The 55,265-nt window shown below is 67.7% G+C and carries 61 protein-coding genes (2 of these 61 cut by a window edge); 22 read left to right on the top strand and 39 right to left on the bottom strand.

The features are described 5' to 3' along the window. A protein-coding gene (locus EV646_RS32000; RefSeq protein ID WP_132155297.1) for an ATP-binding protein crosses the window boundary here: on the top strand, positions 1–323 show its final stretch. It extends 2,914 nt beyond the left edge of the window; only the last 323 of its 3,237 coding nucleotides appear in the window; the start codon falls outside the window, past its left edge; the stop codon is at positions 321–323. A 238-nt stretch (positions 324–561) separates the two neighbouring features. Then, complete coding sequence (locus EV646_RS39060; protein WP_158291069.1) at positions 562–699, top strand: hypothetical protein; 138 nt, start codon at positions 562–564, stop codon at positions 697–699. 597 nt (positions 700–1,296) lie between these two features. On the opposite strand, the gene EV646_RS32010 is transcribed toward EV646_RS39060, so the two are convergent. Next, a complete protein-coding gene (locus EV646_RS32010) occupies positions 1,297–2,475 on the bottom strand; it encodes a tyrosine-type recombinase/integrase (protein ID WP_199237315.1) in 1,179 nt (392 codons plus the stop codon). A 77-nt stretch (positions 2,476–2,552) separates the two neighbouring features. On the opposite strand from EV646_RS32010, the gene EV646_RS32015 reads away from it, so the two are divergent. Continuing rightward, positions 2,553–2,816 carry a hypothetical protein gene (locus EV646_RS32015; RefSeq protein WP_132155299.1) on the top strand — a complete coding sequence of 88 codons (264 nt, stop codon included), beginning with the start codon at positions 2,553–2,555 and terminating at the stop codon, positions 2,814–2,816. Between the two features lie 277 nt (positions 2,817–3,093). After that, positions 3,094–3,321: a hypothetical protein gene (locus EV646_RS32020; protein ID WP_132155301.1), complete on the top strand. Its 228-nt coding sequence runs from the start codon at positions 3,094–3,096 to the stop codon at positions 3,319–3,321. Between the two features lie 326 nt (positions 3,322–3,647). Here EV646_RS32020 and EV646_RS32025 read toward each other — a convergent pair whose 3' ends face one another. From EV646_RS32025 to EV646_RS32035, 3 genes are read right to left on the bottom strand one after another with little or no spacing between them, the layout of a single operon-like run. Further along, on the bottom strand, positions 3,648–4,406 hold the full coding sequence (locus EV646_RS32025; protein ID WP_132155303.1) for an ABC transporter permease subunit: 759 nt from the start codon (positions 4,404–4,406) through the stop codon (positions 3,648–3,650). After that, entirely contained in the window at positions 4,403–5,926 is a 1,524-nt protein-coding gene (locus EV646_RS32030) for an ABC transporter permease subunit (RefSeq protein WP_132155305.1), read from the bottom strand. The genes EV646_RS32025 and EV646_RS32030 overlap by 4 nt, the downstream gene beginning before the upstream one ends. Further along, complete coding sequence (locus EV646_RS32035; RefSeq protein WP_132155307.1) at positions 5,923–6,858, bottom strand: ATP-binding cassette domain-containing protein; 936 nt, start codon at positions 6,856–6,858, stop codon at positions 5,923–5,925. The genes EV646_RS32030 and EV646_RS32035 overlap by 4 nt, the downstream gene beginning before the upstream one ends. 183 nt (positions 6,859–7,041) lie before the next feature. Between EV646_RS32035 and EV646_RS32040 the strand changes: the two genes are divergently transcribed. The 3 genes from EV646_RS32040 (at position 7,042) to EV646_RS32050 (ending at position 9,780) form a co-directional block, all read left to right on the top strand. Continuing rightward, positions 7,042–7,704 (top strand): response regulator transcription factor, encoded by a 663-nt coding sequence (locus EV646_RS32040; RefSeq protein ID WP_132155309.1) that lies wholly within the window; start codon positions 7,042–7,044, stop codon positions 7,702–7,704. Then, entirely contained in the window at positions 7,701–8,855 is a 1,155-nt protein-coding gene (locus EV646_RS32045) for a sensor histidine kinase (protein WP_132155311.1), read from the top strand. Before EV646_RS32040 ends, EV646_RS32045 begins: the two co-directional genes overlap by 4 nt. Before the next feature lie 88 nt (positions 8,856–8,943). Next, positions 8,944–9,780: an ATP-dependent DNA ligase gene (locus EV646_RS32050; protein ID WP_132155313.1), complete on the top strand. Its 837-nt coding sequence runs from the start codon at positions 8,944–8,946 to the stop codon at positions 9,778–9,780. 270 nt (positions 9,781–10,050) lie between these two features. On the opposite strand, the gene EV646_RS32055 is transcribed toward EV646_RS32050, so the two are convergent. From EV646_RS32055 to EV646_RS32075, 5 genes are all read right to left on the bottom strand, one after another. Beyond that, positions 10,051–10,659 (bottom strand): response regulator, encoded by a 609-nt coding sequence (locus tag EV646_RS32055; RefSeq protein WP_132155315.1) that lies wholly within the window; start codon positions 10,657–10,659, stop codon positions 10,051–10,053. Then, positions 10,656–12,617 carry a sensor histidine kinase gene (locus tag EV646_RS32060; protein WP_158291071.1) on the bottom strand — a complete coding sequence of 654 codons (1,962 nt, stop codon included), beginning with the start codon at positions 12,615–12,617 and terminating at the stop codon, positions 10,656–10,658. The genes EV646_RS32055 and EV646_RS32060 overlap by 4 nt, the downstream gene beginning before the upstream one ends. 35 nt (positions 12,618–12,652) lie before the next feature. Next, positions 12,653–13,333, bottom strand: coding sequence for a hypothetical protein (locus EV646_RS32065; protein WP_132155319.1), 681 nt, complete (start codon positions 13,331–13,333; stop codon positions 12,653–12,655). 583 nt (positions 13,334–13,916) lie between these two features. Then, positions 13,917–14,168 (bottom strand): hypothetical protein, encoded by a 252-nt coding sequence (locus EV646_RS32070; protein WP_132155321.1) that lies wholly within the window; start codon positions 14,166–14,168, stop codon positions 13,917–13,919. Further along, complete coding sequence (locus tag EV646_RS32075; RefSeq protein ID WP_132155323.1) at positions 14,123–14,443, bottom strand: hypothetical protein; 321 nt, start codon at positions 14,441–14,443, stop codon at positions 14,123–14,125. Before EV646_RS32075 ends, EV646_RS32070 begins: the two co-directional genes overlap by 46 nt. Positions 14,444–14,746: 303 nt before the next feature. Here EV646_RS32075 and EV646_RS32080 point away from each other — a divergent pair, with 303 nt between their 5' ends. Beyond that, complete coding sequence (locus tag EV646_RS32080; protein WP_132155325.1) at positions 14,747–15,739, top strand: DUF8189 domain-containing protein; 993 nt, start codon at positions 14,747–14,749, stop codon at positions 15,737–15,739. Positions 15,740–15,753: 14 nt separating this feature from the next. Here EV646_RS32080 and EV646_RS39065 read toward each other — a convergent pair whose 3' ends face one another. The 9 genes from EV646_RS39065 to EV646_RS32115 all read right to left on the bottom strand — a co-directional run bounded on the left by EV646_RS39065 (position 15,754) and on the right by EV646_RS32115 (position 22,202). Continuing rightward, a complete protein-coding gene (locus EV646_RS39065) occupies positions 15,754–15,906 on the bottom strand; it encodes a hypothetical protein (RefSeq protein ID WP_158291072.1) in 153 nt (50 codons plus the stop codon). Between the two features lie 529 nt (positions 15,907–16,435). Beyond that, positions 16,436–18,313 carry a KUP/HAK/KT family potassium transporter gene (locus EV646_RS32085; protein ID WP_158291073.1) on the bottom strand — a complete coding sequence of 626 codons (1,878 nt, stop codon included), beginning with the start codon at positions 18,311–18,313 and terminating at the stop codon, positions 16,436–16,438. A gap of 257 nt (positions 18,314–18,570) precedes the next feature. Continuing rightward, a complete protein-coding gene (locus EV646_RS39590; RefSeq protein ID WP_199237316.1) occupies positions 18,571–18,747 on the bottom strand; it encodes a DNA polymerase ligase N-terminal domain-containing protein in 177 nt (58 codons plus the stop codon). Between the two features lie 185 nt (positions 18,748–18,932). Then, positions 18,933–19,535, bottom strand: a complete 603-nt coding sequence (wrbA, locus tag EV646_RS32095) for an NAD(P)H:quinone oxidoreductase (RefSeq protein ID WP_132155329.1) — start codon at positions 19,533–19,535, stop codon at positions 18,933–18,935. A gap of 223 nt (positions 19,536–19,758) precedes the next feature. Further along, positions 19,759–20,073 (bottom strand): PRC-barrel domain-containing protein, encoded by a 315-nt coding sequence (locus EV646_RS32100; protein WP_158291074.1) that lies wholly within the window; start codon positions 20,071–20,073, stop codon positions 19,759–19,761. Further along, entirely contained in the window at positions 20,021–20,386 is a 366-nt protein-coding gene (locus EV646_RS39595) for a CBS domain-containing protein (RefSeq protein ID WP_241996462.1), read from the bottom strand. Before EV646_RS39595 ends, EV646_RS32100 begins: the two co-directional genes overlap by 53 nt. 9 nt (positions 20,387–20,395) lie before the next feature. Further along, on the bottom strand, positions 20,396–20,662 hold the full coding sequence (locus tag EV646_RS39600; protein WP_199237318.1) for a hypothetical protein: 267 nt from the start codon (positions 20,660–20,662) through the stop codon (positions 20,396–20,398). A gap of 92 nt (positions 20,663–20,754) precedes the next feature. Continuing rightward, on the bottom strand, positions 20,755–21,468 hold the full coding sequence (locus tag EV646_RS32110) for a GAF domain-containing protein (protein ID WP_158291075.1): 714 nt from the start codon (positions 21,466–21,468) through the stop codon (positions 20,755–20,757). Between the two features lie 341 nt (positions 21,469–21,809). After that, entirely contained in the window at positions 21,810–22,202 is a 393-nt protein-coding gene (locus EV646_RS32115) for a hypothetical protein (RefSeq protein WP_132155335.1), read from the bottom strand. A gap of 230 nt (positions 22,203–22,432) precedes the next feature. Here EV646_RS32115 and EV646_RS32120 point away from each other — a divergent pair, with 230 nt between their 5' ends. Next, positions 22,433–22,636: a hypothetical protein gene (locus tag EV646_RS32120; protein WP_132155337.1), complete on the top strand. Its 204-nt coding sequence runs from the start codon at positions 22,433–22,435 to the stop codon at positions 22,634–22,636. 30 nt (positions 22,637–22,666) lie between these two features. On the opposite strand, the gene EV646_RS32125 is transcribed toward EV646_RS32120, so the two are convergent. From EV646_RS32125 to EV646_RS32140, 4 genes are all read right to left on the bottom strand, one after another. Further along, the gene (locus EV646_RS32125) at positions 22,667–23,452 is read right to left on the bottom strand and encodes an SDR family oxidoreductase (protein WP_132155339.1); all 786 of its coding nucleotides are present in this window, start codon (positions 23,450–23,452) and stop codon (positions 22,667–22,669) included. Between the two features lie 73 nt (positions 23,453–23,525). Then, complete coding sequence (locus EV646_RS32130) at positions 23,526–24,344, bottom strand: Fpg/Nei family DNA glycosylase (RefSeq protein WP_241996463.1); 819 nt, start codon at positions 24,342–24,344, stop codon at positions 23,526–23,528. A 77-nt stretch (positions 24,345–24,421) separates the two neighbouring features. Continuing rightward, complete coding sequence (locus tag EV646_RS40760; RefSeq protein ID WP_199237319.1) at positions 24,422–24,646, bottom strand: SDR family oxidoreductase; 225 nt, start codon at positions 24,644–24,646, stop codon at positions 24,422–24,424. Between the two features lie 89 nt (positions 24,647–24,735). Then, a complete protein-coding gene (locus EV646_RS32140; protein WP_132155341.1) occupies positions 24,736–24,924 on the bottom strand; it encodes a hypothetical protein in 189 nt (62 codons plus the stop codon). Between the two features lie 369 nt (positions 24,925–25,293). Between EV646_RS32140 and EV646_RS32145 the strand changes: the two genes are divergently transcribed. Continuing rightward, a complete protein-coding gene (locus EV646_RS32145) occupies positions 25,294–25,869 on the top strand; it encodes a hemerythrin domain-containing protein (protein WP_199237320.1) in 576 nt (191 codons plus the stop codon). 259 nt (positions 25,870–26,128) lie between these two features. Continuing rightward, on the top strand, positions 26,129–26,530 hold the full coding sequence (locus EV646_RS32150; protein WP_199237321.1) for a hypothetical protein: 402 nt from the start codon (positions 26,129–26,131) through the stop codon (positions 26,528–26,530). 58 nt (positions 26,531–26,588) lie between these two features. Here the strand turns inward: EV646_RS32150 and EV646_RS32155 are convergent, their stop codons facing one another. Together EV646_RS32155 and EV646_RS32160 are read right to left on the bottom strand one after the other, a co-directional pair. After that, positions 26,589–27,188 carry a dihydrofolate reductase family protein gene (locus tag EV646_RS32155; protein ID WP_132155343.1) on the bottom strand — a complete coding sequence of 200 codons (600 nt, stop codon included), beginning with the start codon at positions 27,186–27,188 and terminating at the stop codon, positions 26,589–26,591. A 1,060-nt stretch (positions 27,189–28,248) separates the two neighbouring features. After that, positions 28,249–29,244 carry a sigma-70 family RNA polymerase sigma factor gene (locus EV646_RS32160; protein WP_132155345.1) on the bottom strand — a complete coding sequence of 332 codons (996 nt, stop codon included), beginning with the start codon at positions 29,242–29,244 and terminating at the stop codon, positions 28,249–28,251. A gap of 137 nt (positions 29,245–29,381) precedes the next feature. On the opposite strand from EV646_RS32160, the gene EV646_RS32165 reads away from it, so the two are divergent. From EV646_RS32165 to EV646_RS39070, 4 genes are all read left to right on the top strand, one after another. Then, entirely contained in the window at positions 29,382–30,107 is a 726-nt protein-coding gene (locus tag EV646_RS32165) for an SDR family NAD(P)-dependent oxidoreductase (RefSeq protein ID WP_199237322.1), read from the top strand. 221 nt (positions 30,108–30,328) lie between these two features. After that, positions 30,329–31,141 carry a peptidoglycan-binding protein gene (locus tag EV646_RS32170; RefSeq protein ID WP_132155347.1) on the top strand — a complete coding sequence of 271 codons (813 nt, stop codon included), beginning with the start codon at positions 30,329–30,331 and terminating at the stop codon, positions 31,139–31,141. A 33-nt stretch (positions 31,142–31,174) separates the two neighbouring features. Further along, a complete protein-coding gene (locus tag EV646_RS32175; RefSeq protein WP_132155349.1) occupies positions 31,175–33,721 on the top strand; it encodes a zinc metalloprotease in 2,547 nt (848 codons plus the stop codon). A gap of 98 nt (positions 33,722–33,819) precedes the next feature. Next, positions 33,820–33,984: a hypothetical protein gene (locus EV646_RS39070; protein ID WP_158291076.1), complete on the top strand. Its 165-nt coding sequence runs from the start codon at positions 33,820–33,822 to the stop codon at positions 33,982–33,984. 234 nt (positions 33,985–34,218) lie between these two features. On the opposite strand, the gene EV646_RS32180 is transcribed toward EV646_RS39070, so the two are convergent. Both EV646_RS32180 and EV646_RS32185 read right to left on the bottom strand, forming a co-directional pair. Then, positions 34,219–34,857 (bottom strand): response regulator transcription factor, encoded by a 639-nt coding sequence (locus tag EV646_RS32180; protein WP_241996464.1) that lies wholly within the window; start codon positions 34,855–34,857, stop codon positions 34,219–34,221. Further along, on the bottom strand, positions 34,854–36,791 hold the full coding sequence (locus tag EV646_RS32185) for a sensor histidine kinase (protein WP_132155351.1): 1,938 nt from the start codon (positions 36,789–36,791) through the stop codon (positions 34,854–34,856). Before EV646_RS32185 ends, EV646_RS32180 begins: the two co-directional genes overlap by 4 nt. A gap of 158 nt (positions 36,792–36,949) precedes the next feature. On the opposite strand from EV646_RS32185, the gene EV646_RS32190 reads away from it, so the two are divergent. Together EV646_RS32190 and EV646_RS32195 are read left to right on the top strand one after the other, a co-directional pair. Beyond that, complete coding sequence (locus tag EV646_RS32190; protein WP_132155353.1) at positions 36,950–37,675, top strand: hypothetical protein; 726 nt, start codon at positions 36,950–36,952, stop codon at positions 37,673–37,675. Positions 37,676–37,784: 109 nt separating this feature from the next. After that, the gene (locus EV646_RS32195) at positions 37,785–38,234 is read left to right on the top strand and encodes an ester cyclase (RefSeq protein ID WP_132155355.1); all 450 of its coding nucleotides are present in this window, start codon (positions 37,785–37,787) and stop codon (positions 38,232–38,234) included. A gap of 40 nt (positions 38,235–38,274) precedes the next feature. On the opposite strand, the gene EV646_RS32200 is transcribed toward EV646_RS32195, so the two are convergent. The 4 genes from EV646_RS32200 to EV646_RS32215 all read right to left on the bottom strand — a co-directional run bounded on the left by EV646_RS32200 (position 38,275) and on the right by EV646_RS32215 (position 42,065). Next, positions 38,275–39,183 (bottom strand): NADP-dependent oxidoreductase, encoded by a 909-nt coding sequence (locus tag EV646_RS32200; protein WP_132155357.1) that lies wholly within the window; start codon positions 39,181–39,183, stop codon positions 38,275–38,277. Positions 39,184–39,349: 166 nt separating this feature from the next. Then, entirely contained in the window at positions 39,350–40,639 is a 1,290-nt protein-coding gene (locus tag EV646_RS32205) for an ArsB/NhaD family transporter (protein ID WP_132155359.1), read from the bottom strand. A gap of 19 nt (positions 40,640–40,658) precedes the next feature. Next, entirely contained in the window at positions 40,659–41,105 is a 447-nt protein-coding gene (locus EV646_RS32210) for a CBS domain-containing protein (RefSeq protein ID WP_132155361.1), read from the bottom strand. Between the two features lie 279 nt (positions 41,106–41,384). Further along, on the bottom strand, positions 41,385–42,065 hold the full coding sequence (locus tag EV646_RS32215) for a haloacid dehalogenase type II (protein ID WP_132155362.1): 681 nt from the start codon (positions 42,063–42,065) through the stop codon (positions 41,385–41,387). Positions 42,066–42,116: 51 nt separating this feature from the next. Between EV646_RS32215 and EV646_RS32220 the strand changes: the two genes are divergently transcribed. Further along, positions 42,117–42,713 (top strand): TetR/AcrR family transcriptional regulator, encoded by a 597-nt coding sequence (locus tag EV646_RS32220; RefSeq protein WP_132155364.1) that lies wholly within the window; start codon positions 42,117–42,119, stop codon positions 42,711–42,713. A gap of 18 nt (positions 42,714–42,731) precedes the next feature. Here EV646_RS32220 and EV646_RS39075 read toward each other — a convergent pair whose 3' ends face one another. From EV646_RS39075 to EV646_RS32255, 7 genes are all read right to left on the bottom strand, one after another. After that, the gene (locus EV646_RS39075; protein WP_158291077.1) at positions 42,732–43,637 is read right to left on the bottom strand and encodes a glycosyltransferase 87 family protein; all 906 of its coding nucleotides are present in this window, start codon (positions 43,635–43,637) and stop codon (positions 42,732–42,734) included. 491 nt (positions 43,638–44,128) lie between these two features. Further along, positions 44,129–45,433, bottom strand: a complete 1,305-nt coding sequence (locus tag EV646_RS32230) for a DUF2064 domain-containing protein (protein ID WP_132155368.1) — start codon at positions 45,431–45,433, stop codon at positions 44,129–44,131. Next, positions 45,430–46,077, bottom strand: coding sequence for a glycosyltransferase family 2 protein (locus tag EV646_RS32235; RefSeq protein ID WP_199237323.1), 648 nt, complete (start codon positions 46,075–46,077; stop codon positions 45,430–45,432). Before EV646_RS32235 ends, EV646_RS32230 begins: the two co-directional genes overlap by 4 nt. Next, positions 46,074–47,099 (bottom strand): NAD-dependent epimerase/dehydratase family protein, encoded by a 1,026-nt coding sequence (locus EV646_RS32240; protein WP_132155369.1) that lies wholly within the window; start codon positions 47,097–47,099, stop codon positions 46,074–46,076. Before EV646_RS32240 ends, EV646_RS32235 begins: the two co-directional genes overlap by 4 nt. Next, positions 47,096–47,887, bottom strand: coding sequence for an S-methyl-5'-thioadenosine phosphorylase (locus tag EV646_RS32245; protein WP_132155371.1), 792 nt, complete (start codon positions 47,885–47,887; stop codon positions 47,096–47,098). Before EV646_RS32245 ends, EV646_RS32240 begins: the two co-directional genes overlap by 4 nt. 10 nt (positions 47,888–47,897) lie before the next feature. Further along, entirely contained in the window at positions 47,898–48,314 is a 417-nt protein-coding gene (locus tag EV646_RS32250; RefSeq protein WP_132155373.1) for a hypothetical protein, read from the bottom strand. Continuing rightward, positions 48,311–49,393, bottom strand: a complete 1,083-nt coding sequence (locus EV646_RS32255; protein ID WP_241996465.1) for a molybdopterin-dependent oxidoreductase — start codon at positions 49,391–49,393, stop codon at positions 48,311–48,313. Before EV646_RS32255 ends, EV646_RS32250 begins: the two co-directional genes overlap by 4 nt. 253 nt (positions 49,394–49,646) lie before the next feature. Between EV646_RS32255 and EV646_RS32260 the strand changes: the two genes are divergently transcribed. From EV646_RS32260 to EV646_RS32275, 4 genes are read left to right on the top strand one after another with little or no spacing between them, the layout of a single operon-like run. After that, complete coding sequence (locus EV646_RS32260) at positions 49,647–50,351, top strand: flavodoxin family protein (RefSeq protein ID WP_132155377.1); 705 nt, start codon at positions 49,647–49,649, stop codon at positions 50,349–50,351. A gap of 24 nt (positions 50,352–50,375) precedes the next feature. Continuing rightward, positions 50,376–51,017 (top strand): RNA polymerase sigma factor, encoded by a 642-nt coding sequence (locus tag EV646_RS32265; protein ID WP_132155379.1) that lies wholly within the window; start codon positions 50,376–50,378, stop codon positions 51,015–51,017. Then, positions 51,014–51,241 carry an anti-sigma factor family protein gene (locus tag EV646_RS32270; RefSeq protein ID WP_132155381.1) on the top strand — a complete coding sequence of 76 codons (228 nt, stop codon included), beginning with the start codon at positions 51,014–51,016 and terminating at the stop codon, positions 51,239–51,241. The genes EV646_RS32265 and EV646_RS32270 overlap by 4 nt, the downstream gene beginning before the upstream one ends. Positions 51,242–51,284: 43 nt before the next feature. Beyond that, positions 51,285–52,484: a cation:proton antiporter gene (locus tag EV646_RS32275; RefSeq protein WP_132155383.1), complete on the top strand. Its 1,200-nt coding sequence runs from the start codon at positions 51,285–51,287 to the stop codon at positions 52,482–52,484. Between the two features lie 69 nt (positions 52,485–52,553). On the opposite strand, the gene EV646_RS32280 is transcribed toward EV646_RS32275, so the two are convergent. Both EV646_RS32280 and EV646_RS32285 read right to left on the bottom strand, forming a co-directional pair. Next, positions 52,554–55,202, bottom strand: a complete 2,649-nt coding sequence (locus EV646_RS32280; protein ID WP_132155385.1) for a sialidase family protein — start codon at positions 55,200–55,202, stop codon at positions 52,554–52,556. A 22-nt stretch (positions 55,203–55,224) separates the two neighbouring features. Next, positions 55,225–55,265, bottom strand: partial view of a lamin tail domain-containing protein gene (locus tag EV646_RS32285; RefSeq protein ID WP_132155387.1) — the 3' end only. The gene runs 565 nt beyond the window's last position; 41 of the gene's 606 nt are visible here — the last part of the coding sequence; the start codon falls outside the window, past its right edge; it ends in the stop codon at positions 55,225–55,227.

Here is a 55,265-nt window from a genome sequence, read left to right on the forward strand (position 1 = left end):
TCATCGAGACATTCCTCGTCGACCCACCGCGATCGAACCTCGCCACGTGGTACGCCCTCCTCGCCGAGATCCAGCTCGCCGACGGTAATGCCGCTGCGGCCGCAGCGGCACTGGACAAGGCCGAGACCTTCATCTCCGCCTACGGCGAACGGTACGCAGAAGGACTGGTCCTCCTCATGCGAGCACGAACCCTTCACAGTCAGGGTCGTCCGATGGAAACGGTTCGCGCCACAGCCCAGGAAGCGCGCGCCCTGTCCACAACCCGCGAGGCCCACCTCTTCGCCAGACGAGCCGAAACGTTCCTGGCGGAACTCAGCAGGTGAAGATCCGACGACGCGCTCCGCAGGCGTGTATGCGATGTATCGGAGGCTGACGTAAGGACGACCGCCGCGGTGGGACAACTGCTCACTAGGCGTCTGCCATGAACGTGATCGGTTCACTGGCGTGGCGCATGTCGGCCGACAGCGCGACGTCGTTGAGGAGCCGCCGCACGACCCTCGCCGAAATCACCTCCTGACGGGTGCCGACCCGGCGAGCCACCGGGGCCTCACGGTTGCCTGGGTGAGCAACGCCGGTACTCCGGAGCGGTTCCCGGCGCAGGAGCGGAACCACGAGAAGTGCATTCGCGACGAACCACCGCCGCCCGCCGCGGCTCTCGACAGCACCGGGCCGCTCCCGGCCACCGCGTATCGGAGCTGATGACCGGCAAACGTTGCAGCCCTCCAGCGCACCGCGTCCACGACACCTCCTGGAGTCGGCGAGTCACACGCAGGCCACTTACGGGGATGCTATGTGAGAGCGCCGACAGGTGCGCCCGGTCAACGTGCCGGGGCGTCAGCGGCGGCTGATTGACTCTCGGCCTCGGCGCGACGCTGCCGCAGATGCTTCAGTGACTCCTCCAAGGCGGCGACCTCACCGAGCCAGGCTCGGTCTTGCGCCTCGGCCAAGCGTGCTTCGGCGTTGCAGGTCATCTCCTCGATGCGCGGCAGTTGGGCGGGGTCGACGCGGAGGAACCGGCACCGACTGCAGGCGTGCTCGTGGACACAGGGTGTGCCGTAAGGCCGGTGGCAGTCGCCGAGGGCGACCTTGCGCAGCAGGAAGTGCTGCTCGAACTCGTCCCATTCCTCCCCGGACGCCGGCCTCAGCTCGCCGAACGGACGGAGCTCGCGGCGGCGTTCGATGAAGTGGCGGTGTGCGGCAGTTTGGTCGACGGCCCAGCGGCCTTGCGGGTCTGGTTCGCGCGCCGCCGTGACTCCAAGATCGCCTTACCGCCGCGCGGAGCTGTGCTCTGGCCGATCACGCGCCGATCCCCAGCAGCTCCAGGACGGCCGCGGAGTCGTAGGCCGGCTCGATCACCGGTCCGGCGACCCGGGGCCGGGCGTAGTGCTCGAGGACCTTGCCGACGAGCTCCTCCAGGCGCGGCTGGGCGTAGATCTGGGTCGTCGTTACGCTCGCGTGCCGCAAGATGGTCTGCACGTCGAATAGCGTGAACGCCGGATCCGACAGCATCCGCGCCGCAGCGGTGTGCCGCAGATCGTGCAAGGTCCAGTTCGAGCCCAGCGCTGCGTTCGCGCGTTGAAGCACTGCCCGGGCAGCGTGATAGGTCAGCGGGCGTGGCGTGCCCTGGCGGGTCCACCACACCGGGCTGCCCGGTGAGATCGGCGGTCGCTCTTCGCTTAGGTAGAGGGCGAGCCAGACAAATGAGTCGACGCTGGCCGGGATCGTCTCCCGCAGGCGGCTGCCCTTGCTGACCACCCTGATCGTGTTCGCGCCCGCGTCCACATCGCCGTCGTGATTCAGGCCCAGCAACTCGGTCGCACGTGCGCCGCTCGACAGCCAGAACGAGACCAGCGCTCGGTCACGGTGACTACGCAACTGGTCGAACAACGCGTCAGCCGCATCGTCAGGTATTGCCCGCCACACCGGCCGTGGCGTCTTCTGGCGATATGTGGCCCGCCGGTGCACCACGAAGTTCTCCATCGGATTGTGGTGCACGTACAGCCGCTCGACACCGCGTCCGCGCTGTGCCGGCACCGGATTCATCAGCGGCCCGGCATCGGTCGAGCATGCCCACTCGTAGAAGCCGAACAGAACACTCAGTTGGTGGTTGATTGTGCGGCTGGCGTACGTTGCTGCGAGCACCGGCTTGCCGGTGACCGGGTTCACCGAACCAGCTTGCGGCACTTCGGGGCGGCGCCGTAGGCGTTGCGGATTCGGGGCCTGCCGCAACCACTCGACGAACGACCGCACATCAAGCCTTTCCGCCCGCTCCCATGGCGTGTGCTGGCGGTGCAGGAACCTGAACCAGCGCAGCAGATCGAACGCGTAGCTGCGCAACGTCGACGGACTGCAATCCGACGCAGCCAGCTCGCGCAAATACCCCGATGCCGCCCCGTGCTCGAGATCCGGGAACAGCACTCTCCATCGCAGGCCCGACTCGAACTCGACCACACGACCCGGCTCAACGTTTGGCACGCCACACCCTCTCCCGGCATCCGCTGTAGCACCAACTGGCGCCCCGAAGAGTTCAGTCAACTAGCCGGGCGTCAATCGTGCGATCCGGCGACGCCGCGCGGATCTGGTCACGTCAGCGCAAGGACCTGACGGCGCAGTTCCCCGACATCGCCGCGGCCGCCGTCGACCAGCTGCCGGACGGAGTCGTGTTGGACAGCTCTAGGTTTCGTGTCTACGACATGGCGGGAGAGCCGATGCGGGTACAGCGGGTGGCTCCTCTCGGGGCTGGTGAAGAGTCGTGGACCGTGCTGGGCGATGACTGGCGCCAGCTGGTGCCGGTCGAGCAGTTCTTGTCCCCCTGACTGATCAGGATCGTTACCCGAACACGGTGCGCCCACTCTGTGGGCTACCTGACCCGGTTGCTACTCCACAGCGGCGCAACCACGCTGCTCGACCGCAACCGCGCCGAGTGGCTCACACTCTTCCGGCAGCAGTGGCCGAACCCTAAGCATGGAGCGACTTCGCAGGTCTTCCTTGGCTTCGTCATCGAGCAGCTGGCCGATCTGCTGGACGGCCATAGCTGGGCCAACGAATACCCCGCGCGACCTGTGGCAGCTGCACCGGCTCGGCTATCCCCGGATGGACCCGCTGCGGGCCCGCGGCCTGAACAGCCACGTCATGATCCAGGTCCGAGCTCATCTGCCCGAGTGGCCACACCCGGACGGCCGCTTCCTCACCGAGCTGATGATCGCCACCGGTCTGCGACTGGGAGACGCGTGCGCGTTGGGCTATGACCCGCTGGTCTTCGATGACGACGCCAACCCCTACATCCGCTACTGGAACCACAAGATGCGCCGCGAGGCGTAGGTCCTGGCTCTACACTCAGCCCGAGATCCGGGCCGCCATCGAACGGCTCCGACACGACCTCGGCCGCGTCCCTCGTTTGCCGGCTCGAAGTCGCGCACCGACGCGGTCGAGAGCTCAACCGCGAAGTCGCTGAGCTGCGCGACGAGCTGGCAGCTGCTCACGGCGAATTGAGGGCAGCCCGGCGTCGACCGGTCGGTTCATCCGTTGTGGACCTGCCTGAGCGTCGCCCCAACGACGAGACTGGGTGACCCCGGGAGAAGCTCACCCAACCGTGGCGGCGCTCGGCCACGGACGACGTCAGGCGTTTGGCTTTGACCGTGAAAGTGCTAGGAGTCGCGCATGCGCAGCAGCAGGCCGCCGGCCAAGAGCGCCGCGGCGGCCCACCCGGCGGTCACGCCGAGGCCGGCCCAGGGGCTGATAGGCAGGCTGCCGAGGTTGGTGGTGGTCTGGATGGCGAGCCCGGCGCTCATCGGTGCGATCTTCTCGAGCAGGTGCTGCCAGTCCGGGTCGCTGATGGTCTGGGAGATGATCGGGACGATGTAGAGCAGGCCGAGGACGCCCCCGATGCTGGTGGCGGAGTCCCGCACGGCGGTCGCGATACCGAGGCTCAGAAGGCCGATCAGGATCAGGTAGAGGACCGTTCCGGAAGCCGCGCGCAGCGTCGGCCCGTCGTCCAGGGACAGGGCCTGGTCGCCGAGGTCGGGCAGGATGAGTCGCCCGGCGAGCACCGACCCAAGGACGGCGACCGTTCCGGCGACCGCCACGACGCCGGTGACAGTAATGGCCTTGGCCGCGAACAGGGTGGTACGCCGCGGTACCGCCGTCAGGCTGGTGCGGATCATGCCCGAGTTGTACTCGCTGCTGATGACCAGCACGGCCAGAATGGCGACCAGCGCCTGGCCGAGGTCGACGCCGATGAGGGTGAGCTTGGTCGTGTCGCCGCCGCAGCCAGAAGACGTGCAACTCACCACCGAGGTTGCCCCGGCGCTCAGGGCCACGGTCGCCGCGACGGTACCGAGCAGGAGCCACAGAGGGCTGGCGACAGTCCGGATCTTCGTCCATTCAGCATGCAGGGCGAGTCTCATGCATCCCTCCTGCTGAGAACGACCGCGGCCACGGCCAGGCTCGCCAGCGCGTATCCGGCCAGGACGGCGACCCCGGCCCATGGCGCCAGCGGGTAGTAGCCGTAGTACGGCGTGTAGTTGCTCGCGACCTGGTCGTACGGCACAAGCGTCTGCTGGACGGCGAAAGCCGCGCCCGGTGTCACCGTGGCCACTCCCTTCGACACGGCTGCGGGCATGAACGGGATGGCGATCAGGATGTAGGGCAGCACGATGGCCACGACGACCGTGGTGACCGCGCCCGCACTGTGCCGGAAGATGGCGCCGACGGCCAGGGCCAGGACCGACGCGGTCGCGAGCAGGGCGGCGGTGCCGAGCTCGACCCGCAGTTCGGTTGAGCTCGGTACCGGGAAGATGTAGACGCCGTTGCCCCGGGCGAGCCGCTCACCGAGTGGAGTCGCGAGGATCGCCCCCACCAACCCGGCGACGAAGGTGACTGCCCACAGCACGATCGCCTTGGCCACCAGCACGAGGCTGCGCCTCGGACTCGCGGCGAGGGTGAGGTGGATCATCTTGTTGCGGTACTCCTCGGTGATGAACAGCGCACCCACGACGATCACTACGATGAGCGCGGCGAACGTGCCGGTGAGGATGTCCCGGAGCTGACCCCCGGTTGGCAGGCTGTCCCGCACAGCGGGCGCTATGTCCCCGGCGCCGGTCACCGTGAACCGGGCGTCGGACGCCGTGAACGAACCCGAGGCGTTCTCCGGGTAGCCGGCGAAGGTGGGGGATTTGGCGCCCACTTGACCGCCTGTCCAGTCGCCGCCGGCCCAGCCTTCCGGCGTACGGAGATCCCCGAAGGTGGCTGTGGACACGGTGCCGGCCGTACCCCCGCCACCCACGGCCGGGGGAGAGGCGACGAACAGCCCGATCTGCGCAGTTGATCCGAGGCCGCTCACCCGCGCGGTGGCTACCTTGGTCCAATTCGTTCCGTCGGTGGAGGCATAGCCGGTGATCGCGTCGCCGGAACGGTCCAGTCGTAGCCAGCGAGCAGCCGCGGCGGAGACGGGGCCGGCCGTGTCGTGGACATAGTTGTGCTGCATCCGTACGCCGTGGCTGCCGGTCACCATGATCGCCGCGTAGGGCGAGCCCTGGTCGGTGCCCTTCTTGATGATAAGGCCGGCCTTGGCCCACGGCACGGTGCCGGGTCGCAGTTCCCCGGGACCCTCGGGGATGCTGCTGTTGAGCGCGGAGACCGAAACAGTGATGCTGCCGTCTCCGGCCAGCGGCTGGTGCACGAAGTAGAAGCTGTCGGTGACCGGCCCACCGCTCGGTCCGATCGGAACGGATGGTGAGCCCTTCTGGTTGCCGCTGATCCCGGCAAGCAGGGCGAACAGCACCATCGTCAGTGCCGCCGCCGTCATGCCGATCACCCAGCCCGCGACCGTGCGGAACTTACTCCATTCCGCGTGCAGCAACTGAAAGAACCCGTCCCGCTGGACCCGTTGGCTGAGCCGGTGGGACGTCGTACTCGGGGATGTCACCGTGGCACCTCCGTCGGTGTCTCGGCGCGGAACTCGACCGCGTTGCGCGTGAGTTCCAGGTAGGCCTCTTCCAGCGTCGCGTGATGCGCCGACACCTCGGAAAACGGCACGGTGCTGTCGTTCAGCAGCGTCACGATGCGATCGGGGCCGATCCCGGAGACCGTGATGGTGTCCCGGCCCACGGCCGCCACGGTGGCGCCGGCCCGAACGAGAGCCGTCGTCGCGCCCGCCGGGACCGTGGTCCGTACGGCGACCCGGTTCCTGGAGGCAGCCTCGATGAGGCCGGTCACGCTGGTATCGGCGATGACCTTGCCGCGCCCGACCGCCACCAGTTGATCGGCGGTGTCCTGCAGTTCGCTCATCAAGTGGCTCGACACGAGGACAGCGCGGCCCTGCGCGGCCAGCGACCGCAGGAAGCCACGCATCCAGACAATGCCTTCCGGGTCCATGCCGTTGAAAGGCTCATCGAGCATGATGATCGGCGGGTCGCCCAGAAGGGCCGCGGCGATCCCGAGTCGCTGCCGCATGCCGAGCGAGTACCCGCCGGCCTTCCGCCTGGCGGCCGAGGAAAGGCCGACCTCCTCGATCACCTGGTCCGCCCGCCGTCCGGGGAGGCCCTGTGAATGTGCCAGCCACAGCAGGTGGTTACGAGCGCTCCGGCCAGGGTGCAGCGCCGCCGCGTCCAGCAGTGACCCGACATGGGTCAACGGACGCCGGAGGCGGCGGTACGGCCGGCCGTCGATCAGCGCGGTGCCCTCATCAACCGCGTCCAAGCCGAGGACTACCCGCATCGTGGTGGACTTTCCGGCGCCGTTCGGCCCGACGAAGCCGGTCACCAGCCCCGGGTGGACAGCAAAGGACATGCCGTCGAGGGCCAAGGTCGTGCCGAACCGCTTGCGCAGTCCGGCGACGATGATCCCTGGGGCGCTCATCGCAGTGAGCTCACGGTTCGCAATGGATTCATGTCGATGGTTGTACGCGGCACCCGGTTTCAGCCCGGTCGCAGCCGCTGCGACCTGGCTGAGACCTGGAATCTGGCATCGTCAAGGCATGGCACCTCGACCCCGCGGCCGGTTCCGCTGCCCCGCCCGCACGACGACCGGCGGTGAGTGGCGGTGAGGGTCCTGGTTGTCGAGGACTACGAGGTCCTTGCCCGCTCCATCGGAACCGGGCTGCGCCGCGAGGGCATGGCCGTCGACGTCGTACTGGACGGAACCGCCGCCCTCGACTGCCTGGCCGTCACCCGCTACGAGGTGGTGGTCCTCGACCGCGACCTGCCCGGCGTCCACGGGGACGAGATCTGCCGGCAACTCGCCCACGGCTTCTGCGAGACCCGCGTTCTGATGCTCACCGCCTCCGACACGATTGAGGACCGCGTCGACGGGCTCAGCCTCGGCGCCGACGACTACCTGCCCAAGCCGTTCGCGTTCGCCGAACTGGTCGCCCGCGTCCGTGCTCTGGCCCGCCGCGCCACCCGGCCGGTCCCGCCCACCCTGGCATGCGGGGACATCACCCTCGATCCTGCCCGCCGCACCGCGTTCCGGGCCGGTCGGCGCCTCGAGCTGAGCCCCAAGGAGTTCGCACTCCTCGAATGCCTGCTTGCCGCACCCGGCCTGGTCATCTCCGCCGAGGAACTGCTCGAACGCGTCTGGGACGAGGCAGCCGACCCCTTCAGCAGCGCCGTCAAACACACCATGCACCGGCTGCGGGCCAAGCTCGGCGACCCGCCCGCGATCGAGACCATCCGCGAAGGCGGCTACCGCATCGGATCGTCATGACTTCCCAGCGGCTCACCAGAAGGTCCTTGCAGACGCGGCTCGCGCTCGCCTACGCGACGGGCATCTACGCCGCGGGGGCCGTGGTGCTCGTATCCGTCGTCGTCCCGCTCGCCGGCGTCCAGTCGGCCACACCCAAAGGCCAACCCTCGTCGGGCGCCATCACGGGAACCGGAAACGGAATCAGCCTGCCCCAGCTCCTGACGGGATCCGCCGTCGCTCTGGTCGTTCTGATTCCCGTCGCCCTGGCTCTCGGCTGGTTCGTCGCCGGCCGGTTCCTGCATCCGCTGCGCGCCATCACCGCCACCGCCAAAATCATCTCCGCCGGCGATCTCCACCGGCGCCTCGACCTCGGCGAGCCCACGGACGAGCTGACCGAGCTCGGCCACACCCTCGACGACCTGTTCGCCCGCCTTCAAGCCTCCTTCGACGCCCAACGCCACTTCGTCGCCAACGCCTCCCATGAGCTGCGTACCCCCCTCGCCGGCCTGCGCACCCTCCTCGAAGTCGCCCTGGCCGACCCCGACGCCGACGCCGAGACGCTGCGGGCGGTCTGCCAAGAAGCCCTCGCCCTCGGCGGACACCAGGAACGGGTCGTCGAGGCACTGCTCGTCCTCGCCACCAGCGAGCGCGGAATCTCTCGCTGGGATCGCCTCGACCTCGCCCAAGTCGTCGAAGGAGTGCTCGCCTCCCGCAGCGACCAGGCAACGGAGAGAGGCATTCACCTCGCCGGACACCTATCGCCCGCCGTGATGGCTGGGGACCCCCGACTTATCGAAAGCCTCGTCGCCAATCTCATCGACAATGCCATCCGCCACAATCACGCACACGGGTACGTGACGATCACCACTCAGACCTTCGGCACGCAGGTGACCCTGACGATCGCCAACAGCGGGCCGGCCATCCCCAACAACGAGGTCCACCGCCTCTTTCAACCGTTCCAGAAACTGGCGTCCGATCGTAACGGCCGCAGCGATGGCTACGGTCTCGGCCTCGCCATCGTCAACGCCGTCGCCCAGGCTCACCACGCCACCCTCACCACCAGCGCACGCCCCGAAGGTGGCCTGTCCATCGCCGTGCGGTTCGCGCACGGATCTCATCCAAACCTCGAACATCAAGCGGGCGACTACGCAGACCGAGCGCCGGCGACGTGATGCAGACCTATGTGGGCGTACTGATGCGAGCGCAGACATAGCACCTGTAGGTCTTTGATCACGTGGTCGCGGTGGTACCCAAGGGAACATGCGTCGTGGACATGTCCACGACACAAACGGCCAAGCAATACAGCACACTTCCACCTGCCGGCTAAAGATAAACGGCGAGGTGGTGATCCTGCTCGACGGGAAACTTAGCTTTGACGCACTCCAGCGGCGCCTGGTCACGGCTCCGTCGAAGGCGCGGAAGCTGGTCGCCGAGGTGCCGGCGTCGTACGTCGCGTTCGACGTGCTGGCGGCGGCCGGCGTCGATCTGCGCACGCAGCGCTGGAGCGTACGCCGTGGCCAATTGGAAAAGCTCGCGTCGAATTGGGCCGCTCCGTTGCAACTGTCGCCGGTCACTGACAGCCTCGCCGAGGCCCAGGAGTGGTTCGACGTACTGCCCGACGCGATGGGCATCGAGGGCCTGGTGGTCAAGGGTGCTGCGACCCGGTACGCCGGCGGTCAGCGCGGCTGGGTCAAGGTCAAACGAAGAGCCTCCTACGACGTGCTCGTCGGTGGTGTCCTGGGACCGATCAACCGACCCGAGGTCGTCATCGCGGGCCGCTACACTGCCGACGGCGAGCTCGTCATGGTCGGCCGCACGGTGCCACTGACCGCAGCGCAGTCGGCAGAGCTCGGCGCTGTACTGCGGCCCGGCGGCAGCAGGCACCCCTGGCCTGACGAGGTCACGTCGTACCGGTGGGGTGGGAAGGACTCGAAGAAGCCGCTGAGCAAGGTGCGGCCCGAGACTGTGATCGAGGTTGCCGCGGATGCCGCTGTGCAGGCCGGCCAGTGGAGACACGGGCTTCGGTACCTGCGGTACCGAGCAGAGCTGGGTCCAGAAGACGTTCCGACGATTTCTGGTACTGCTGCGGACGAGTGATGTGATTACCCGGCTCGGTCCGAGCGTAGTTGCTGCCATCGAGCTGGTGCTGCTCATCGCGTGCTCGTGGAGGTTCGAGTTCGCGCACGCGCGACTTGGGACCGCTATCTGGACCTCGTGGGCGGACGACGGACCCGAGGTGGCTCGACGACACGGCGGGGCGGCTGCTCGACCGAGCCGCCACCGTGGCCGTCGAAGCGACACGATGCTCCCCGCACCCCGACGGCCGCACGGCAAACAGAACGTGAACAACTCGAATGGTCACGCTGGCTAGTGCAGGCCGCGCATCAGCAGGGCGGCTTGGGTTCGGTCGCTGACTTGGAGCTTGGACAGGACGTTCGACACGTGGTTCTGGACGGTTTTCAGCGACAGGCCTAGCTCGCGGGCGATGTCGGTGTTGCTGCGGCCTTGGGCGATGAGCGCCAGTACCTGCGACTCTCTGTCAGTGAGGGTCGCCGCGACGCCGCGGTTGGTGTGCAGGAATCGCTCGGCGGCACCTGGACCCAGTACGACCCCGCCGGCGGCAACCGTTCGGATCGCGGCGACCACGTCCTCCTGGACGGCGCCCTTCAGCAGGTAGCCGCGGGCACCCATTCGCATCGCCGCCGCGACACTGTCGTCGTCGTCGACCATCGTCAGCACCAGGACCGCCGGGGCCGGGTCGAGCAGGACTAGCTGCCGTATCGCTTCGAGCCCTGACATACCGGGCATGTTGAGATCCATCAGCACGATGTCGGGCGAGAGCTCGCGTGATCGTCGTACGCCGGATGCCCCGTCGCCGACCGCGTCGAGCAGTTCGACTGTGGGGATCGTCTGCAACAGACCGGCCAGGCCGTCGCGGAACAGCGGATGATCGTCGACAACCAGTACCCGGATCATGCCCGTACCCTCCCGATCGGCAGCAGGGCACGCACGGTGGTGCCGCGACCGGGCGCGGGTACTACCTCAAGTTGCCCGCCAATCTCCTCGGCCCGTTCGCGCATGCTGCCTAGCCCCACCCCGTCGGTACGCGGTGTGATCAGGCCGCTGCCGTCGTCGACGACACACACCTCCAGACGGCCGTCGAACCGCCGTACGGCGACTTGCACCCGAGCCGACCCGGAGTGCCTGGCGGCGTTGGTGACCGCCTCTTGCACGATCCGGTAGACGGCCACCTCGACCGCCGCGGGCAGGCCGGCGTTCTCTTCCACATCCACCGTTAGCGACAGACCTTCCCGGGAGAACCGCGCCGCGAGCTGGTGGATCGCCTCGGCCAGTCCGAGGTTGTCCAGCGCCGCGGGACGCAGTCCCTCGACGATCCTGCGCACGTCGACCACGGTGTCCTGGATCCGGCTGCGGAGCTCGAGCAGGCCCGACCGTGTCGCGTCCTCGGCGGCCGTGTTGCGGAGTGTGTCGACTTGGAGCAGCAATGCGGCCAGCGTGGGGCCGAGTCCGTCGTGTAGGTCCCTGCGAAGCCGCCGACGCTCCTCTTCGCGCGCGAGCACGAGCCGCTCCTGCGCGGCACGGACGGAGGCCAGCAGGCCGTCGGCGTGTACGACGGAACCGAGCTGTGCCGCCACAGTGGTCAGCAATGCGCGGTCGCCGTCACGCAGGGGTCGCTTACGCCAGCGGAGTGCGCCGACAGGTTCGCCGTACGCCGTGAGCACGAGCTCGTCCAGATCGTCGGGGCGCTCGCCGGACGACGCCAGAGTATGACCGCCGCGACCCGTGATCTCGACGTACCGGAGGCCGAGGTCGGTCGCGAGCTCACCCGCCAGGGAGTCCAGCAGGGCGCTGACGTCACCCGCATCGGCCAGCCTCCGCGCCGTACGGTCCAGGACCTCATGTGGCTGTGCCCACTGGCCGAAGGTGAGCTGATTGGCTGCCCGCTGGAGGCCGTCGCGCAGCGGCGCGAAGCTGACGGCGACCACTCCGGCGGCGACCCAGGGCAGCCAGATCGCGCCCTGCTGGCGGAGCAGCGCACCGACCCCGCCGACGACGAGTGCGTAGAGAGCCGCGATCAGGAGCCAGAGACTGCCGTACGTGACCGAGCGGTTGACCACGAGCGGCAGGTCGTACAGCCGCCGCTGCAGTACGGCGGTTCCGATTGCCACCGGCAGCGGGAGCGTGCAGAGACCGAACAGCCACGGTCCGGCGGAGTCGGTGAAGCTGGCGCCGAACGCGAGTACGGGTGGCACGAAGGCCAGTCCGAAGATCAAGGTCTGCTGGCGGCCTAGCGAACCGCTGAGGCGGTACTGCTGTACCAGGCAAGCCACTGTCAGACCCACGGAGACAACACCGAGGAACAGGCTGATCCCCGCCAGCGCGCCCATCGGGGTGACCATGACGTGTGGCAGACCGATCGGGCTGTCGATTCCGGCGAACTCGAGCCGGGTCAGGCGCGGCGACAGCAGTAGGGTCGCGGCAAAGCACCCGAGCGCTGCGCCGACGACGGCGCGAGTTGTCCGGCGTAGCCGGGTTGGCCGAGCGGTGCCGTCAGGAAAGACCAGCGGCAGCCACAGCACCAGGACGAGCCAGGCCAGACCGCCCAGCGTGCTACCGACGGCCGAGGCGAGCGCGCCAGACCTGTCGGCCGGATCGGCCCGTAGAGCCTGGGTGCCCGCGTCTACGAGCGCCTGGCCTGGACCCCATGCTGCTGCGGCGAGCAATGCGATCCGTCCGACCGGGCTGCCGGCACGGTGCCACACGATCAGTAGCCCGACTGCGGCGTACGCCACGACAACAGCGCCGACGGCGGCCTCGTCCCGCCGGTCGGTGCCGGGAGACGAGACCGCGATCGCTACAGATTCTCCGGCCAGCGCCACCAGCGCGGCCAGGACAGCGACTGACCTCCGCATGACCACAGAGTGACCGACGACGGAGCCTGTGTACATCACACCCGCGGGATGTTTCTCCGCAACAGCACCACGGCCAGCCCGATCCACCAGACGAGCCAGAGCATGGATACGGCGTTGTGAGCCAGCGGAGTGGCCAGCAGTCCGACTCCTCCGACCGCCACACCGCCCCACCCGATCCACCGAGTGTGTAGCCGTTGCAGCAGCGCAGCGATCCCGATCGCAAGCGCCATAGCGGCACTCATGGCGACCTGGAGGACATGGCCGAAGTTGCGGATGTCGCTGACAATTGCGATCGCACTCGGGTCGCCGCCGTGATGGGCGGCGTACAGGGCCGCGGCACCTGGTGCGAAGCCGACGGCCAGTGTGGAAGCGACATAGCCGATTCCGAGTGCGGCGAAGGTCTGTGCGGCCAGTCGGCCTCCCGTCGTACGTTGCGAGAACAGCCAGGCGACAAGCACGATGGCGGGCATCAGGACAAGGAACGACAGCGCCTCGACGTAGCCGGCGCCCAGAGCACGGCCGACCGACGCGCCGCCGTAGATGTCGACGAGCCTGCTCGGCGCGATGCCGTGCTCGGCCGCGGCAACGCCTTCGAAACTGAACGCCGCAAGCATCAGCACGACGTGCCCGAGCGCAAACCCGCCCGCAAAACGCCTGTACGACGCCGTCGCATCAGCCTCCTGCTTGGAGCGCGGAGTGGTGGAGAACTGGACCATCGGAAAACCCCCTCGATCGAACTGGACACATCGAGGTTCTCCACCAGCCGCCCCTAGCGAATCAGGCGCACTCCCGCCCGAACCGGGAAAAACTCCCGCCTGGGATTGCTCACCATCCGCGCACGGCGAGGCCGTTCGCGGTTGGTGAGTCTCGCTATGGGGCAAGGCAGATCAATTCAGCGCTGTTCCGAAATAGCCCAAGACGTTCTGAATTCTTGTGAAGACGATGGCGGACGAGCACTGCCGCTGGCGCAGGTGAAATTCTTGGCCGGGTTCACCGGACCTGTGACGATTCCGCTGTACCGCAGGCCTGGTGCGGTAATGTAAACGGGCCCTCCGCTCCGTCACATCCCATATTCAGCGACTCCGTGGCGTCTGGTTGAGGAGCGTCGGCATAGGTTCAAATTCCCCAGCGACGTCAAATTCACTAGTTGCCTGACCTGTTAAAAGAGTCCGGAGGATGCCGCCAGTCGCCTATTGCCCGCTGAAGGGTGGTTGAAGGCGCAGGGCTTGCTTACGCTTCCGACGCGATGACCCGGCGACTGGTGACGCCGGGGCACATGTCTCTTCCGCGGGGAGGACGTCACCGGCTCAGGGGTCGGTCGTGCCGGACCGAGTTGACGACGGCCAGGATGGCTTGTGCTGTAGGGGCGGCGTACTCCTCCTCGAGGACCAGGTCTGTGTGGGTGGCGCCGGCGACGATCTGCTGCGCGCTGTTGGTCGACAGCGTCAACATCTTGTTCTGCGCCGCCATCCAGGAGGCCGGGTGTTCTCCGGCTGTCAGGACGATCAGCGGTTTGTCGGCGAAGTCGCGAAGTGACGCAGCCTCCTGCATTGAGGTGCTGCTCCCGGCATCCTGACCACCGCGGCACCGGCCGCCGCGTCGGGTGCCTGATCGGCGGTGACCTGGCCGACGGCGGACAGGATTTGGGCCAGATGGGTAACGGTGCTGCGCAGGTGCTCAATGTCGTCGAGTTCGCGAAGCCGGCTCTGGATGGCTTCAGCAAGACCTGCGATGCCGCGGCCGACGATCGGTAGCGGCACCGCGGCGGTGCGGGCCGATTCGATGACGTCGGCGCCAGGCGTCTCGTCCGCGAACGAGACGACCATTCAACCGCTGCGCACCGGGAAGACAAGCACCGAGACCGAGGCCGCCATCTACGAGTGGATCGCCTGATACAACCACACCCGGCTGCACACGCCATGCACGCGCCATGCACGCGCCGTGTCCGGTCGTCCTCGTGCCCGTCGAGGAGGCGGTTTCCACCGCCCGCGTCCCGGTGGGGTTTCGGGCTAGACGCTCGATTCCCAGGTGTGATACGCCCGCTATATCACCTCGCGGCGTCGTTCGCCGAGCGATGTAACCCAGCAACGTCGACCGGCGTCGCACCGCTGCTCGCGAGGGAGGCCCCGATGTCCGCTGGAGCGCCCCGCAGGCGTGCTCGCCGCTGGCCGATGGCACTACGCCCCGCCGGACTGCTTGCCGGGGCGATCCTTCTCCTCCTTGCCCTTGTTCCGCGGGCCGGCGCCACGTCGGCTGCAACAGTCCCCAGCCCGGAGCTCGGCCAGGTTCCCGGGGTCGCCACTCTCGGAAGCGGGGTGGTATCGCCCCGCATCGACGTCTTCTACCAGCAGGTGAACCACCGGCTCACGCTCGTCAGCGGCTCGACGTCCGGGTCGTTCACACTTCCGGCGACCGACCTTGGCGGGGTGCTGACCAGCGGCCCGGCGGCCATTGTCCGGCAGCCGCCGATCGAGTTCATCGACGAATTCGTGTTTGCCCGCGGGGCGGACAACGCCGTCTGGTACCGGAGCTTTTCAGACGGCCTGGGTGAGTGGCTGGCGTGGAGGAGCCTGGGCGGCCGGGCACTGGGTGCCCCGAGCGTCACATGTACCAGCCCAACCTCTCCGTTGATCGTGTATGTGCGGGGCGGGGACAATGCGCTGTGGCGGCGCCCGCTGGGCGGCAGCTGGAGCAGCCTCGGTGGTCGGCTGGCGTCCGATCCGGGTGCGCTGCCGGCGGTCCGCGGTCAATGCCCCAATCGGGAGGATATCTTCGCTCTCGGTACGGACCTCGCTGTCTGGGAGCGGGTCTCCGGCGGCTGGCGCCGGGTGGGCGGCCGGTCGACGGTGGCTCCCACTGCTGTCCAACTGTCCAGCGGCGAAACCGACCTGTTCGTCCGCGGGACTGACAACGCGCTGTGGATGAACACGCGCGCGCCGGGCGCGACGACCTGGGCCGGCTGGCGACGGCTCAGCGGCATCCTCACCTCGGCGCCCGTCGCGAACGTCTTCCCAAGCAGCCCGCAAACTCGGGTGATCTTCGTCCTGGGCGCCGACGGCAATCTATGGCGGTGTCGCAACGTGGTGGGCACCACGTCCTGTGTCTGGTCGCAGGTGCCCTGACAGCCGACCGAACCTTAAGGCGGGTCCACCAGCATCACGCCGCCGACGATGTCCAGCTGCCATAGCTGCATCGGCGCCGGCCGTTGCCACTGCACATAGGACTCACGCGGACACTTCCGCGGCTGCGGCACGATCAGATCCTGCCAGACCAGGATCCGGTTGATCATCGCCCAGACGGCAACCACAGATCCGTGCCCGGGCGCCTCATCCACTCCAACCGGATCGGCCTGTCACCCCATCGCGGATGCCCACGCCGCAGCTTCGCGCCCCTCACCTCGACGCCCGCATCCACCCGGTACGGACACGACCTCGGCCGATGGGCCGCAGTTGCAGCTACAACCTGACGACGCACGGGAGTCGGGGTTCGACTGAGTGGACGGAGTGCGAATCGACCAGAGTGTGGAAGAACCGTCGGCTTGACTGTGACCGGCCATTCTCGACTGGCGGTCCGAGGCTGCGGCAGCTCGCGATCGGGGCCGAGGTGGCGCGCTGGAACGAGGCCCGTCACATCATTCGCGACACCGACGGGACGATCGTCGAAATCAATATCTACGGGTCCGGCCGTACCCGCTCCGATCACCGGTCAAGACGGTGCGCCCAGCTGTCGAGTCGCCATGACATCACTCGCCTGGTCCTTGCCTGCTTGGGGGGTTGCAGTGAGCCGGCCCAGGCGTGGTCCGGCGCTGTGGGCGGTTGTCAGAGGTCCAGCTCTCGGCCGACGGTGACGGTGCGGTGGCGGGGCAGGCGCAGCTGGACGACTCGGTCGGTCGTGAGCTCGTCGAGGAGGAGGAAGAGCCGCTGGCGCCAGCGCGCCAGCGGGCTGGCGCGGTTCAGTTGCGGGTGCGGGGTGGAGACGAAGTAGTAGGCGGTGTCGGGGTCGATGTGGGTGAGTCCGGCGTCCTGCTTGCCAGCCTCGTGGAGGACGGCGACGATGTCGAGCCGTTCTTGGTAGCCGAGGGTGACGTCGACAGAGACGACGCCGTCGTACGGGTGGCCGAACTCACCGACACGCACCCGGTTCTCGTGCGGCCGCGCAGTGGGAGTATCGGCGAGCTGCCAGCTCAGGATCAGCACCCGTTCGGGCAGGAGGTGGCCGAGCTCGAGCAGGGTCCGCAGGGCGAGGGGCGCGATGGCGGCGTCGTCAGTGAGGAAGATGCCGGTGCCTGGCACCCGCGTCGGCTCGGCCTGTTGCAGGTCGCGGACGAAATCGGTCGGGGACAGCTCTACCCGGCTCCGGGCTTGCGCGAGGCGGGCGCGGCCTGCCCACCATGTCCACATCACCACGAACAGCACGCCGCCGATGAGGGCAGGGAGCCAGCCGCCGGAGAGGAACTTCGGGATCGCCGCCGCGAAGAAGCAGGCGGCCACTACACCGAGGAGAGCACCTGCGGTCGCGCGCAGCCGAGCGTGGTCGCGGACCACGGTCAGAGTCAGGTAGAGGGTGACTGTGGTGAGGATGGTCAGGCTGACGGCGAGTCCGTAGGCCGCGGCGAGTCGCTCGGAGTTGCGGAAGAGGAGGACGATGGCGAGCACGGCCGCGCCGAGGCTCCAGTTTGCGGCCGGGAGATAGATTTGGCCGGCCTCCGCGGCGGAGGTGTGCCGGGTGCGCAGGTATGGGAACAGGCCGAGGCCGCCCGCCTGGTGGAGCACCGTGAACCCGCCCGCGATCACCGCCTCCGACGCGATGATGGTGGCCGCGGTGGCCACGACCAGCACTGGGATCCTCGACCATGACGGCACGACCCCGTAGAACGGGTTGGCCGCGTTCGAGGGGTCGCGTAGCACCGCCGCGGTCTCGCCGAGGTAGGCCACAATCAGTGCCGGCAGGACCAGGCCGAGCCAGGCGCGGGTGATCGCGGCCCGGCCGAAGTGTCCGAGGTCGGCGTAGAGCGCCTCGGCGCCGGTGACCACGAGGATCACCGACCCCAGCGCAACGAACGCCGTCAGCGGGTCCTTCGCCGCAAACAGCACCGCATGATGCGGGGACAGCGCGGCGAACGCCTGCGGGCCCCGGGCGAGGGAGACTGCGCCGGTGATGATGAGCAGCAAGAACCACACCACCATCACCGGCCCGTAGAACCGGCCGATCGCGCCGCTGCCGATGCGCTGTAGCACGAAGACCCCGGCCAGGATGGCCAGCGCCATCGGCAGCACGATGCCGCTCAGTGACGGGCTGGCGACCTTGAGCCCTTCGGCGGCGGAGAGGACCGAGATCGCCGGCGTGATGATGCTGTCGCCGAGGAACAGAGCCGCCCCGATCATCGCGACGAACGTCGCCGCGACCAGGAGCCGGCCGTTCCTCAGTGCCCGGCGCAGCAGCCCGAATAGAGCCAGCAGCCCGCCCTCGCCCTCGTTGTCCACGCGCATGAGCAGGCTTACGTATAGCCCGGTGACGACCAGCAGCAGCGACCAGATCACCATCGAGGTCAACCCGTAGACGGTGTCGCGGTGGAGGTCATCGCCCTCGCCGAGGACCGTCCGCATCGCGTACAGCGGGCTCGTCCCGATGTCGCCGAACACGACCCCGAGCGCGCCGATGATCCCGGCAGGGCCCGCTGCTCGTCGCTGTCCCACACCGCGCCGGTACCCACCTTCGGCCAGCCGACCAGATGCGGCACCGGCGAAACCGCGCGTGCGGGCGCGACCACAGGCGCGGCGTCGCGAGCGCGAACAACTCGAAAATGGTGCTCAGTCAGAGCGGGCCAAGCACTGCCGCGGCGGTGGTCCGGGTCCGGGTGATGAGGCGGCGGGCGGGTGCCATCTTGACCAGCGTCCAGCGAGAGCGCTCACCCTTTCCGATCCGGGTCAGCGAGTAACCACTAGCGAGCTTCTCACCCTCCGGCCCAGACCTTCACGTGGCCTGTCCGGATCTCCTCGTCGACAGGCTTGCCGGCGACGTTGCGGTAGGTGCCAAGGTTCCACACGATCTCCGGCCCCGCGCCGTACTGCTCCTCGGGGACGATGCCCTCGAACTCGGCGTACTCGAGCGGGTGGTCCTCCGTCGGCAACGCTCGAGGCGGAAGTCGTAGTGCAGGCTCGAGGCGTCATGTTTCTGTACGACGAAGCACGGCGCGCGCGAGGACCGCGTGCTCCGGCATTCCGCGGCCCGCCCGGCTCCGGCGCACGACGCCAATCCCGCTTCCGCTTGTAGTCCTTCAACTGGTTCTGCTTGCTCACGGCATCCAGTCGAAGGTCATGCTCCGCGCTTGAGTGCGGCGGCGATTTTGACCACTCGCTCGGCCTGTACGGCGGCCGCGGTCCGGATGGTCTGGTCGATCTCGCCCCGGCCGGAAACGTGGGAGGTGCCGTAGGGGTTGCCGTCTTCGAACTTCACCGGGTCGGTGTAGCCGGGTGGGACCAGGATGCCGCCCCAGTGGTAGATGGTGTTGTAGAGCGCCAGCAGCGTCGACTCCTGGCCGCCGTGCTCGGTTTGTGACGAGGTGAATCCACTGTAGATCTTGTCGGCGAGCAGGCCTTGCTCCCACTGCGGTCCGAGGGTGTCCATGAACTGCTTCAGCTGTGCGGCGACGTTGCCGTAGCGAGTCGGTGACCCGAAGATCACGGCATCGGCCCACACCACGTCGTCGGCGGTGGCCTCCTCGATCTCCGCGGTTCGCTCGAGATTGGCCTTCCAGTCCTGGTTCGCCTCGATCGCCTCCGGTGGTGCCAGTTCGCGCACCTTGCGCAGGCGCACCTCGGCACCGGCCTTCTCGGCGTGCTGTGCGATCGTCCGGGCAATCTCCGCGATAGTGCCGGTGGACGAGTAGTAGATGACACTCACCCTTGTGGTGTCCATATCAGCCTCCTCTGATCAGGCGACTTGCCTGTTGCCGTCCGGGCTAGCCGCCGCGGAGCCAGACCCGGTCGTTGCCGCGGCATGCCCGGATCTGCGTGCGCAGGAGGCACAGCCGCAGATCGTGCTGTTTTGCTGGATGCAGTGACCAGTACCCGGCAGTCGCAGCGACACTCGTGGCAGCTCTCGGCCAAGGAGTTGTGGTCCCAGGGACCGGTCAGCGCCGTCAGAGCGGGTATCTGGAGCGGCCGATCCAGGATCTTGGATAATTCCAGTAGTCGTGCAGGTCTTCGTAGAATTGGGGCTGGGTCACCACTGCCGGGTCGTAGAGCGGTGCCCCGGCGTTGTAGGTGCGCTCCCGGCCGACGTGTACGGCGTCGGGCTCGACGCGGGTGATCGCCTCGACCGGGATCAGTTGTCGTTTCTCGCCGAGGCCGGGGAAGCCACCGGAACCGACTTCGAGGAACCGGACGCGGCGCTCGACGTCGTCAATGGTCAGTCCGTCCGTCGTCGCCGTTGCTGCCGGCAACCTTCCGGCCACGGACATCGTCGCCGGCGTCGGCCAACATCAGAGTGGTGTCGTCAAGCCGGACGAGTCCGCCTGGCACGGCGGCTGCGCTGCTCCCGGAGATCCGTTCGACTGTGTCGCGGGTTTCGTCGGGGGGTGCGCGTGCGACATCGGCCTGGGCCAGCATGCCGACCAATTCGTGTCCGTCGATCACCGGCAGCCGCCGGATCTGGTGCCGGGCCATCAACGCCAGCACGGCCTCGGCACTCTCATCGGCGCCGATAGTGAAGGGTTTGCCCTGAGCCAGATCACCGGGCCCGCGTTGTGTGCGGACTATCACTGCCACCAAACACCCTCAGGCCGCCAGCACGATCCAGTATCCACAGACCGCGACAGCGATCGCCGCCCACGTCGCGGCGGCCAGGACGGTCGAGGCTGAGAGACTCTGCCCGGGCTTCCGCCGTGGCCACGCCACATTGAAGTAGATGCTTCCGCCGACTGCGGCGGCCATCAGGCAGATGCCTGCGGTCATCTCGACATTGACGTACAGCAGAGCGAGCATGACTCCGCCCGCCGCGAGGAGACCCATTACCGTCATCCACAGCAGGTGATATCTGGTCATGATGTCGGTCCCACCAATGCTGCCGAGTCTGGCCATGCGCGCTCTGCCTGCTGCCCGTTTGGACGGCTGACGACCTGCCGTGCTCTACCGCATCAGCTTTGACGACTGGGGTCTTGTTGTTTCTGCTCTCTGGAGCGAGCGCGTTGTGGACCATCCTCGTCACGACAGCGAGGGCACTGCAAGCGCGCCGAGGCAGCGTCAACTCTTCTTCGCCGCGGCCTTTCCGCCCTTGCGGCCGGCCTCCTTCTTCTGTGCCGTCGTACCGCCCTGCTTGCTGTCGCCGCCCTTGCCGGCCCGCTGTCGAGTTCGGACTCCAGATGCGGAGCGTCTTTCATGAGCGCTGCGCCGATCGCGTCGGCGAGGAACTGCGCCTGGTCACGATCGGGCAGGTCCGGGCTGTCCTGGTGGGCCGTCATCACCCCGATCACCTGATCACCGGGACGCATCGGTACGGCGTAAACGGTGGTCACACCGGGTATCTTGCGTGCGGCGTTGGTGAACAACGGCCACTGTCCGAGGTCGAAGCGCAGATCGCTGACGGTGATTGCCCCCGTCTGGTAGGCGGTCGGCCCAGGGCCTTCGCCCAGCACATCTTGCAGGTCCTCCAACCGTGCCGCCACGTCGTCGGTGGTGCACAGGGTGACCCGGCTCGGTTCGGTGTAGGACAAGGTGATCGCCGCGCCGTCTCCACCCACCATTGCGAGGTAGGCCCTGCACAGGCGCGCCTCCAGCGGCTGATCAGAACTGCCGTCGGCGATCAGCCTGGCCAAGCGCACGAGCAGGGTGGTCCGCTCCACATCATTCATCTGTCCGTCCCGAGTCGCAGTCCATCGCCCGCCCCGGTCTCGGCACCGATTCGGGGTATCTCCACCATCTCGGCATCCGTCGCGGATTGTACCGATCTCGAGGAGGCCGTCGAGGCGGTGATGGAGTTCGCTCTACAGGCGCTGGGCTGCACACATTCCGGCATCGCGCTGACACAACGGGCAGCTCTTGCGACGAGCGACCGGATGCGTTCACGGTCGACGACGAGGAGGTCGCGCACGTCCTGGCGCGGTCGCCTCGGCGACTATGCTCGCGCGGCCTCACACAGCCGGGCTTGCAGGTTGTCGCGACCTTGGGTGGAACTTGCAGACTTATGGCCGCGTCAGGTTCCTGCGTGCTCGTCGATCAGCGCCTGCTGGGAGACGTTGAGGTGGACGTCGTCGCCGCTGACTCGGGCGATCTGATCAGCGGCTACGTAGATGTCGCGGTCCAGGACGCCCTTGCTGTCGACTTTGACGAAGCCCTTGCGCAGGAGTCGTGCGGCGAGTGGTTCGGGTACGTCGGGCTCGCCGCCGCCGATGAGGCGTCCGAGTACGCCGACCAGTCCGCCTTCCGGGTGCTCGCCCTGCTGGCCCGCTGTCGTGACCGCGTCGGCATCACCCATCTTGACGAGTTCGACGCGTCCCAGCTCGGTACCGGTCTGGTCGACGACTCGCATGTCCTCGCGAACCTTGGTGATCGCATCGTCGCCGGTGCCGGAGATCGGCTCGGTCATGGTGCCCTCCTCAGCTGAGGTCAGTCCTGTTTTCCCGGTTGCCAACGTCAAACCTGTGGCCCGGGCCAGTCCTGGCTTCGCAACCGGCGGCGGCCGGCTGAGCGGAGTTCGTAATCCGGTTGAGGGCTTTAGGGGACTAGTGCGGTACGGCGGCTCGGTGGCAAACTGCATCAGCGGGTCTGTTGAGCAGTCAGCAGCCAGAGAAGGTTTCGCGCTGACTGGGAGGGCTGATGACGGTCGGTGGCGTCGACACGTACTACGACTACGACGAAAAGCAGTGGAAGAGCCGAAAACTCGGCGGGGGACCGATCCGTCGCGGCCCGGTGTGCCCGTCGCCGCGGACAGTGTCCAAGGAACAGCACGGCGCCAGTGCTGGTCAAGGCGCCATCACAGTTGTGCGCACACTTCCCGAAGCCAGCGCCGAACGCCGTTGATCGCTGCCGTCGGTGAAGGGGCCGGCGACGTCACGGCCGGCGCCAGTCGTCTTCTTTCAGGTGGCTGCCGGCCATGGGGCCCATCTGGAGCATGCCGCCGTCGGCGACGATGCTGGCGCCGGTGATGTACGACGCCTTCGGGGAGGCGAGGAACGCGATCACGGCGGCGATCTCGCGGGCGTGACCCGGTCTGCCGAGCGGAACTCCGGGTCGATGCTTGTCGCGGGGATCCTCGTCGGTCTGGCCCGTCATAGGGGTCGCTATCTCGCCGGGTGCGACTGCGTTCGCGGTGATGCCGTGGTGGCCGAGTTCGAGGGCCAGGGTCTTGATCAGCAGGCCGAGGCCGCCTTTGGCCGCGTCGTACGGCGCTGCGCCGACGCGGGGCTGATGTTCATGGACGCTGGTGACAGCGATCAGCCGGCCGCCGTTGCCGGACGCAATCATTCTCCGGGCGGCTCGTTGCAGGCACAGGAAGGCGCCGTCGAGGTCGACACTGATGACCTTGCGCCAAGCGTCGTACTCGAGATCGACGGCGAGTTCGCCGGTTCCGGTGCCGCTGTTCGCGACGAGTACGTCGAGGCCACCGAGGTCGTCGGCCAGTTTGTCGATCACGTCAGCGGCGTCGGGAAGGATCTCGAGGTCGAGATGCTCGACAACGGCGCGGCGGCCGAGGTCGCGTACTTCGGCCGCGGTCCCCTCGGCGCCGGTGTGATCGCTGTGCCAGGTGACTCCGATGTCGAAGCCGTCCTTGGCCAGTTCCACCGCTGTGGCCCGGCCGATCCCGCTGTCGGAACCGGTCACGATGGCTTGAGGCATGCCGGGCCGGTACCCTCGCCGGAGGTGCGGAAAACGACCAGGCCTGCGGTGTGTTCCCGGCGCACCTCTGTGGTTAGCGCGGTTGGCATTGCGGACACCAGGCGGTGCCTCTGCCGCCTACGCGGCCGTGGGCGAGGGTGGTCCCGCAGCGGGGGCAGGAGCCGGACTTCTCGTCGCGGCGGCCGGTCAGCCAGGTCTTTCGAGGTGGAACCCGTCCTTGCGGGATGGACCGCCGCAGGACAGTGCGCATCCTGGCATGGAGCCGGGCGAGGTCCTCGGGCTCCAGTTCGGCACATGACCGTCGCGGGTGAATACGTGCCCGCCACAGGATCTCGTCGGCCAGGAGGTTGCCGAGCCCGGCGACAACGACCTGGTCCAGGAGCGCCGGCTTGACCTGGCGACGCAGCCCGGTGAGCTGGTCCCGGAGTTCGGCGAGGGACAGTTCCGCCGCATCGGGTCCGAGGTTGGCGAGCACTCGCCGTACGTCGTCCTGGCTGTGGGCCAGGCGAAGCCCGTGAAGTTTGCGCATGTCCCGGTAGGACAACTCGCTGTCGGCGAAAGCGAAGACGATGCGATCGTGGCGATGCCGGATGGTTGCCCAATGCAATGACCCGGTCATCCCGAAGTGCAGGAGCACGGCCTTCTTCGAGCTCGCAATGGGAACGATGAGGTACTTGCCATGCCGCCACGGTTGACCGAACTTTCGGCCGTGCAATGCCTGCTGGAGTGCCTCGATGCTGACGCCACGCAGTACTCCGGCATCGAGGACGTCGACGCGACGGATCCGGCGCCCGACCGCATGGTCGGAAATCACTCGGCGGAATCCTTCGACGTCGGGTAGTTCCGGCACGCTGTCGGCGTACCCACCTGAGGGCAGGCCGACACTCTGCATGGTTTGCCGAGGTGCGCTAACGGCAACGGCCGATCACGGGATGACGGTTGACGCCTCGGCCGCGAGGTGGGAGATCATCATGTCCGCGCGTCGCGGGCGAACGCGAGGGCTACCGCACGTCCGATGCCCGAATCGCCGCCGGTGATCAGGGCTCGTCGTCCGGTGAGCTTGCCAGCGCCCCGGTGCGTCCCTTCGCCGTAATCGGGCTCGGGCTCCATCGCACCGCTCTGTCCAGGGTGTTCCTGCTGATCGGGCTGCTGCAGCTCCGGTCCGCCGTACCGCGTTCGTGGATCTGTGCTCATTGTGTGGCCTTCCTTGTCCGGCGCTGCGGTGGCGGCCCAGCCCGCCGTACTGGCCGCGCGCAGACGTTGTCTCGGCCGCGGCCGGCGGCCTACATGAGTGGGTCGGCGTCGGGCCGGCCGGGCAGGTCCGGGTTGGGATCGAAGTCCGGATCCCGGTCCGGGTCGGGTGCGCTGTCCGGGTCGGCGTCGGGATCGGGTGCCGGCAGGTCGGGGTCCACATCGGGCTCCGGGAACGGTCCGACGGGATCGTTAGGATCCTGCGGGAAAGGCGTCGACATGACGGGCCTCCTTTCGCTTGTTGAGCCACCCAGTACCCCGCGTCGATGCACCGGCCGCGATCGCCCCCTTACACATCCGTGTGTCCGGGATGCAAGCGTCGTTGCCACAACCACCGAGTCAACCCGGCATCGTTGTCACCTGCGCAACCGATCGTTCGACCGCCTCTCACGAGTGCGATGAGCTTGGGGGAGTGGAAGTGCGCCTACTCGCGAGGTAGCTGCTCATTGGGGTCCTCGTGCGGATTGCAGTCGGGTTCTTCGTCGGGCGCCCCGGAGGGACCGGTGGAACCAGCGTGTCGGTTTGTGAGCGATGGTTTCGCGTGGCCGGGCCACGGGTACCACAGGGTGGCTCTGGCACGAGGAGGAACCATGGCGATCGTTACCCCAGGAGATCAGGACGACTTGGTCACAGTGATCACGAAGGACCACCGTGACGTCGAGCTGATCTTCGCCGAACTCGAGTTGGGACACGGCACGCCGCAGCATCGCAGAGATCTGGCCGATCACATGACCACCGAACTGGTTCGTCACTCCGTGGCCGAGGAGATGTACATGTACCCGGCGGCACGAAGGTCTCTGCCTGACGGTGACAAGGTCGCGGATCACGAGATCGAGGAACACGCCGAAGTGGAGCGCAAGCTCAAGAATCTTGAGGGCGTGCGGGCGACCGATCCGCATTTCGACGACCTGGTCGCCCGGGTGATCGCCGACGTCCGGCACCACGTTCGGGAGGAAGAGGAACAGCTGCTGCCGCGACTGCAGGAAGCCTGCACTGTGGAAGAACTGCTCGAGCTCGGACGGATGGTGGTCCGGGCCAAGGACTCCGCGCCGACCAGGCCGCATCCGGCGGCGCCGCACAAACCGCCCGCCAACCTGATCCTTGGGCCGGGCGTCGGCATGATCGACAAGCTGAGGGACGCCCTCACCGGCCGCAACCGTGCCTGACCTGTCGATGTCGGTCACCGGCGGCGAACAATTCCTTGGCTGCGGCAACCGCCACGTTCGCGGAATGCGGCGCTGAGCTTGCGGCGACCTGCGCTTGTGTCCGTCGAAGCAGAGCGGGAACAGGTGTTGGGTTGAGCAGATGGCGAGCGTTGGTTCGTCAACTGAGTAAGGGTTGGAGAGGATGAGCGTGGCATCGATGGGCCGGGTCTTGATCCGAGGCGCCGCCGCGGGGGCAGCAGGAACCACTGCCCTGAATGCCATGACCTACATGGACATGGTGGTCCGCGGGCGCCCTGCCAGTACGACGCCGAGCCGTACCGTGGAGGAGGTGGCGGCTCGTCTCGGTGTGCCGGTCCCTGGCTCTGGCCCGCAGCGATCAAACCGCGTGTCCGCATTGGGCGCTCTTGGGGGACTCCTGACGGGCGTGGGTTCGGGCGCCGCACTGGCCGTCGTACGCGCAACGGGTCCGCGTCGCAGTCCGCTCGCAGTTGGCGTGATCGCGGTGGCTGGTGCGTTGCTCGGTGGCAACGGACCGATGATCGCTCTCGGAGTCACTGATCCACGCGACTGGTCGGCGGCCGACTGGGCCGCCGACCTGATCCCGCACCTCGCCTACGGGCTCGTCACCGGCTGGGTCCTGGACAGGTTGGACCGGGGCTGAGCGCGCGTCGACCACGAGGGCTACGCACAAGAGATCCTGCGCAGCGGCGGCAACGCGCTTAGTCCGCGTTTCGGCGCTGCGGGCCGACGCCCTCGGGGATCTGATCGTGAAGGTGCGGGATGTAAACGAGCTTCTGCGTCCGACCGTCGAGCACGGTCGACTCGATGAGTTCCAGGTCGAGCTCGGCCCCGTCGTGGAGGAGGGCCGCTTCCCCGGCTCGACCTGAGACGGCGGGGAACATGATGATCTCGAGCCGGTCGACAAGGCCGGCGGCAAGCAGAGCGCGGTTCAGCGCGACGCTGCCGTGCGATCTCATCGGGACGTCCGTGGTGCGCTTCAGACGCTCGATCGCGGTCACCGCATCCTCGTTGAGAACCGTCGAGTTCTGCCACCCGAGTGGCTCTTCCAGCGTGCTGGAGAACACGATCTTCGGCAGCTCGTTCAGGCTGTCGTAGTAAGGCTCGTCATACTCGACCACGAATTTCCGGAACTGCCGGAACGTCGTCGCGCCGAAGACGAGCACCTGGTCCTGCGCGAACGTGCGCACCCGGTCCTCGCGGACCTCGGGGCCCTCCTTCCCCCAGTATCCGGGCCAGCCTCTGGCCATGCCGTAGCCGTCCAGGCTGCAGAAGAAGTCGACGGTGAAGGTGGTGCTCATGGCGCTACTCCCTTTCCTCACACCACCCAGGTGGGCGGCTTCACAACTTCTACGAACACGACCAGCCCGATCCGACACCTGCATCGAAACGGGTCCCATCATCGGGCCGGCCGGAGCGACGCCGGCGCGAGTGTGACCGGCGGGCGTCCATAGACCCGCGGTGGCCGCGCCGCGTCACGCCGTCGGTCACGAAGTCCGGCTGCCGTACTAGGCTCGACACCGGTGCGAGCCGGACGACTTCCACTCCCGCGCACCCTTTTACACACCGCAATCAGCGCGAAAGGACGATGAGAGATGAGAACGCCTACGCCAACCCCAGCCGCTCAATCCCTTAAATACAAGACCTCTTGCGCTCCGCTGGCAATCGATGATCAAACTGGGCTGGGAATCAGCGGGTTCGGGGTTCGAGTCCCTGTCTGCGCACATCAGCCCCAGGTCACGCGAGTGTCCTGGGCTTCTTTGTGCCCGTCGCACACCACTTACGCACCACTTTCCCGGATCTCCGCAGCGAACTGATCCGTCGGCCTCGCCTCCACCTCCTCCCTCCGAAGACCTGGATGGCGTCGGCAGCCTTCATCCGATCGTGACTGTGCGTCACATCACATCGGTTCGCATCGTTGCCGACGTCTCGGCTTCCCCACGCCGACACCCCTTGAGCGGCCAACCGTCGTACCAGTGCTCGGACCGCTTCGCGGATCGCCAGGCGCCGGTCGGCCGCCTCGGTCAGGTGGTACATGGAGCCGGCCATCGGCCGGTCGACGCGATCACGCAGGTCGATGACGTCGTACATATCTCAACGGAGCGCACAAAAGTTGCCGGAGGCCCCATCTACGATCCGAGCGTCGTACCTGAGCGGTCGTACTACGGCATGGTCTACGGCCACTTCCCTGGTTCGCCGACTCGACGCCGCGCACCGGCGCCCACGCAAGGGAAGGTCGGCCCATCATTCGGACTATTTTCGATGCCATGGCGGATGAGGTTGCGGGTCGCCTGGTGACCCTCCGATGAACGATGCGCCACTCACGCTGGTCCGACTACGAGACGTTTCTGTGGGCGGCGTCTAGCCCAGCGTCCGGGGTAGGCCGAAGTACGGTGCGAGCGCTGCCTCGAATCGAGTCAGCTCGCAGATCCGGTCGCCGGCGAGGCCGACTACGTAGACGCCGGTGACGTGCAGGAGGCCGGTGACGGGGTCTCGGCGATAGTCGCCCCACGCCGGCTGACCGTTCGCGCGGACAGGCACCAACTGGTCGCTCTCCCTCCAGTGGAGGTAGACCGCAGTGAAGAAGCGGTGCACCGCAGCGGTTCCGCGGTACTCGAACGGCAGGGGCGGCATCCGCATCCACGCGTCGTCGGTCATCAGCGCGACAAGCGCGTCGATGTCATGTTCGGTGAAGGCCGCGACGAAGCGGTCGAGCAGCGCCCGCTCCTCCGACCCGCCGGGCGGGGGTGGGGGTGGATCGGTCGAGCGGGACGCGGCCATCGTCGCGCGGGCACGCTTGAGCGCGCTGGTGACAGCGTCCTCGGTGAGCCCCAGCAGTTGCGCGGTCTCACTGGCGCGGTATCCGAGCACGTCGCGCAGTAGCAGCACGGCGCGCTGGTTCGGGGGGAGCAGTTGAACGGCGGTGACGAACGCAAGCGAGATCGCCTCGCGTGACTCGTAGCGGGCCTCGGGCCCGGGCGCCTGGTCGGACAATCCCCCCAGTAGCACGTCGGGGAAAGGCTGTAGCCACAGCACCTCACCCAGACGGGTCGGCTCCGGCGGCCGTACCGGCAGCGGTGCCGCCGTCACAGGCCGCCGTCCGGACGAGCGCAGCAGGTTCAGGCACCGGTTGGTGGCGATGCGGTACAGCCAGGTGCGGACCGACGAGCGGCCCTCGAAGCCGTCGATGCCGAGCCACGCCGCGAGCAGCGTCTCCTGCACCGCGTCCTCGGCGTCCTGCAGCGAACCGAGCATCCGGTAGCAATGCACCTGCAGCTCGCCACGGTGCGACTCCACCAGGGCAGCGAACGCGTCCCGGTCCCCGCCCCGCGCCCGCTGGAGCAGTTCTGCCGACATCAGCCACCTCCCATCGAATCATCTCTCCTGGTACAGACCCCGGCGGGCACCGGAACTGGTCGCGGCCGCGGCGCCCAGTTTCGGACACGTGCCGTGTCTGTCCTTGTGAAGTCGACGCAACTATTCAGGAGGATGTAATGACGATCGAAGACAAAGCAGTCCTGGTGACCGGGGCCAATCGCGGCATCGGGCAGGCCCTGGTCGAGGAGGCCTTGAGGAGAGGCGCGAAGCGGGTGTATGCCGGTACGCGCCAGCCCCTGACCCACCGGGATCAGCGCGTCACGCCCCTGACCCTGGATGTGACCAACGCGGCCCAGATTCGGGCAGCAGTCGAGAGCGTCGAATCCCTCGACGTCCTCATCAACAACGCCGGCGTGGCGCTCTACACCGACCTCAGCAATCGCGCGTCCCTCGAACAGCACCTCGCCGTCAACCTCTTCGGCATCTACGACATGACCCAGGCCTTCCTGCCGCTACTGACTCGTTCTCGGGGAGCGATCGTCAACGTGCTCTCGCTCGCGGCCTTGGCCGCCGTGCCGCTCGATCCGACCTACGCGATCTCGAAGGCGGCTGCGTTCTCCCTCACACAATCGCTGCGCACGGCCTTGGCCGAACAAGGCGTAACGGCACACGCCGCCCTGCCCGGTCCTGTCGACACCGACATGGGCCCAAGGATCGACATTCCGAAAGCCTCACCGGAGTCCGTCGCGCGAGCCATCCTCGACGGCATCGAGAACGGCGACGAGGAGATCTTCCCCGATCCCGTATCCGGGTCCGTGGCGGAGGGCTGGCGCACCAGTGCGTCCAAGGCGCTCGAGCGGCAGTTCGCCCTGCTCGTAGCACCACAGCCCATCAACTCATGAGCAGAGAAAGAGGACGGCTCAATCGTCATGTCGCGCGACACCCCAGCTAACGACAATCGGTCACCACCCCTGACCGCCAGGTCGCCGCGTCAGCTCGCTACGAAGGCTTAAGGACGCGTGAGGCTCGATGGCTGGGATGCGAGGGTCCGAATGGTGGTCCGTGGTGCGGAGTCGGCTCAGGTGGGTACCGATGGTGCACCGTTGCCATCTGGAGGAATGCGATGAGTGAGGATGCAGAGCTGGTTCCGTTGTCGGATGAGGAGCTGAATGCCCAGGTCGGCAGCATGTTGCCGGATAAGGAGGTCGTTTCGATCCTCGACCTCAACGTCGATCTGGCGCTTGCCATTGATGCGGCGGCACCGATCGAGTTGGCGGTGGCCGCGAACGCGAATGTTGCCGCGCCGATCGACGCGGCTGTCGGCGCGAACATCTTGTCCAGTGGCTCCGAGGCTCAGGCACTGGCCGACCAAGGTGTCCTGATCACGCAGGGCATTGATGCGGACGCGACGGCGCACGCTGTCCAGGTCAGCGGAATCGATCAGTCCAACGACGTGGTCGATGCCGGGTCCTCTACCCCGGTGGTGGGCGGCGCCGCCGACAGCACGTCCACGAGTGATGCGCCAAGTACGGGGTCTGAGCCGGCTAGTGGCGCGGGCACGGCCGCCGGTGGCGCCGAGACACCTTCGGAGGAGAGCACTGGGATAGCTGGCGGGGAGCCTGCGGCCGATCCTGCGGCGGGTGCGGTTGTTCCGGATACTGGGTTGGAGACTCCTGACACGAGCCAGTTGCTGGATGGCAGCCTGCTGGCTGTCAACGTCGATGTCGATGCCGACGTCGACCTTGCCGCTCCGATCGCTGGTGCGGTGGCGGCGAACGCGAATGTGGCGGCTCCGATCGATGCCGCCGTCGCGGCCAACGTGGGCGCTGTCGACAGTCAGTCGGTGGCGGTCGCGCAGCAGGACGCGATCATCAACCAGGACATCACTGGCTCGGCGGACGCCAGCGCAGAGCAGACTTCCGAGATCGAGCAGTAACCCAGGGCAGTGTCCGGTCTGGAGGATTCGCCGGTGCGGGCCAGTGGGGCTTGCGTCGCGCGTGCGGTCGACTCGACCACCAGCTGCGTGACGTCGATCGGTGTGCCCGTCCGAGCGGCTGATGTGGTGCTGTTGGGTGAGATGTCCGGATCGGGTTATCGCACCCCGCCGGCGCTGGTCCGCCGCGCGGACGGGCAGATCATTCAGCTGACCAGACTGTTGTATCTGGTGCTGGAGGCGATCGATGGTCGTCGTGACGACGCGCAGATCGCGGAGCTGGTCAGCGCGAGTTATGGCCGGTCTGTGTCGGCGGCCAATGTAGCGGCCCTGATCCGCAGGCTGCAGCCTCTTGGTCTGGTGCGCGGCGCGGATGGGTCGGAGCCGCGTGTGCGTAGGGCGAATCCGCTGCTCAGGCTGCGGTTCAGGTACACCGTCACCGACCCGCGTCGAACCGAGCGGATCACCCGGCCGTTTGCGCGGCTGTTCAATCCGCTGCCCGTGGTGGGCTTCGTTGCGGCGTTCGTGTACGTGTGCTGGTGGCTGTTGTTCGACAAGGGGCTGGCGTCGGCCGCGTATCAGGCGTTCCACGAGCCCGGCTTCTTGTTGCTGGTCTTCGCGGTGACCGTGCTGTCGGCGGGATTCCACGAGTTCGGCCACGCGGCGGCCGCCCGGTACGGAGGATCGACGCCGGGCGCCATGGGCATGGGGTACTACCTCTTCTGGCCCGCCTTCTACACCGACGTCACAGACTCCTACCGGCTCGGGCGTGGCGGGCGCCTGCGCACCGACCTCGGCGGCTTGTACTTCAACGCCATCGTTGCGGTGGCGACCGTCGTGATCGCCCAGGTGACCGGGTACGACGCACTCCTGCTGGTCGTGGTGACACAGATTCTGCAGATGATCCGGCAGCTGCTGCCGACCATTCGCTTCGACGGCTATCACGTGCTCGCCGACCTGACCGGCGTCCCCGACCTGTACCACCACATCAAGCCGACCCTGACCGGTCTGCTGCCCTGGCGCTGGCGAAACCGCCACAACCGGGCGCTCAAGCGATGGGCACAGGCGGTCATCACCGTGTGGTGCCTCACCGTCGTGCCGCTGATGCTGGTCGTGTTGGCCATGACCGTGGTGATGCTGCCCCGGGTGCTGGCCACCGCCAAGGCAAGCGTCGAGGAGCAATGGCGGATGCTTGCCGGCGGCTGGCACGACGCGGACCTTGTCGAGATCCTGGCCCGTGGGCTGGCCATCCTCGCGCTGGCGCTGCCTCTGCTCGGCCTGGGGCTGCTGCTGTGGCTGATGGTCAGCAGGATGGTGAGGTCGGTGTGGCGGCGTACGGCGGGCAAGCCCGCGCAGCGTTCAGTCGCCGCGGTCGTCGCGTTGACGATCATCGCGGCGCTCGGGTGGGTTTGGTGGCCCCACAGCGACCGGTACCGGCCGATCACCCCGAACGAGCGTGGCACGATCACAGATTTCGTCGATCGGGCAGAGCCTGCGACCTCGCAGCCTCCCACCGGCAGTGGCCAGCTGAGCGAGGGGGACGTGAATCGGACCCAGGTCCTGTGGCCAGCCGGGGTGAAGCGACCCAGCCGTCAAAGCCCGACGTTGGCTCTCGTCATGGTGCCTCGTACCTCGGGCAGTGCTCGCGTGGGCGCACCGTCGACCTCATCGCCGACCGCCGTCGCACCCACAGCCGCTGCATCCCCGAACGACGCCTCGAGCGGCCTGCCTGGAGCAAACGACCCGCAATCAGATGGGGCTCCGGTGTGGGTGTTCCCCTTCGACAAGCCACTTCCTGCGGAGCCAGGCGACAACCAAGCGCTCGCCGTCAACACCACAAACGACACCGTGATCTACGACATCGCCTTCGCTTTGGTCTGGCTCGATGCTTCCCCAGATCCGGTGACGAACACCAACGAGGCCTACGCATTCGCAAGCTGCACGCACTGCGCGGCGGTGGCAATCGCCTTCCAAGTAGTGCTGGTCATCGGCAACGCGGACATCGTCGTACCCCAGAACCTCGCCGGAGCGCTGAACTACAACTGCGTGCAGTGCCTGACCTACGCACTCGCAACCCAACTTGTCCTGACATTGGACCAGCCACTCTCGGTCGATGGCATTGCAGCTCTCAACCAGGTCTGGGCGCAACTGGCAGACTTCACGCGTTCGATCCAGCAATACCCGCTATCCGAACTACGCGACCGGCTCACCTCCTTCGAGCAACAGATCCTCGGCGTCATCGCCGCCGACGGTGCGCTGACCACGCCTGACACGCCCCAGGCAGCAACGCCGACAGCACAACCAGGACAAGACCCGACCGACGCCGGCGACCAGTCACCCACCACCGAGACCCCCACACCCTCGCTCAGCCCGAGCGAACAGCCACAGGTCGCGCCCACGAGTACCCCGACGACAACGACTCTCCCAGCGCCCACACCAACTACCTCCGCAACCAGCCCGACGGATCAGACCACACCAACTCAGATCACACCGGATCCATCCACCACACCGACCAAGACAGAAACGCCCGCCGCCACGCCCACCAAGACAGAAACGCCGACCACCACGCCGACGTTGCCATGATCATTGAATCCCGAGCGCGATAGACCAGCGCACGCGATCGGACCACAGTCCGGCGATATCTGCACCACTGCCAAAACACCCGCCGTGTCGGTGCTATCGTGTCCGGCCTGCTGATCGGCCTCGGCGGAGTGACCACGCTCGGGTACGGCGCCGTTTTCGCGGCCTGCGCCGTTCTCACCGTTCTGGCCCTGATCCTGATGCTCTTCAGCACACCTGCTGGACGACGTGACAATCGGCATCAGCCGGGCATTCACCAACACTGATATCGCGCTCCTGGCCCCCGACGATGCTCAGCTCTAGACCGAGCCCGGTTGGCTTCAAAGATGCCCTCGGCGGATTCCGCGACCCCACCAACGTACGACGTTCCCTCCGGGAAGCCCTCGCCCGGTCGGCAGCACCGCCCGCCGCGACCTAGGCGAAGCCCTCGGCTGGCCCCAGAACAAACTCGCCCTCGTCGAAACCGGCGGGTCAAGTCGATCGACGTCGTGACTCGTTGCCTAGGCGCCTCCGAGACCGGCATCGCGCGCTCGGATGACCGCCTCGGTACGACTGGCGACACCTAGCTTCGCGAACGCGGACGACGTCAGGTTGTTGACGGTCTTGAGGGAGAGTCCGAGCTCGGCGGCGATCGCGGCGTTCGATAGCCCTCGGGCGAGATGGTGGACAGCCTCGCGCTCACGCCGTGTGAGCTCCGGGAATGGATCGACCGCGGGGTCGGGGGCCGTCAGCTTCGACAGGACATGACGCGCGACCGCCTGACTGAAGATGGCCTCGCCGGCGCTCACGGCCGTGACCGCACGCACGATCTCGTCCTTGGTGGCGCCCTTGAGGAGGTAGCCCCTCGCTCCCGCGCGCAGGGCCCGGCTCATGGTCCGTTCGTCCTCGGTCATGGTCAGGACGAGCACGGCCACGTCAGGGGCGACCCTGGTGATCTCACGTGTGGCTTCGAAACCGTCCATGTCGGGCATCCCGAGGTCCATGATGACCACGTCCGGATGCTCGGTCACGGCCACGCGCACTGCCTCGGCGCCGGTGGCTGCTTCGGCGACGAGGTCCATGTCGGGCAGCTGCTCAAAGAGGGCGCGTAGGCCGTCACGGACCACGGGGTGGTCGTCGGCAACCATCACCCTGATCACGGCTCGACTCCGAGGGGCAGTACGGCGGTGACGAGACCGCCGTGGGGAGTGGGCCCGGCGTCGCAGGAGCCTCCGACCTCAGCGGCGCGAGTGTGCATCGAGCGCAGGCCGACGCCAGGACGCCACGCGGCGACCGGGTTTCCGTCGTCGGCGACGGTCAGGCTGAGGGAACGGGTGTCGGTTGCTAGGGACACCACGGCGGACCGGGCTGTCGAGTGGCGCACGACGTTGGTCAACGCCTCGCTGGCGATCCGGTATGCCGCGACCTCGACGTCCGGCGAGAGCTCAGGGAGGCTGTCGGGTGCATGGACCTTCAGGGAGACCGGGCCCAGCTCGTCACATTGCCGACGCAGCGCGCCGATGAGCCCGAGCTGGTCGAGGGCAGGAGGTCGGAGACCGTAGACGAGTTGACGCACGTCGTCGATAGCCTCGCGCAGCTGGTCGGCCAGCTGAGTAGCGAGCTGCTCGGCCTTCTGCGGGTTCGTTCGTGCCGCGAGCGCCGTGCCGTCGGCCTTCAGTGCTGCCCCAGTGAGGGTCGGCCCGAGGCTGTCGTGCAGTTCCCGATGCAGGCGGTTTCGCTCCTCGGCCGCGGCGGTGAGCACATGGTCCCTCGAAGCCCGCAGCTGCCGGCTGAGCCGCGTTGCGTGAAGTGCCACCGCGAGCGGCCCGGACAGCAGATCCAGGATGGTCTGGTCCGCGTGCGACAGCTGTCGCTCTCCACGGCGTACTCCGATCTCGAGGCTTCCCTGCGACTCGCCGGCGTGGAGGAGAGCGAGGCGCTGCACTTCGCCGTCAGGTTGACCCGACGTGAGCCGCTGACCGTCCGTCCCAACCAGTGACGCGTAGGGGAGCCGCAGGGCTTCGCGCAGCGCATCGAGCATCGTGCTCAGATCCTCACCCGCCAGATGCTGGCCGACGGCAGAGACGGCTTGGACCGGGTCGCGGCGCGCGCCGTAAAGCGCCTGCTCGACGCGTCGTTGCACGCGGAGCCTCAGCGGGTTGAATCCGAGCGCGACGGCCAGCGCAGCCAGGATGGGTGCGCCTGCCGCGGTCAGCACGAGGTTGAGCACGGCCACGATAGCGGAGTAGGCCAGGACGACGATCCCGGTCAAAGTTCCGTAGACGAGGACGCGTGACAGGGCCAGGCGGACGTCGAACAGCCGGTACCGCAGCACGGCGATGGTGACTGCGGTCGGGATCAGCGCAAAGCTGAGCAGGAGGAGGATCTCGCGGCCGGTGGGCAGGGAGAACCAGGACGGCACGTTGATGACGAGAGCCAGCACCACGGCGGCGAGCAACCACTGGAGCTGCTGCCTGACCGTCTCGTCGCCGCGCTTGTAGCGCACGGCGAGGGCCGCCAGAGACAGGAACACCACGATGGGGGCGAGGAGCCCGGCTGCCGCCTCGCCCCATTCCCACCACGGGGACACCAGATACGACGACGCGCCGTACTCCGGAGTCGGTCCAGTGCTGGTGGTTCCGATCAGCGCCGTCGCGAATGTCAGCCAGCCCAGGGCCCGCCACCTGGGGCTGAGTGGTGAGCCGGTTGGAAACAGCTGCAGGGCGAGTGGCAGACAGAAGAACACTCCCCAGCCCCACGCGAAGGAGAACACGGTGACGATGGCGCGCATCACCGGCTCGGGCCAGCCGGCGTCCTGGCCACCGATCACCAACGGCGCTATGGCGGCGCTCACGAGGGGAGCGATACCAAGCCCCAGGAACAGCCATCCGATGGGATGTTCAGGCTTCGCCCTGGCCACGAGGTAGCCGCACGGTGCTGCGGACAAGCCGATGACGAGGTTGCTCAGCAGGTAGCTCGCGACTGCGTCGTCCCCGTTAAGGCGCACGACCAAGCCGCCACCGACGGCAACGCCGGCGAGCAGCACGCTGACGAAGAACGCTCCGTCGGCGAGCGTGACGCGTCCCCTTGCCATGACGCCATGATGACGCTCTCGCACCCCATCCGATAGGGAACTGCCTCCCGGGGCAGCCGGGCAGCCGCCCGGCCCCCGGAGGATCCACTCCACTGAACGGCGGTCTCGATTCCCTCCAGGATTGCTCCGAGAAGCACTCACCGACGTCTGGAGGCACCATGAGCACCATCCCGACCAGCGCGACTCGCTCGGCGAGCCCAGATCGGGCTGCCGGCGTACGGGATCTCAGGGCGTTCCAGCGGAAGGTGGCTGCCGCTGTGCTCCTGGTCCCGGCATTGAGCATCGGCTTCGCCAGACTCTTCCAGGTCGACGACACCGACACCCGGAAGGCATTGGAACTCGTCGCCACCGACCCAGGCCGGCAGTTCACCTTTGCGCTGCTCGGTTATGTCGGCATCCTCACGATCGTGCCAGCCTTCCTTGCCGCCGCGAGACTGGCCAGGCGCCGCCGCCCTGTGCTGGCGATGATTGCGCTCGGGGTCAACCTGCTGGCCTATTTGGGATCGTGGGCCATCGGTGCCGTCGACAACCTCTACCTGGTCGGCGGGAAGCTACCGGTCGAGCAGCGGGACACCGCTGCTGTCGTGATCGACAAGATGTGGGCCGAAGGTCTCGCCGGTGTCAGCACCGGAGTGTTCGTGCTCGGGCACGTTTTCGGAGCGATCCTGATGGCATTCGCCCTCCGGGGGAGCATTCCGACGATCGGCTGGGTCGCGATGCTGCTCACCACTCCTGCACACGTCGTCGCGTTCGTCGTGCTGCAGATGCCGGTCTTGGACATGGCCGCGTGGATGCTCATGGCGCTCAGCTTCGGCTACTGCGCCCTCACCATCCTGCGGACCGCCGACGACGAGTGGGACCTGCCGCCGCGTCGCCAACGCTGAGCACGCCAGCGACTCCGGCCGCCGCTGAGCTACCAGGGCCGATACCCGGCCGGACCCCAAACCCACACCGAGTTAGACATTCGTGGAAGCACCTCAGGAGGTGGTCGACATGAACCCCAGTAGCGAGACCGAGCGCAACAAAGCGGTGATCTGCCGTTTCGTCGAGGAAGTTCAGAACAAGCAGGACTGGGCCGCATACGACGAACTCAACGACCCTGACTTCGTAAACCTCAGCGCGCCGCCCGGAGCACCGGCCGACCGCGAAGGTGGAAAGATCTTCCTCCAGGCGCTCGCGGCGGCTTACCCGGATGCGATGTTCACGATCGACGACATGTTCGCCGAGGGCGACGCCGTGATCACCAGAAAAACGTTTACGGGGACCAACGAGCGTGAGTTCATGGGAGTGCCCGCCACAGGTCGACGGGTCAGCCTCCAGTACGTGGACATCATGCGTGTCCGTGACGGCCGGATCATCAATCACTGGAATGTCTTGGACCAGCTCAGCTGGATGGTGCAGCTCGGCTTGATCCCTGACCCCTCCGGTTCGTCGTCCGCGTAGCCGGTGGCCCGGTGGGACTCGAACCTGGCACGGAACCGTGTCATTTCACCGTGATGATGAGCCTGCCGCGCGTGCGCTCTGCGAAGGCGGCGGGGGCGGCGGCCAGGTCGCGGACGGCCGTGACAAGCGGTGTGAGCCGCCCATCGCGGAGGCGAGCGGCCAACTGTGCTAACTGTTCGCGGTTGGGCTCGACGACGAAGAAGAATGCCCGGCCGTCGCGGGGATGGATTGTCGGGGGATCGGCGACGGTGACGAGGGTGCCGCCGGGCCGTAAAAGGGTGGTGGAGCGGTCGCGGACCTCGCCGCCGATGACGTCGAGCACCACGTCGACCTCGCCGGCGTCCTCCAGGCGGTCGCTGTCCAGATCGAGGAACTCGTGGACGCCCAGGGTGCCGGCCAGGTCCCGGTCGGAGGCTCGGCCGGTGCCGATGATGCGGGCTCCGGTCTCGCGGGCCAGTTGTACGGCGACCGAGCCGACGGAGCCGCCGGCGCCGTGGATGAGGACGGTTTGGCCTGTGTGCAGGTGGGCGTGGTCGTACAGCGCTTGCCAGGCGGTCAGGCCGGGCATCACCAGTGCGGCCCCGGCGGTGTGGTCAACGTCAGCGGGGAGCGGAGCCAGGTTGCGGGCCTCCACGGCGGCATACTCGGCGAGCGAACCGTTGCGGCGCCAGTCGGTCAGCCCGAAGACTCGCTGACCGACGGTCACACCGGTGGTGCCATAGCCGAGCTCGACGACCACACCGGACAGCTCGTGGCCGAGGACGCTCGGGGTGCGGTCGCGGCCGGCGCGGTCGGTCCAGGTCCCGGGCCACTCGGGCTCGCCGCGGAGAAAGCCGGCGGCGTGGACCTGCACGATGACGTCGTTCTCGGCGGCGTCGGGGTAGGGCAGCTCGGTCAGGGACAGCCCGTAGCCCTCGACTTCGCGGTCCCGGACAGTGATGGCACGCATGAAGGTCCTTGCAGTGGTCGTTGTGCTGGCTCCACTCGACCCTACGCAGCCGCCGCCCGCGATCGGAGGGCCATTCGGAGGCGGTTTCGATGGGCCACCTAGGCGGGAGTGGGCCCATGATCGTAGGCCAGCCCGGCCGTACTCAGCGGCTTGCGCGACCTCGCGGTCAGGACAGGATGAAGTAGCGGAGCCAGAGGTATGGGGCTGCGACGAGGATCGTGATCGCGGTGATCACGACGCCCTTGCGGGTGAAGTCCCAGAAGCTGATCGGGTTGCCGGCGCGGAGGGCGATGCCGATGACGACGACGTTGGCGCTGGCGCCGATCGCGGTGGCGTTGCCGCCGAAGTCCGCGCCCGCGGCGAGTGCCCACCACAAGGCCTGCGCGTGGCTGGGGTCGGAGACGTTCTTGGCGAGTTCGAGGACGACCGGGCTCATCGTGGCGACGTACGGGATGTTGTCGACGATGCCGGACAGGACCGCCGACACGGTCAGGATGAGCATCACCGCGAGCAGCGGCTTGCCCTCCGTCGCCTTGCCGACCTGGTCGGCGAGGTCACTGATCACCCCGGTCTTCACCAGCGCACCGACCATGATGAACAAGCCGGCGAAGAACAGCAGGGTCTGCCACTCGACGCTGCCCATGTAGTCCTTGGTCGGTACGCCGGAGGTCAGCACCAGCAGGCCGGCCCCGAGCAGCGCCACCACCGACGGCTCGACGTGGAACACCGCGTGGCCGACGAACCCGGTGAAAACGAGGAGCAGTACGGCGCCGGACTTGAGCAGCAGCCGAGTGTCCTGGATCGCCTCGCGCTCGTTCAGCCGCAGCACGTTGTCCACCCGGTCCGGGTCGGCGGTGAACGAGCCCTTGAACAGCCAGGGCAGTACGAGCGTGAACACGATCAGCTCGATCACGACCAGCGGTGTCATGTGCGCCAGGAAGTCGTTGAAGGTGAGGCCGGACCGGCTGGCGATGATGATGTTCGGCGGATCACCGATCAGGGTGGCGGCGCCGCCGATGTTCGAGGCCATCACCTCGGCGATCAGGAACGGCACCGGGTCGATCCCGAGCCGGTCGCAGACCAGCAGCGTGACCGGTGCGATCAGCAGCACGGTGGTGACGTTGTCGAGGAAGGCCGACGCGGTCGCGGTGATCAGCGTGAGCAGGATCATCACCCGCAACGGCGACCCCTTGGCTCGCTTGGCCGCCCAGATCGCGACGTACTCGAAGACGCCGGTACGGCGGAGCACGCCGACGATGATCATCATCCCGAGCAGCAGGAAGACGACGTTCCAGTCGATGCCGGTATCCGGGGAGTAGAACGCGTGCTCGGAGTCGGTGACGCCGAGGGCGAGAAGGACGGCTGCACCACCCAGGGCTGCCAGCAGCTTGTGGGTCCACTCGGTCGCGATCAGGACATACGCAACGACAAAGACCACGACGGCGACGACGGTCACGTCATCACCCGGCCGTCACTCAGTGCGGTGCGACCACCAGCTCCAGGAGCCGGGACGCGGTGATCGCGCCCACGATCTCCTTGTCCTTCACGACAGCAACGAGGGGGCATCGCAACCGGGCCATGATCGCGGCCACCTCGAGGACTGTGTCGTCGTGATTCACCACCGGGAGCTCGAGCGGCTCCGACGGCAGCAGTTTGCGGACGGTCACGCCGGAGAGCTTGTCTGCCACCTGGTCGGCCAGCGACTCGTCGATCACCCGGGCCAGCGACGGATCGTCCTGCACGTAGCTCGGTACCAGGAACCGGACCACCTGCGACGCCGGCAGCACCGAGTGAGGTTTCCCCTTCTCGTCGACCACAATCAGCCCCGGCAGTCGCCGCGAAGCCAGCAACTCGACCGCCTCGCGTGCATCCGTGTCCAGGTTGACCACCGGGTAGTCCTCGGCCATCTGCTGTCCGTGCACACCTGCACGATACGCCGGTCAAACGAGGCTTGGGCAATGTCGCAGGGCCATTACCGTGGCCGTGTGCTGCCGCCAGCGTCATGCCGCCTCCGAGGATCGTCGACCAGCCCGCACCCCGGCTGGAGGCGGGCACTGCCGACCAGGCTTCCCGGCACACCGGCCCCAAGCCTCTCCTATCCGGCGGTGCCGGCGCAAACGATCAGGAACGGCGAGTCTGCCGGGCGCCGAAGCCATTGCCGTCAGCAACAGTCCGGCGTGCTCGCGACTCCGGCCGGTGCATTACGCCATGGCGAGCCTGTCGGCCAGGGATTCGAGGTCGGGAGCGGTCAGGTCGGCCGGCAGGAACGCCTGCGGATACGGCGTCCGCCTGCGATCCAGGTAGTAGCCCAGCAGCCCGGCCCGCCGAGCTCCGTCGATGTCCCACGGGTGTACGGCGACCAGCGCCATCCGATCCACCTCTGTCTTGCAGACCTCGGCGGCGTACCGGTAGGCCGCGGCGTCCGGCTTCCAGCGGCCGGGCTTCTCGACGTCCAGGCGATGCTCGAGCAGTTGGAGAACTCCGGCCTCGGCGAACATCTGTTCCGACATCGCCGCCGCGCCGTTGGTCAAGGTGATCAGGCGGAACCCGAGTTCGCGTAGCCGCGTGAGCCCGGGAGCAACGTCCGGATGTGCATGCAGTTGGGTGAATCCGGACAACACACTGCTGATCACCTCGTCGGTCGCGTCGAGCCCGGCGCCGACCAGCATCGAGTGGAGCAGGTCGCTGCCGATTGTGCGGAAGGCGGCGTACGAGCCGGCGGCTGTGAGTGCGAATCCGTCCCGGAGCGTGGCTGCGAACCAGGCGTCCAGAGCATGCCCGGGCATCCCCACGGCCTCGAAACGGGCGCGCAAGGGTTCCAGATCGGACAGGGTCTCGTTGACGTCCAGTACCAGTACTTCGGGCCGTTGGTTTGTCACCATCGCGGCATACCCCTTATCTTGGATTGGTCGTTCCAAGATAAGGGGTGTGGCGTGCCGGATGTCAAACACTTCGACGCGGATGAAGCGCTGGCAGCGGTCGAGCTGCTCTTCTGGCGTCAGGGGGTGACCGCGACCGGGATCCAGGACATCGTGTCCGCGACCGGGCTGAGCCGGTCGAGTCTCTACAACGCCTTCGGCAGCAAGGAAGAGCTCTACGCCGCAGCGCTTCAGAGGTATCTCGACGAGCGCTCCCGGCCGATGTTCGACCGACTCGCCTCCGACGATCGCGGCCTGCCGGCAATCGCCGACTTCTTCGACCGCCTGATCCGCCTCCGCTGCACAGGTCGTCATGCTCGCTGGGGTTGCCTGATCTCGAATGCCCACACCGAGCACTCCAGCGAACCCGCTCGGTTGCTGCTCGACCAGCACCACGGAGGCCTCCGCGCTGCATTCGAGGCGGCCCTGGAAGTTGCCCGAGGCAAGGGCGACCTCCGCCCGGGCCTCGATCAGGCCGGGGCCGCCGAGATGCTCACCCTCCTCGCGTACGGCGTCAACCTCCGCTCCCGGTCCGGCGCCGCACCCAAGGACCTGAAGGCGGGCGTCGAAACCTGCCTCCACACACTCGCAAAGCACCCGCTCGGGTTCTGAGCGAAACTCGACAGACTGTCAGACGGGGGCCGCCTCTCCGGCCGAGGTGACCGCCGCCGCCATGGAGCGGGCGTGGGTTGTGGTGAGGACGATGAGGGCTGCGGTGAGGTGGAGTAGTCCTTGCCGGAGCTCGTGGCCGAAACTTGCGTACGCCAGGTACGACGCCACAGGTACGGCGAGCCACTCGGCCCGGCCGGCCAGTACGGCGAGTGCGATCAGCGGAAGGCCGTACCAGGGATAGGTCGGCGTGGTCAGCAGGAGTGCGGCGCCGTACAACCAGCAGCAGGTGACGGCGATCGGTTGCCGGCCGTGCAGGCGGATCGCCAGCACCGCGAGGGCGATCGCGAGGACTCCTGTCACGATCTGCCGGGCCGCGGGAGGCAACACCAGCGCGAGGATCGCCGAGCGGGAGCTGCCGTCGGAGAATCCTTCCTGGCCGAGATAGCCGGGCAGGAATCCGAGCACCAAGGTGCCCACGGCAAGCACCTGTGGAAGGTAGCTCGCAACGAAGGCGCCCACGGCAACGATCGGGGTGGTGAGGCTCTGCCGCCGGAGCGCTGTAAAGGCCGGCAGGAGGAGCAGTGGCAGGAGTTTCACGCCCGCGGCCGCGCCGAGCAGGAGACCGGTGACAACCGGTCTTCGGCGAACGGCGGTGACGAGTGCCGCAACGATGAGGCCGGCCGCAAGAACGTCGACGTGGGCAGCGCTGCCGGCTTCGAGAGCGACCATCGGGGACCACCCCCACAGCACCGCCCAGCGAGGGTCCCGGTCGCGACGCCGTAGCTCGGTGGCCAGGAGTGCTGTCACACCGACCGCGAGCGCCGCGGCAGCCAGTTGGAGTCCGAAAGTCCCCGCCGACCACGGGGTGAGGAAGGCCACGACGGTGAAGTAGGCCTGGGCGACCGGCGGGTAGATCGTCGGCACCCGAGGACGATTGATACGTGTTCGGGGATCATCGGCCGACACTGCGGCAAGCGCGGCCGCATCATGCGGGACGCGCGGTGGACCGGTGACGCCAGTTCGATCCTCGGGCGAAAGGCCGGGGAAGAGTATCGGGTCACGAAGCCGCGCCAGTGAGTCGTCCAGCGGTACATGAGAGTACGGCGAACTACCGGAGAGCTGGACACGTCCGTCCCAGACGTAGCGGTAGGCGTCTGTACTGGTGATCGGCGCTAGGGTCAGACCGGGGAGCTGGCAGGCCCCAGCGAAGAGAAGGACGCCGAGCAGCACCCGGGGACCCGGTCGATGACGGGTGATCAGCCAGGTGATCCCACCTAGTAGGAGCGTCGCCGCGAGCAGAGTGAGGTTCGGCCACCAACTCGCAGCGGCGGTGGTTATCACAGCCGTGCTACCCATCAAGGCGATCAGTCCACCGACCGCAAGCGGCAGGCCTTGCCCGCGGGACGCCACGGACATCACTGAGTCCGGTGAAGCTCGGCCACCGGGGCTCGACTCCGGCGGGAGACTTCTGCCCCACGGCGGAAGGTGAGGAACACTCGGCCGCCCGCACGCCATTCCTCCGCCGCGATGAGCCCGGCGGTGCGCGCGTACCGGACCACCGCGCGACTGCCAACCCTTGCCCAGGGCAAGGGATTCGACCGGCGCCCGGACACGCCGCGCAGCACGATCGCACTGGTGTCGTCGAGAGTGTCGTCCGGATCGACTTCGACCAGCACCAACCCGTTCGGCCGGACAAGCTCAGCGCATCGCCGCAACAAGACGTCCGGGGCGCCTCCGATCCCGATGTTGCCGTCCATCAGCAGGGCGCTTCCCCAGCGACCTTCCCCAGGAAGTGGCTCGTTCACCGCCCGGCGCAGAGCCGCGGCCCCTCGACTGGTGGTAAGCCGGACGGCGTGCGCCGAGATGTCGACGCCCAGCGCCGGGATCCCCTGCTCGGTGAGCGCGAGGACGATCCGCCCGGGACCACATCCGATGTCCAGCACTGGTCCCTCGCAGCGGCTCAAGGCGATGCGATCCACCGCGTCAGCGGGCGCCCGCCAGCGATCCAGGTCGGACAGCCCCGGAACAGTGCGCCCGTCGGAGCCGGTGACAACCACTCGCCCGCCTTCGAGCGCCCGCTCGAAGAGCAGGACGGGATGGGCCGCGTGCTGTAGCCGGCGGTGCAGCCGCGACATTCGCAGGTGGGGAAAGCCGGCGGCGATCGCGGCCGCGTCCTCCGGGGTGTCCATGTCGCGAAGCGTCGGCAGCAACTTGACCCGGTACCCGAGGAGCTCGAGCCTGGCCAACTGGGCGGCGCCGGTGTACTCGGTCGACATCGGTACGCCGACGAGTGCGCGCCGATCGGGCTCGCGAAGGCCAAGACACCAATAGCCGCCGTCCTCGGTCAGCCCCAGTACGGCATCGTGCCCCGACCAGTCGGCTCCGAGGAGCGCGGGAGTCACCTGCGGGGTGTCCATGCCGATCAGGAGCATCGGCGATCCGTCGTACGCGTCCTCGAAAGCCGCGGCCAGGCGCTCGTCGAGTCCGTTGCCGTGCTGGGCGATCACGCAGAACCCGTCCGGCAGCCATGGCCCGGCCATCCCGTCCAGCGCGAGTACGTGGCGCGGCACTGGCGTCTTCCGTACGGCGGCCAAGGTGTCGGCGAGCGAGGCCCGGGCTAGGGCGGCTGCTTCGTCCGGGGTGAACTCTGTCTGCAGACGGGTCTTCACCTTGCCAGGCAGAGGTTCCTTCGCGATCACGATCACCGTGCCTGCGTTCATGCGGACAGCACCTTGGTCATGTCCTTGACCGCCCGTACGGCGCCAAGCGGCGTACCGGTGACCTTCGAACGACCTGACCGTGGCAGGTAGTCCACCTCGACCTCGTCGATCCGCCAACCGGCATCGGCTGCCTTCACCACCGTTTCCAGCGGATATCCGGATCGCCTGTCGGTCAACGCGAGCTCCAGCAACGCCTCGCGGCGGGCGGCGCGCATCGGGCCGAGGTCGTGCAGGCGGACCCCGGTACGGCGACGGATGCGGCGGGCGAGTTCGGCGTTGGCGAGACGGAGGTGCCAGGGCCACGCATCGCGCGTGACCGGGCGGCGGCGTCCCAGCACGAGATCGGCCCGGCCGGCGATCACCGGAGCGGTCACCCGGACAAGCTGACGCGCGTCCAGTGAGGCGTCCGCGTCGAGGAACGCCACCACCGGGGCGGTCGCGGCTTCCAGACCCGCGTGACACGCAGCGCCGTACCCACGAAGCTCACACGAAATCACGGTCGCGCCCAGCCCGGCGGCGATCCCAGCCGAGCCGTCGGTCGAACCGTTGTCAACGACAACGGCCCGGACGCCCTCCGGCAATCGGTCGAGCACCCACGGCAGAGCAGCGGCTTCGTTCAGACACGGAAGGACCAGGTCGATCACGACTGCGGCTCGCTTACGGTGGAGGCGATGCCGGCGGCAAGGTCGTACGACGGCTTCCAGCCCAGCTCGGCCTTGATCCGGTCGGAGCTGGCGGTGATGTGCCGGACGTCACCCAGGCGGAACCGCCCGGTGATCACCGGCGCCGGTCCGCCGTACGCGCGGGAGAGCTCAGCCGCCAGCTCCCCGATGGTGTGGACGGTCCCGCTCCCGACGTTGTACGCCGCGACCTGTGGATGGTCGGCCACGGCGGCCGCTGCCACGGCCGAGGCGACGTCGCGGACGTGGACGAAGTCGCGGCGCTGCCGGCCGTCTTCGAAGACCTGCGGCGGTTCGCCCCGCTCGAGGCTCGAGCGGAACAACGCCGCGACTCCGGCGTACGGCGTATTGCGCGGCATCCCCGGGCCGTAGACGTTGTGGAATCGCAGCGCCGCGACCCGGCCGCCGGTCTCTCGGGCCCAGGCCGAGGCGAGGTGTTCACCGGTCAGCTTGGATGCCGCATACGCGTTGCGTGGATCGGGACAGGCGTCCTCGTCGACCAGCCCCGGCTGGAGGAACTCCCCGCAGTACGGACAGGGCGGTTCGAAGTCTCCTTGCGCCAGATCCTCGATTCGCCGGGGCCCGGGAGCGACGCGGCCGTGACGGGCGCATTCGTAGCGACCTTCGCCGTACACGACCATCGAGCTCGCATAGACGAGGTGCTCGATCCTGAGGCGGCCCATCTGCCGGAGCAATACCGCGGTGCCGAGGCTGTTGCTGCTGACGTAGTCGTCGATGTCGTTCAGGTCGACGCCGAGCCCCACCTTCGCTGCCAGATGCACGACGACGTCCACGCCCGCCAGCGCGGCGGTGACCGCATCGGCGTCCCGTACGTCGGCCACGACGAGGTTCTGCACCGCCGGCGGCTGATCGTGAACGTCGGCGCGGAGGGAGTCGAACACGGTGACATCGTGGCCGCCAGCAACGAGTTGGGCCAGCACGGGCCGGCCGATGAAGCCGGCACCTCCGGTGAGCAGGACCTTCACGCGGACCGCCGATCGGCCGCGGTTCCGTCGAGTGCATGACGGCACGTACAGTCGACATCCGGTTTGGGCAGCTGGGCGATCACGTCGGCGAGGAGAACCTTGAGTCGCTCGATGCTCCGGCCGAACACTTCGAAGACTTCAGCCTGGGTGACGCCCTCCCCGGCCGCCACGCCGGCGTCGTGGTCGGTGACCACCGCGAGCGAGGTGTAGCAGAGCCCGAGCTCGCGGGCGATCGACGCCTCGGGTGCACCGGTCATGCCGACCACGGACCAGCCCTGCGCGGCGTGCCACTGCGACTCCGCGCGGGTGGAGAACCGCGGACCGTTGATCACCACCATCGTGCCGTCCGGAACCACGTTGCCCAGAGCAATCACCGTGGCTCGGCCGGCCGGGCAGTACGGGTCGGCCGGCGAGGTATGGACCACCGGATGCGGCGGACCGTCGTACAGGGTGTGTTCGCGGCCCCAGGTGCGGTCGACGAACTGATCGGGTACGACGAAGGTGCCGGGGGTGAGCTCGGGACGCAACGACCCGACCGCGCAGGGACCGAGGACCTGCCGGACGCCGAGCGCGTGCAGGGCCCAGAGGTTCGCGCGGTAGTTCACCCGGTGCGGCGGGAAGCGGTGGTCGGCGCCATGCCGAGGGATGAAGGCCACCTGGCGGCCGTTCACGTCGCCGACGACGGGAGCCTCACTGGGCAGGCCGTACGGCGTCTCGACCGGCACCGGACGTGCGTCCTGCAGAAACGAATAGAAGCCGGATCCACCGATCACACCGATCTCTGCCATGGCCCCGACCCTAGGGCTGCTCATCCCGCCGGTGACTCGATCCGGCCGATCCGTCAGCGCGCCGTAACCGGATGACCAGTGCCAGCACGCCGACCAGAACGATCGTCGCCTCCAGCACCAGCCAGTCACGGAGGTAGTTGCGCGACAACACGGTCGGATTCACGCCCTTGCCTTGGCGGAGCAGCAACGGAATCGCGATGAGCGTGGTGACTCCGACGTACAGGAGCGTCGCGCGGACAGTCGTCCAGCGGGTCAGTAGCCATCCGGCGCCGATGGCCAGCGGGATCAGAAGGAAGTCGTCCACCAGTACGGCGCCGCCCAGCCAGAGCGGCAGCCGGATCAGGGCGTCGGTGCTCAAGCTATGCAGCAACAACCACAGGCCCCACAATCCGCAGGCGACACCGCAGACGGCCATGACCTTCCTCACGGCAGCACCTCCAAACGGTGGACCCACTTCGTCTGCAGGACTCCGGGCCGGTTGGGCGCGATGATCCGGGCGGGGAAGCCGTGGTCGAGGTCCAGATCGCTGCCGTTCAGCCGGAGGGCGAGCAGGGTCAGCGGATCGGCGGCGAACTGCGGCGGAAGTTCGCTGGTCGTGTAGAAGCCGTCCTGCTCCATCGAGATGACGCGCACACGGGAGGACATCGGCGCACCGCACAGCGCCAGCAGGTCGCGGATGCGGACACCTTCCCACCGAGCTCCCTGACTCCAGCCTTCCACACAGGCGATCGGCAACGCGGATCGGTTCTGCGGCAGAGCGCGCAACTCGTCAAGCGAGTACTCGAGCTGCTTTGGCCCCCTGACGGTGAGTCGCCAGTCGGCATCGACGGCGGTCACTCCGGCGTCCCGGGCCGTTCGGTTCACCGGCAGACCTTGCGGGCCGATCCCCGGCTTGCGTGGTGCCAGTACGGCGATCGACCCGAGAACCGGCGCCGATTGGCCGACCGAGGCGATCCCGACCAGTGCCCCGGCGCCGGCGACGGCTCTGAACATACTGCGCCGGCTCAGGCCGGTTCCCTGGCTTGCTTCGCGGTCGGCCGCGGTCCCGCGCCAGTGGCTCGTGATCAAGGGGAACTTGATGGCCAGGTGGACGAGCAGGGCGCCGACGATGATCCAGGCGAGGGCGTAATGGGTCTGCCGGAACGGGAACGGCCACGGATACCACTGCAGGGTGTTCAGGAACCCGGTGAACAGTTCTAGTGCCAGCGCCGACACCAAGACCAGGATGGACAGCCGCTCGACGATCATGCCCGCGGCTTTCCGGCTCGGTGGCCACGGTGGTCTGGCGAACAACTTCGGATAGACCGTCCACAACTTCGCCAGCAACAACGGAACAGCCATGGTTCCGCTCAGCACATGCAAACCCTGTGTCACCCGATAGAGCGACGCCGGCCGGGTGGGGATGAACAGCCAGCCGGGTCCGGACTGTTGCAGATGGCTGAACAGCCCGGTCAGGAAGCAGACCGCCACTGCGACCCCGAGCCACCGCCCGATTACGGTCGCCACCCGCGGATGATGCAGCGGAGATGAGAAGGACTGCTCCGTCGGAACGCGCAAGCTCATGCATCCATCACAACCCGGGTGCGCGCTCTGGTGGATCGTCCGAGCGCTGACGGTTCCCTTACGGGCGGGAATCCGTCGCAGCCATCCGGCCGATGGTGAAGAACTCAGCGGCTCCTCGTGTAACGCCTGGCTCGTGGCCGGCACTGATCCAACAGATGTGTCCGTGTCGCGGAACTGCTCTGAAGGAGACGTCACGATGCCCGAGTACGACGACCTGCGCGCACTGTTCATCAACTGCACCCTGAAGCGCTCACCGGCGGTCAGCCACACCGAGGGCCTGCTCGAACTCAGCCGGCGGATCATGGAGAAACAAGGCGTCGAGACCGAGGTGATCCGGGCCGTCGACCACGACATCGCCACCGGCGTCTGGCCCGACATGACCGAGCACGGCTGGGCAACCGACGCCTGGCCGGCCATCCAGGAGAAGGTGATGGCGGCCGACATCCTGGTGATCGCCGGGCCGATCTGGCTGGGCGACAACAGTTCGGTGACCAAGCGGGTGATCGAGCGGCTCTACGGCAACTCCTCGATCCTCAACGAGGCCGGTCAGTATGCGTACTACGGCCGCGTCGCCGGCTGCCTGATCACCGGCAACGAGGACGGCGTGAAGCACTGCGCGATGAACATTCTGTACTCACTGCAGCACCTCGGGTACACGGTCCCGCCGCAGGCGGACGCCGGCTGGATCGGGGCGGCCGGGCCGGGTCCGTCGTACCTGGACGACGGCTCGGGCGGTCCGGAGAACGATTTCACCAACCGCAACACCACCTTCATGACGTGGAACCTGCTGCATCTGGCCCGGATGCTGAAGGACGCCGGCGGGATCCCGGTGCACGGGAACCAGCGGTCGGAGTGGGACGCCGGCTGCCGGTTCGACTTCGAGAACCCGGAGTACCGCTGACCGTTCTCCTGTACCGTCGGCTGGATGGGGGTGGTGTTGCCGGCGGACGACGTACTCGTGGCCGGTCTGCGGGCCGGGGACGAGGAGATGTTCGCGTGCGTGCTGAACGGCTGGTCCGGCTCGATGCTGCGGCTGGCGCGGTCCTTCGTGTCGACTGCGGCGAGTGCGGAGGAGGTCGTCCAGGACACCTGGCTCGCCGTCCTCGAGGGCATCGGGAGGTTCGAGGGCCGGTCCTCGCTGCAGACCTGGGTCTACCGGATCCTGGTCAACATCGCCCGCAAGCGCGGCTCGCGGGAGCACCGGACCGTCCCCTGGACCAGCCTGGCACCGTACGACGGCCCGACGGTCGACCCGAGCCGGTTCCGCGACGGGGACGACCGGTACCCGGGCGGCTGGCGAGTCTTTCCGGAGCATTGGCCGAACACGGAGAACGAGGTACTCGCGCACGAGGTGAGAGCGACTGTGGCCGCGGCGATCGAGAGCCTGCCGGTCCGGCAGCAGGTGGTGCTGACCTTGCGCGACATCGACGGACAGAGCGCGGAGGACGTGTGCGCCTTGCTGGACATCTCGATGGCCAATCAGCGGGTCCTGCTGCACCGGGCCCGCGCGGCGGTCCGCGGCCGGCTCGAGCAGTACTTCGCCTCGACGGCTGGAGTTGAGCGATGACGTGCGCCGAGCTGGTAGAGCTCGTCACCGCCTTCCTCGACGGTGCGCTGGACCCTGAGACAGAGCAGCGGTTCGTCGAACACCTCGCGATCTGCGACGGCTGCGAGACCTACGTGGAGCAGCTGCGGCAGACCATCGCCGAGGTCGGCAAAGTGCAACCGGAGAGCCTGTCCGACGAGACCCGCGACCGGTTGCTGACCGCGTTCCGCAACTTCCACGTGTAACAGAAGGGTCGTCCGGCGGCACTGATCTCTGCAGGGAGGGATCATGCCGGACGTCGAATTCACCAACCTGTTCGCGGTCGCGTTGATCGCACTGCTCGCGCCGCTGCTGCTCGGGCTGGCGCCGCGCCTGCGGGTGCCGGCCGTCGTACTGGAGATCGTGGCCGGGATCGTGGTCGGTCCGCACGGGCTCGGGCTGGTCGACGTGGACGAGCCGGTGCAGATCGTGTCGCTGCTGGGGCTCGGGTTCCTGCTGTTCCTGGCCGGGCTGGAGATCGACGTACACCGGCTTCGTGGTCGTGTGCTGCGATTGGCGGCGCTCGGGTATCTGGTGACGCTGGCGCTGGGAACCGTTGCTGGGTTGGGATTCTCAGCAGCTGGATGGGTCCGGAGCCCGCTGCTGTTGGCTGTGGCGCTGTCCGCGACCTCGCTCGGTTTGGTGGTTCCGGTGCTCAAGGACGCCGGGAAGGTTGACAGCACGGTCGGGCAGTTCACGATCGCCGCTGCCTCGGTCGCCGACTTCGCCGCCGTACTGGTGCTGTCGCTGGTGTTCTCGACCGAGGGTGGCAGCGCCGGCGAGCGGTTGGTCATGGTCGGGCTGTTCGCGCTGCTCGTGGTGGTCGCCGGGATCGTGGTGGCGACGGCCGGGCGGTCTCAGCGGATCGGGGGTGTGTTGGTGCGGTTGCAGGACACAACGGCCGAGATCCGTGTTCGCGCCGCGGTCGTGCTGCTGGTCGCCTTCGTCGCACTGGCCGAGCAGTTCGGGTTGGAGACGATCCTCGGCGCGTTCCTGGCCGGCGCCGTCGTCGGACTGGTCGACCGCGACGCGAGCTCGCACCCTCGCTTCCGGATCAAGCTCGAAGCGCTCGGGTACGGCTTCCTCATCCCGGTCTTCTTCGTCACCAGCGGTCTGCGACTCGACCTCGGCGGGTTGGTCGACGACCCGGCCGCCCTCGCCCGGGTTCCGCTGTTCCTGCTTGCGCTGCTCGTCGTACGCGGTGCCCCTGCCCTGCTGTCGATCCGCTCCCTCGGCGGCCGATCGACGGCAGCCGTAGGACTACTGCAGGCGACGTCGTTGCCGTTCATCGTCACCGCGACGCAGATCGGCGTACTGACCGGGTTGATGGCTCCTGTCACCGGCGCCGCTCTGGTTTGCGCCGGTTTGCTGTCGGTCCTGATGTTCCCGTCAATCGCCCTGCTGCTGCTCAAGCAACCGGTCTCCGCGGCGAGCATCCCTCCCCGATGACAGGCTTTCTCATTCATCGCGCTGGTACCGCGTGGCGTGTAGCCACGCGGTACCCGACCTGTTGTTGGGTCACGAGCACAGTAGTCCCAGGACCTGCGCCGTGCCTGGGTGTCCCGGGCTGGGTGAGTAGCCGGGGTTGACTCGGACGATGGCGATTGCGGGCTTGGTACCGCCGATGATGTTCCCGCTCTTGACCACCTTGGACGTGACCAGTACGGCGGTGTACTGCGGGAGGGCGTTCGATGGTGGCGGGCTGTTGCCCGGCAGGGTGCGCCAGTTGCCGCCACAGGTGGTTCGCCCGGCCGGATCGTTGGAGAAGCCTTTGAAGCTGTTGGGGGCGGTCCCGCCACTGACCGAGTTGGCGAGGTACCACGTGTCGCTCCAGAAGGTCGCCGTTGCTCCGACGGTGGCGTTGCCGTCACCGATGACGAAGTTGCCGCCCGGTGTCCAGGTGAACACCACCACTGACGCGCTCGTTGCTGATGGCAAGTAATATGCGTCGCCGGCGAATGCGGCCGACACCGTTGCCGGTCCACCGGGCTGGTTCACTGATGCGATCGTGCAGCTGGCTGTACCAGCGGCGGTGGTCACTCCGGAGCAGGACTGTGCTCCCGGTCCGGTGCCCAAGGTGAGTTGGACGGTCCGGCCGGCCACCGGCGTCGGGTCGTCCTCGGTGAGGCGAGCCGACAGAGTCGCCGGATCACCGTTGCCGACGAACGCGGGACCTGTGTAGGCCAGCGTGGTCTGCTCCTTGTTGAGGGTGAACGCGACGCCTGGCGAGGTGGTCGCCTCGTACTGTGCCGAGCCTGCGAAGCTCGCTGTCGCGGTATACGGTCCGGGCACCTGCTGCGGGGTGAAGCCACAGGTTGCCACGCCGCTTGCGTTGGTCACGCCAGTGCAGGTGTCGGTGCCGAACCCGATGGTGAGGGTTTGACCCGGCACGGGTGCGGATGTCAGCGCATCCCGCAGCGTGCCGCTGACCGTCAGCGGATCGTGGTATTCGCCCCTGGTCGGTCCGGTGTACGCCGCCACTGTCGCGTGCTTCTGCCAGGTCACTGTCACCGGCGTGGTCTCGCCGGCGTCTTGGACAGTGTCCTCGTCGAGGTCTGCCCAGATGGTCACGGTGTCAGTCCCGGCGGAGCCGTTGGAGTACGAGAACGTCGCCTGGCCGGCCGCGTTCGTCGTACCGGTTCCGGTCGTGTCCGACGGCGTACCACTGCTGGCTACCGTGAAGCGAACCGGGATGAACTGTTCGTTCTCTCCATGCGCACCGGTGACCTTCGCGGTCACGGTGGTGGTCTGTCCCCAGGCCAGCGGATTGGGGCTTGCCGTGCCCGCGACCGTTGTGGGTGGCGAGAAGTCGACCCGAGCGCTCCAGCCGTCGGTGGCCCCGCCGACTCCGGCTCGGCCGTCACCCCACGAGGGGTGTACGACGTTGTCCGGGCCGACGTCGACCGCCAGGTAGTCGCCGAGGAAGCCGGTTGCCTCCGGTGTCGGCTGTGAATTCACCTGTACGGCGGTGAACGTCGGCGTCGCGGCCACTGCGCCGTACGACAGGAAGACGTTGTGGTTGTTCGTCTCGTCGTCGTTGCTGTAGTACGCGACATGGACCCGGCCCTGCGCCACGTCGACCCAGGGCATGAACTGGCCGTCCGGATCCGCCTCCACGTCGACGTCCGAGGGTGCCGTCCAGCCCGCGTTGTCGATCGCGGACGAGATCAGGATGTCGGCGTCGCCGCCGTCGGCGTCGGTGTAGTCCGCCCAGACGACGAAGGCGCGGCCGGTCGCGGCGTCGACGTCGATGCTCGGGAAGGACCGGGTCCGGAAGCCGGTCGCGAGCGCGGGGTTGACGTTGTCCAGGGTCGCGACCTGGACCGGCGCACCGAAGTTCTGCCCGTCGTCCGTCGAGCGCGCGACCCAGACCGACGAGTCGGCGCCGTCGCCGATACCGTTGCAGAAGGTCGTCCAGGCGACGTACAGGTCGCCACTGTTGGCCTCCTGGGCTAGTTCCGCGCCATGGTTGAGGCAGCCGTTCTGCGCCGCATCGGTCGACAGCACCAGCGGTGCCGAGAAGGCGAAGCCGTCGCCCGCCCCGTTGAGATCGCGGGAGAACACGACCTCGTTGTTGTTCGTGCCGCCGAACGGCGTCCAGGCCACGTAGACGTTGTCGTTGTTCGCCCGGTCGACGAGGATGAACTCCTTGTCATTGCAGATGGTGGTGCCGCCGGCCGCGACCACACCGTTGGCGGGATCGGTCCAGTTGGTGCCGTCGTCGGTGGACGAGGTGACGAACAGGGTGCACGGATCTTCGCTGTCGCGGTGGGCCAGCGCCGAGTAGTAGATCCTTCCCCCGGCGCCGAAATCGACCGCCGGGTCGCTCATCAGCAGGGTGTCACCGTCGCCACCGACGTCGGTCACAGTCAGGGTGCCGAAGGGCAGGTTGCCGTTGGTCCAGTTGCGTCCTCCGTCGGTGGAGGTGTACCACTCCTGGCTGTTGCCGCCCCCGCGCTCGTTCGCACCGGCAACCAGATGGTTGGCGTTGTTCGGGTCGACGACGATGTGCAGCTCGCGCTCGTTCGCGGCGAGATTGGCCATCGACACGTCTCGGATGACCGGCGTGGTCACATGGTTGGCAGCCGCCGGCCCGGCGCTCACACCCAGCCAGGTCAGCGGTATCAGGCTGCAGGCGACTGCCGCCCGCAATAGTCGGTGTGTCACAGTTCCCCCCACGTTGGTTGTGTCAACAACTGGTTGATCGCAAGGCCAAGCGGCCGTCGGCTA

It is taken from the genome of Kribbella antiqua, from assembly GCF_004345665.1.
In the GTDB taxonomy this organism is placed as follows: domain Bacteria; phylum Actinomycetota; class Actinomycetes; order Propionibacteriales; family Kribbellaceae; genus Kribbella; species Kribbella antiqua.

Excerpts from the sequence above, each read along its gene's own strand:
- EV646_RS32275 (WP_132155383.1), top strand. The coding sequence starts at position 51,285 with ATGCCGGACGTCGAATTCACCAACCTGTTCGCGGTCGCGTTGATCGCA.
- EV646_RS32110 (WP_158291075.1), bottom strand. The coding sequence starts at position 21,468 with ATGAATGATGTGGAGCGGACCACCCTGCTCGTGCGCTTGGCCAGGCTG.
- EV646_RS39600 (WP_199237318.1), bottom strand. The coding sequence starts at position 20,662 with ATGACCAGATATCACCTGCTGTGGATGACGGTAATGGGTCTCCTCGCG.
- EV646_RS32050 (WP_132155313.1), top strand. The coding sequence starts at position 8,944 with ATGCGTCGTGGACATGTCCACGACACAAACGGCCAAGCAATACAGCAC.
- EV646_RS32060 (WP_158291071.1), bottom strand. The coding sequence starts at position 12,617 with ATGCGGAGGTCAGTCGCTGTCCTGGCCGCGCTGGTGGCGCTGGCCGGA.
- EV646_RS32165 (WP_199237322.1), top strand. The coding sequence starts at position 29,382 with ATGACGATCGAAGACAAAGCAGTCCTGGTGACCGGGGCCAATCGCGGC.
- EV646_RS32020 (WP_132155301.1), top strand. The coding sequence starts at position 3,094 with ATGGACCCGCTGCGGGCCCGCGGCCTGAACAGCCACGTCATGATCCAG.
- EV646_RS32200 (WP_132155357.1), bottom strand. The coding sequence starts at position 39,183 with ATGCGTGCCATCACTGTCCGGGACCGCGAAGTCGAGGGCTACGGGCTG.
- EV646_RS32265 (WP_132155379.1), top strand. The coding sequence starts at position 50,376 with ATGGGGGTGGTGTTGCCGGCGGACGACGTACTCGTGGCCGGTCTGCGG.
- EV646_RS32025 (WP_132155303.1), bottom strand. The coding sequence starts at position 4,406 with ATGAGACTCGCCCTGCATGCTGAATGGACGAAGATCCGGACTGTCGCC.
- EV646_RS32160 (WP_132155345.1), bottom strand. The coding sequence starts at position 29,244 with ATGTCGGCAGAACTGCTCCAGCGGGCGCGGGGCGGGGACCGGGACGCG.
- EV646_RS32045 (WP_132155311.1), top strand. The coding sequence starts at position 7,701 with ATGACTTCCCAGCGGCTCACCAGAAGGTCCTTGCAGACGCGGCTCGCG.
- EV646_RS32190 (WP_132155353.1), top strand. The coding sequence starts at position 36,950 with ATGAGCACCATCCCGACCAGCGCGACTCGCTCGGCGAGCCCAGATCGG.
- EV646_RS32140 (WP_132155341.1), bottom strand. The coding sequence starts at position 24,924 with ATGTCGACGCCTTTCCCGCAGGATCCTAACGATCCCGTCGGACCGTTC.
- wrbA (WP_132155329.1), bottom strand. The coding sequence starts at position 19,535 with ATGGACACCACAAGGGTGAGTGTCATCTACTACTCGTCCACCGGCACT.
- EV646_RS32245 (WP_132155371.1), bottom strand. The coding sequence starts at position 47,887 with ATGGCAGAGATCGGTGTGATCGGTGGATCCGGCTTCTATTCGTTTCTG.
- EV646_RS32080 (WP_132155325.1), top strand. The coding sequence starts at position 14,747 with ATGTCCGCTGGAGCGCCCCGCAGGCGTGCTCGCCGCTGGCCGATGGCA.
- EV646_RS32120 (WP_132155337.1), top strand. The coding sequence starts at position 22,433 with ATGACGGTCGGTGGCGTCGACACGTACTACGACTACGACGAAAAGCAG.
- EV646_RS32115 (WP_132155335.1), bottom strand. The coding sequence starts at position 22,202 with ATGACCGAGCCGATCTCCGGCACCGGCGACGATGCGATCACCAAGGTT.
- EV646_RS32270 (WP_132155381.1), top strand. The coding sequence starts at position 51,014 with ATGACGTGCGCCGAGCTGGTAGAGCTCGTCACCGCCTTCCTCGACGGT.
- EV646_RS32070 (WP_132155321.1), bottom strand. The coding sequence starts at position 14,168 with ATGCAGGAGGCTGCGTCACTTCGCGACTTCGCCGACAAACCGCTGATC.
- EV646_RS32215 (WP_132155362.1), bottom strand. The coding sequence starts at position 42,065 with ATGGTGACAAACCAACGGCCCGAAGTACTGGTACTGGACGTCAACGAG.
- EV646_RS32170 (WP_132155347.1), top strand. The coding sequence starts at position 30,329 with ATGAGTGAGGATGCAGAGCTGGTTCCGTTGTCGGATGAGGAGCTGAAT.
- EV646_RS32150 (WP_199237321.1), top strand. The coding sequence starts at position 26,129 with ATGACCTACATGGACATGGTGGTCCGCGGGCGCCCTGCCAGTACGACG.
- EV646_RS32260 (WP_132155377.1), top strand. The coding sequence starts at position 49,647 with ATGCCCGAGTACGACGACCTGCGCGCACTGTTCATCAACTGCACCCTG.
- EV646_RS32155 (WP_132155343.1), bottom strand. The coding sequence starts at position 27,188 with ATGAGCACCACCTTCACCGTCGACTTCTTCTGCAGCCTGGACGGCTAC.
- EV646_RS32065 (WP_132155319.1), bottom strand. The coding sequence starts at position 13,333 with ATGGTCCAGTTCTCCACCACTCCGCGCTCCAAGCAGGAGGCTGATGCG.
- EV646_RS32230 (WP_132155368.1), bottom strand. The coding sequence starts at position 45,433 with ATGAACGCAGGCACGGTGATCGTGATCGCGAAGGAACCTCTGCCTGGC.
- EV646_RS32145 (WP_199237320.1), top strand. The coding sequence starts at position 25,294 with ATGGCGATCGTTACCCCAGGAGATCAGGACGACTTGGTCACAGTGATC.
- EV646_RS32125 (WP_132155339.1), bottom strand. The coding sequence starts at position 23,452 with ATGCCTCAAGCCATCGTGACCGGTTCCGACAGCGGGATCGGCCGGGCC.
- EV646_RS32185 (WP_132155351.1), bottom strand. The coding sequence starts at position 36,791 with ATGGCAAGGGGACGCGTCACGCTCGCCGACGGAGCGTTCTTCGTCAGC.
- EV646_RS32130 (WP_241996463.1), bottom strand. The coding sequence starts at position 24,344 with ATGCAGAGTGTCGGCCTGCCCTCAGGTGGGTACGCCGACAGCGTGCCG.
- EV646_RS32035 (WP_132155307.1), bottom strand. The coding sequence starts at position 6,858 with ATGAGCGCCCCAGGGATCATCGTCGCCGGACTGCGCAAGCGGTTCGGC.
- EV646_RS40760 (WP_199237319.1), bottom strand. The coding sequence starts at position 24,646 with ATGAGCACAGATCCACGAACGCGGTACGGCGGACCGGAGCTGCAGCAG.
- EV646_RS32195 (WP_132155355.1), top strand. The coding sequence starts at position 37,785 with ATGAACCCCAGTAGCGAGACCGAGCGCAACAAAGCGGTGATCTGCCGT.
- EV646_RS32075 (WP_132155323.1), bottom strand. The coding sequence starts at position 14,443 with ATGGTCGTCTCGTTCGCGGACGAGACGCCTGGCGCCGACGTCATCGAA.
- EV646_RS39065 (WP_158291072.1), bottom strand. The coding sequence starts at position 15,906 with ATGATCAACCGGATCCTGGTCTGGCAGGATCTGATCGTGCCGCAGCCG.
- EV646_RS32055 (WP_132155315.1), bottom strand. The coding sequence starts at position 10,659 with ATGATCCGGGTACTGGTTGTCGACGATCATCCGCTGTTCCGCGACGGC.